The organism is Paenibacillus diazotrophicus, from assembly GCF_042610465.1.
In genome coordinates, this window is record NZ_JBGJZN010000013.1 from 1 (window position 1) to 54,988 (window position 54,988).

General features: G+C 46.4%; 74 protein-coding genes and 1 other annotated feature (1 of these 75 cut by a window edge). Of the genes, 6 read left to right on the plus strand and 68 right to left on the minus strand.

From position 1 onward, the window contains the following. Positions 1-220 (plus strand): hypothetical protein (locus ACAN54_RS28435; RefSeq protein ID WP_379163772.1); only part of this gene is annotated, 220 nt, incomplete at its 5' end. A gap of 52 nt (positions 221-272) precedes the next feature. Here ACAN54_RS28435 and ACAN54_RS28440 read toward each other — a convergent pair. Beyond that, complete coding sequence (locus tag ACAN54_RS28440) at positions 273-503, minus strand: hypothetical protein (protein WP_025706563.1); 231 nt, start codon at positions 501-503, stop codon at positions 273-275. Between the two features lie 252 nt (positions 504-755). Beyond that, positions 756-1,367: a stage II sporulation protein M gene (locus ACAN54_RS28445; protein WP_379163775.1), complete on the minus strand. Its 612-nt coding sequence runs from the start codon at positions 1,365-1,367 to the stop codon at positions 756-758. A 107-nt stretch (positions 1,368-1,474) separates the two neighbouring features. Here ACAN54_RS28445 and pdaB point away from each other — a divergent pair, with 107 nt between their 5' ends. Then, the gene (gene pdaB / locus ACAN54_RS28450; RefSeq protein WP_379163778.1) at positions 1,475-2,278 is read left to right on the plus strand and encodes a polysaccharide deacetylase family sporulation protein PdaB; all 804 of its coding nucleotides are present in this window, start codon (positions 1,475-1,477) and stop codon (positions 2,276-2,278) included. A 46-nt stretch (positions 2,279-2,324) separates the two neighbouring features. Here the strand turns inward: pdaB and ACAN54_RS28455 are convergent, their stop codons facing one another. Together ACAN54_RS28455 and ACAN54_RS28460 are read right to left on the minus strand one after the other, a co-directional pair. Beyond that, entirely contained in the window at positions 2,325-3,146 is an 822-nt protein-coding gene (locus ACAN54_RS28455) for a PPK2 family polyphosphate kinase (RefSeq protein WP_379163781.1), read from the minus strand. A 154-nt stretch (positions 3,147-3,300) separates the two neighbouring features. Then, entirely contained in the window at positions 3,301-3,891 is a 591-nt protein-coding gene (locus ACAN54_RS28460) for a KinB-signaling pathway activation protein (RefSeq protein WP_379163925.1), read from the minus strand. Positions 3,892-4,020: 129 nt separating this feature from the next. On the opposite strand from ACAN54_RS28460, the gene gerD reads away from it, so the two are divergent. After that, entirely contained in the window at positions 4,021-4,695 is a 675-nt protein-coding gene (gene gerD, locus ACAN54_RS28465; protein ID WP_379163784.1) for a spore germination lipoprotein GerD, read from the plus strand. A gap of 58 nt (positions 4,696-4,753) precedes the next feature. On the opposite strand, the gene ACAN54_RS28470 is transcribed toward gerD, so the two are convergent. The 39 genes from ACAN54_RS28470 to ACAN54_RS28660 all read right to left on the minus strand — a co-directional run bounded on the left by ACAN54_RS28470 (position 4,754) and on the right by ACAN54_RS28660 (position 27,311). Continuing rightward, a complete protein-coding gene (locus tag ACAN54_RS28470) occupies positions 4,754-5,863 on the minus strand; it encodes an Mrp/NBP35 family ATP-binding protein (RefSeq protein WP_379163787.1) in 1,110 nt (369 codons plus the stop codon). Between the two features lie 90 nt (positions 5,864-5,953). Next, entirely contained in the window at positions 5,954-6,700 is a 747-nt protein-coding gene (gene cwlD, locus ACAN54_RS28475; RefSeq protein WP_379163790.1) for an N-acetylmuramoyl-L-alanine amidase CwlD, read from the minus strand. 71 nt (positions 6,701-6,771) lie between these two features. Next, positions 6,772-7,947 carry a sulfate adenylyltransferase gene (sat, locus tag ACAN54_RS28480; protein ID WP_379163793.1) on the minus strand — a complete coding sequence of 392 codons (1,176 nt, stop codon included), beginning with the start codon at positions 7,945-7,947 and terminating at the stop codon, positions 6,772-6,774. A gap of 37 nt (positions 7,948-7,984) precedes the next feature. Then, positions 7,985-8,677 carry a phosphoadenylyl-sulfate reductase gene (locus ACAN54_RS28485; RefSeq protein ID WP_379163796.1) on the minus strand — a complete coding sequence of 231 codons (693 nt, stop codon included), beginning with the start codon at positions 8,675-8,677 and terminating at the stop codon, positions 7,985-7,987. Positions 8,678-9,049: 372 nt separating this feature from the next. After that, the gene (rpsI, locus tag ACAN54_RS28490; RefSeq protein ID WP_042140127.1) at positions 9,050-9,442 is read right to left on the minus strand and encodes a 30S ribosomal protein S9; all 393 of its coding nucleotides are present in this window, start codon (positions 9,440-9,442) and stop codon (positions 9,050-9,052) included. A 20-nt stretch (positions 9,443-9,462) separates the two neighbouring features. After that, a complete protein-coding gene (rplM, locus tag ACAN54_RS28495) occupies positions 9,463-9,900 on the minus strand; it encodes a 50S ribosomal protein L13 (protein WP_042140128.1) in 438 nt (145 codons plus the stop codon). Positions 9,901-10,127: 227 nt separating this feature from the next. Beyond that, positions 10,128-10,907: a tRNA pseudouridine(38-40) synthase TruA gene (truA, locus tag ACAN54_RS28500; protein WP_379163799.1), complete on the minus strand. Its 780-nt coding sequence runs from the start codon at positions 10,905-10,907 to the stop codon at positions 10,128-10,130. 221 nt (positions 10,908-11,128) lie between these two features. Beyond that, positions 11,129-11,494, minus strand: coding sequence for a 50S ribosomal protein L17 (gene rplQ, locus ACAN54_RS28505; RefSeq protein WP_019908254.1), 366 nt, complete (start codon positions 11,492-11,494; stop codon positions 11,129-11,131). Between the two features lie 34 nt (positions 11,495-11,528). Then, positions 11,529-12,473 (minus strand): DNA-directed RNA polymerase subunit alpha, encoded by a 945-nt coding sequence (locus ACAN54_RS28510; RefSeq protein ID WP_379163802.1) that lies wholly within the window; start codon positions 12,471-12,473, stop codon positions 11,529-11,531. Positions 12,474-12,603: 130 nt separating this feature from the next. Continuing rightward, the gene (gene rpsK, locus ACAN54_RS28515; RefSeq protein ID WP_020427052.1) at positions 12,604-12,999 is read right to left on the minus strand and encodes a 30S ribosomal protein S11; all 396 of its coding nucleotides are present in this window, start codon (positions 12,997-12,999) and stop codon (positions 12,604-12,606) included. Positions 13,000-13,018: 19 nt separating this feature from the next. Continuing rightward, entirely contained in the window at positions 13,019-13,387 is a 369-nt protein-coding gene (gene rpsM / locus ACAN54_RS28520; RefSeq protein ID WP_036721817.1) for a 30S ribosomal protein S13, read from the minus strand. Between the two features lie 19 nt (positions 13,388-13,406). Further along, complete coding sequence (gene rpmJ, locus ACAN54_RS28525; protein ID WP_003322638.1) at positions 13,407-13,520, minus strand: 50S ribosomal protein L36; 114 nt, start codon at positions 13,518-13,520, stop codon at positions 13,407-13,409. A gap of 53 nt (positions 13,521-13,573) precedes the next feature. After that, positions 13,574-13,789 (minus strand): translation initiation factor IF-1, encoded by a 216-nt coding sequence (infA, locus tag ACAN54_RS28530; RefSeq protein ID WP_018753971.1) that lies wholly within the window; start codon positions 13,787-13,789, stop codon positions 13,574-13,576. Between the two features lie 2 nt (positions 13,790-13,791). Then, the gene (locus ACAN54_RS28535) at positions 13,792-14,100 is read right to left on the minus strand and encodes a hypothetical protein (RefSeq protein WP_379163806.1); all 309 of its coding nucleotides are present in this window, start codon (positions 14,098-14,100) and stop codon (positions 13,792-13,794) included. Between the two features lie 11 nt (positions 14,101-14,111). Further along, positions 14,112-14,864, minus strand: coding sequence for a type I methionyl aminopeptidase (gene map / locus ACAN54_RS28540; RefSeq protein WP_379163809.1), 753 nt, complete (start codon positions 14,862-14,864; stop codon positions 14,112-14,114). Between the two features lie 4 nt (positions 14,865-14,868). Continuing rightward, entirely contained in the window at positions 14,869-15,513 is a 645-nt protein-coding gene (locus ACAN54_RS28545) for an adenylate kinase (protein WP_379163812.1), read from the minus strand. Between the two features lie 97 nt (positions 15,514-15,610). After that, on the minus strand, positions 15,611-16,909 hold the full coding sequence (gene secY / locus ACAN54_RS28550; RefSeq protein ID WP_379163815.1) for a preprotein translocase subunit SecY: 1,299 nt from the start codon (positions 16,907-16,909) through the stop codon (positions 15,611-15,613). After that, positions 16,909-17,349, minus strand: a complete 441-nt coding sequence (gene rplO / locus ACAN54_RS28555) for a 50S ribosomal protein L15 (protein WP_379163818.1) — start codon at positions 17,347-17,349, stop codon at positions 16,909-16,911. The genes secY and rplO overlap by 1 nt, the downstream gene beginning before the upstream one ends. A gap of 40 nt (positions 17,350-17,389) precedes the next feature. Continuing rightward, complete coding sequence (gene rpmD / locus ACAN54_RS28560; protein WP_019908243.1) at positions 17,390-17,575, minus strand: 50S ribosomal protein L30; 186 nt, start codon at positions 17,573-17,575, stop codon at positions 17,390-17,392. A gap of 14 nt (positions 17,576-17,589) precedes the next feature. Beyond that, the gene (gene rpsE, locus ACAN54_RS28565) at positions 17,590-18,087 is read right to left on the minus strand and encodes a 30S ribosomal protein S5 (protein WP_036652980.1); all 498 of its coding nucleotides are present in this window, start codon (positions 18,085-18,087) and stop codon (positions 17,590-17,592) included. A 26-nt stretch (positions 18,088-18,113) separates the two neighbouring features. Continuing rightward, positions 18,114-18,482: a 50S ribosomal protein L18 gene (gene rplR / locus ACAN54_RS28570; RefSeq protein WP_379163821.1), complete on the minus strand. Its 369-nt coding sequence runs from the start codon at positions 18,480-18,482 to the stop codon at positions 18,114-18,116. Between the two features lie 84 nt (positions 18,483-18,566). After that, positions 18,567-19,109: a 50S ribosomal protein L6 gene (gene rplF / locus ACAN54_RS28575; protein WP_379163824.1), complete on the minus strand. Its 543-nt coding sequence runs from the start codon at positions 19,107-19,109 to the stop codon at positions 18,567-18,569. Positions 19,110-19,139: 30 nt separating this feature from the next. Beyond that, positions 19,140-19,538 carry a 30S ribosomal protein S8 gene (gene rpsH, locus ACAN54_RS28580; protein WP_019908239.1) on the minus strand — a complete coding sequence of 133 codons (399 nt, stop codon included), beginning with the start codon at positions 19,536-19,538 and terminating at the stop codon, positions 19,140-19,142. 32 nt (positions 19,539-19,570) lie between these two features. Further along, on the minus strand, positions 19,571-19,756 hold the full coding sequence (locus tag ACAN54_RS28585; protein WP_036589425.1) for a type Z 30S ribosomal protein S14: 186 nt from the start codon (positions 19,754-19,756) through the stop codon (positions 19,571-19,573). Positions 19,757-19,804: 48 nt separating this feature from the next. After that, on the minus strand, positions 19,805-20,347 hold the full coding sequence (gene rplE / locus ACAN54_RS28590) for a 50S ribosomal protein L5 (RefSeq protein WP_074086530.1): 543 nt from the start codon (positions 20,345-20,347) through the stop codon (positions 19,805-19,807). A 30-nt stretch (positions 20,348-20,377) separates the two neighbouring features. After that, the gene (gene rplX, locus ACAN54_RS28595) at positions 20,378-20,731 is read right to left on the minus strand and encodes a 50S ribosomal protein L24 (protein WP_019908235.1); all 354 of its coding nucleotides are present in this window, start codon (positions 20,729-20,731) and stop codon (positions 20,378-20,380) included. 56 nt (positions 20,732-20,787) lie between these two features. Beyond that, positions 20,788-21,156 (minus strand): 50S ribosomal protein L14, encoded by a 369-nt coding sequence (rplN, locus tag ACAN54_RS28600; RefSeq protein WP_019908234.1) that lies wholly within the window; start codon positions 21,154-21,156, stop codon positions 20,788-20,790. Between the two features lie 39 nt (positions 21,157-21,195). Continuing rightward, the gene (rpsQ, locus tag ACAN54_RS28605; protein WP_379163828.1) at positions 21,196-21,462 is read right to left on the minus strand and encodes a 30S ribosomal protein S17; all 267 of its coding nucleotides are present in this window, start codon (positions 21,460-21,462) and stop codon (positions 21,196-21,198) included. 43 nt (positions 21,463-21,505) lie between these two features. Next, positions 21,506-21,703 (minus strand): 50S ribosomal protein L29, encoded by a 198-nt coding sequence (gene rpmC, locus ACAN54_RS28610; protein ID WP_019908232.1) that lies wholly within the window; start codon positions 21,701-21,703, stop codon positions 21,506-21,508. Continuing rightward, positions 21,693-22,127: a 50S ribosomal protein L16 gene (rplP, locus tag ACAN54_RS28615; RefSeq protein WP_039298647.1), complete on the minus strand. Its 435-nt coding sequence runs from the start codon at positions 22,125-22,127 to the stop codon at positions 21,693-21,695. The genes rpmC and rplP overlap by 11 nt, the downstream gene beginning before the upstream one ends. A gap of 2 nt (positions 22,128-22,129) precedes the next feature. Then, positions 22,130-22,795: a 30S ribosomal protein S3 gene (rpsC, locus tag ACAN54_RS28620; RefSeq protein ID WP_019908229.1), complete on the minus strand. Its 666-nt coding sequence runs from the start codon at positions 22,793-22,795 to the stop codon at positions 22,130-22,132. Between the two features lie 14 nt (positions 22,796-22,809). Then, complete coding sequence (gene rplV / locus ACAN54_RS28625) at positions 22,810-23,142, minus strand: 50S ribosomal protein L22 (RefSeq protein ID WP_154970576.1); 333 nt, start codon at positions 23,140-23,142, stop codon at positions 22,810-22,812. A gap of 31 nt (positions 23,143-23,173) precedes the next feature. After that, entirely contained in the window at positions 23,174-23,452 is a 279-nt protein-coding gene (gene rpsS, locus ACAN54_RS28630; protein ID WP_039298640.1) for a 30S ribosomal protein S19, read from the minus strand. A 76-nt stretch (positions 23,453-23,528) separates the two neighbouring features. Further along, on the minus strand, positions 23,529-24,359 hold the full coding sequence (gene rplB, locus ACAN54_RS28635; RefSeq protein WP_379163834.1) for a 50S ribosomal protein L2: 831 nt from the start codon (positions 24,357-24,359) through the stop codon (positions 23,529-23,531). A gap of 27 nt (positions 24,360-24,386) precedes the next feature. Continuing rightward, the gene (gene rplW / locus ACAN54_RS28640; protein ID WP_039298634.1) at positions 24,387-24,680 is read right to left on the minus strand and encodes a 50S ribosomal protein L23; all 294 of its coding nucleotides are present in this window, start codon (positions 24,678-24,680) and stop codon (positions 24,387-24,389) included. Then, entirely contained in the window at positions 24,680-25,303 is a 624-nt protein-coding gene (gene rplD / locus ACAN54_RS28645) for a 50S ribosomal protein L4 (protein WP_379163837.1), read from the minus strand. Before rplD ends, rplW begins: the two co-directional genes overlap by 1 nt. 25 nt (positions 25,304-25,328) lie before the next feature. Next, the gene (gene rplC, locus ACAN54_RS28650) at positions 25,329-25,952 is read right to left on the minus strand and encodes a 50S ribosomal protein L3 (RefSeq protein WP_036721840.1); all 624 of its coding nucleotides are present in this window, start codon (positions 25,950-25,952) and stop codon (positions 25,329-25,331) included. 42 nt (positions 25,953-25,994) lie between these two features. Further along, positions 25,995-26,303, minus strand: a complete 309-nt coding sequence (gene rpsJ, locus ACAN54_RS28655) for a 30S ribosomal protein S10 (protein WP_017692074.1) — start codon at positions 26,301-26,303, stop codon at positions 25,995-25,997. Positions 26,304-26,600: 297 nt separating this feature from the next. Further along, complete coding sequence (locus ACAN54_RS28660; protein ID WP_379163841.1) at positions 26,601-27,311, minus strand: Crp/Fnr family transcriptional regulator; 711 nt, start codon at positions 27,309-27,311, stop codon at positions 26,601-26,603. Positions 27,312-27,473: 162 nt separating this feature from the next. Here ACAN54_RS28660 and ACAN54_RS28665 point away from each other — a divergent pair, with 162 nt between their 5' ends. Continuing rightward, on the plus strand, positions 27,474-27,935 hold the full coding sequence (locus ACAN54_RS28665; RefSeq protein ID WP_379163844.1) for a V4R domain-containing protein: 462 nt from the start codon (positions 27,474-27,476) through the stop codon (positions 27,933-27,935). 36 nt (positions 27,936-27,971) lie between these two features. After that, positions 27,972-28,313 (plus strand): cupin domain-containing protein, encoded by a 342-nt coding sequence (locus ACAN54_RS28670; protein WP_379163847.1) that lies wholly within the window; start codon positions 27,972-27,974, stop codon positions 28,311-28,313. A 128-nt stretch (positions 28,314-28,441) separates the two neighbouring features. On the opposite strand, the gene tuf is transcribed toward ACAN54_RS28670, so the two are convergent. The 25 genes from tuf to ACAN54_RS28795 form a co-directional block, all read right to left on the minus strand. Next, positions 28,442-29,632, minus strand: coding sequence for an elongation factor Tu (gene tuf, locus ACAN54_RS28675; protein WP_379163850.1), 1,191 nt, complete (start codon positions 29,630-29,632; stop codon positions 28,442-28,444). A gap of 108 nt (positions 29,633-29,740) precedes the next feature. Then, the gene (gene fusA, locus ACAN54_RS28680; protein WP_379163853.1) at positions 29,741-31,819 is read right to left on the minus strand and encodes an elongation factor G; all 2,079 of its coding nucleotides are present in this window, start codon (positions 31,817-31,819) and stop codon (positions 29,741-29,743) included. 48 nt (positions 31,820-31,867) lie between these two features. Continuing rightward, a complete protein-coding gene (gene rpsG, locus ACAN54_RS28685) occupies positions 31,868-32,338 on the minus strand; it encodes a 30S ribosomal protein S7 (RefSeq protein ID WP_020427074.1) in 471 nt (156 codons plus the stop codon). Positions 32,339-32,383: 45 nt separating this feature from the next. After that, on the minus strand, positions 32,384-32,803 hold the full coding sequence (gene rpsL, locus ACAN54_RS28690; protein WP_020427075.1) for a 30S ribosomal protein S12: 420 nt from the start codon (positions 32,801-32,803) through the stop codon (positions 32,384-32,386). Positions 32,804-32,935: 132 nt separating this feature from the next. Beyond that, positions 32,936-33,187: a ribosomal L7Ae/L30e/S12e/Gadd45 family protein gene (locus tag ACAN54_RS28695; RefSeq protein ID WP_020427076.1), complete on the minus strand. Its 252-nt coding sequence runs from the start codon at positions 33,185-33,187 to the stop codon at positions 32,936-32,938. A 183-nt stretch (positions 33,188-33,370) separates the two neighbouring features. Then, positions 33,371-36,982 (minus strand): DNA-directed RNA polymerase subunit beta', encoded by a 3,612-nt coding sequence (gene rpoC / locus ACAN54_RS28700; RefSeq protein ID WP_379163858.1) that lies wholly within the window; start codon positions 36,980-36,982, stop codon positions 33,371-33,373. A gap of 109 nt (positions 36,983-37,091) precedes the next feature. Next, the gene (rpoB, locus tag ACAN54_RS28705; protein ID WP_379163861.1) at positions 37,092-40,637 is read right to left on the minus strand and encodes a DNA-directed RNA polymerase subunit beta; all 3,546 of its coding nucleotides are present in this window, start codon (positions 40,635-40,637) and stop codon (positions 37,092-37,094) included. 423 nt (positions 40,638-41,060) lie between these two features. After that, the gene (locus ACAN54_RS28710) at positions 41,061-41,657 is read right to left on the minus strand and encodes a class I SAM-dependent methyltransferase (RefSeq protein WP_379163864.1); all 597 of its coding nucleotides are present in this window, start codon (positions 41,655-41,657) and stop codon (positions 41,061-41,063) included. A gap of 136 nt (positions 41,658-41,793) precedes the next feature. Further along, on the minus strand, positions 41,794-42,153 hold the full coding sequence (gene rplL, locus ACAN54_RS28715; RefSeq protein WP_379163867.1) for a 50S ribosomal protein L7/L12: 360 nt from the start codon (positions 42,151-42,153) through the stop codon (positions 41,794-41,796). Positions 42,154-42,218: 65 nt separating this feature from the next. Further along, complete coding sequence (gene rplJ, locus ACAN54_RS28720) at positions 42,219-42,722, minus strand: 50S ribosomal protein L10 (protein ID WP_379163870.1); 504 nt, start codon at positions 42,720-42,722, stop codon at positions 42,219-42,221. Positions 42,723-42,786: 64 nt separating this feature from the next. Then, positions 42,787-42,940, minus strand: a sequence feature (ribosomal protein L10 leader region). A 68-nt stretch (positions 42,941-43,008) separates the two neighbouring features. After that, positions 43,009-43,701, minus strand: a complete 693-nt coding sequence (rplA, locus tag ACAN54_RS28725) for a 50S ribosomal protein L1 (protein ID WP_074086516.1) — start codon at positions 43,699-43,701, stop codon at positions 43,009-43,011. Positions 43,702-43,782: 81 nt separating this feature from the next. Continuing rightward, positions 43,783-44,208, minus strand: a complete 426-nt coding sequence (gene rplK / locus ACAN54_RS28730; RefSeq protein ID WP_020427083.1) for a 50S ribosomal protein L11 — start codon at positions 44,206-44,208, stop codon at positions 43,783-43,785. Between the two features lie 75 nt (positions 44,209-44,283). Next, positions 44,284-44,817 (minus strand): transcription termination/antitermination protein NusG, encoded by a 534-nt coding sequence (nusG, locus tag ACAN54_RS28735; protein WP_020427084.1) that lies wholly within the window; start codon positions 44,815-44,817, stop codon positions 44,284-44,286. Positions 44,818-44,838: 21 nt separating this feature from the next. Further along, positions 44,839-45,030 (minus strand): preprotein translocase subunit SecE, encoded by a 192-nt coding sequence (gene secE, locus ACAN54_RS28740; RefSeq protein ID WP_019908206.1) that lies wholly within the window; start codon positions 45,028-45,030, stop codon positions 44,839-44,841. Between the two features lie 20 nt (positions 45,031-45,050). Next, complete coding sequence (rpmG, locus tag ACAN54_RS28745) at positions 45,051-45,200, minus strand: 50S ribosomal protein L33 (RefSeq protein WP_074086515.1); 150 nt, start codon at positions 45,198-45,200, stop codon at positions 45,051-45,053. Between the two features lie 487 nt (positions 45,201-45,687). Beyond that, positions 45,688-46,332, minus strand: coding sequence for an RNA polymerase sporulation sigma factor SigH (gene sigH, locus ACAN54_RS28750; RefSeq protein ID WP_019908203.1), 645 nt, complete (start codon positions 46,330-46,332; stop codon positions 45,688-45,690). A 161-nt stretch (positions 46,333-46,493) separates the two neighbouring features. Then, positions 46,494-47,015 (minus strand): NYN domain-containing protein, encoded by a 522-nt coding sequence (locus ACAN54_RS28755; protein ID WP_379163874.1) that lies wholly within the window; start codon positions 47,013-47,015, stop codon positions 46,494-46,496. Positions 47,016-47,017: 2 nt separating this feature from the next. After that, on the minus strand, positions 47,018-47,779 hold the full coding sequence (gene rlmB, locus ACAN54_RS28760; RefSeq protein WP_379163877.1) for a 23S rRNA (guanosine(2251)-2'-O)-methyltransferase RlmB: 762 nt from the start codon (positions 47,777-47,779) through the stop codon (positions 47,018-47,020). Positions 47,780-47,818: 39 nt separating this feature from the next. Further along, positions 47,819-48,256: a Mini-ribonuclease 3 gene (locus ACAN54_RS28765; RefSeq protein WP_379163880.1), complete on the minus strand. Its 438-nt coding sequence runs from the start codon at positions 48,254-48,256 to the stop codon at positions 47,819-47,821. Further along, on the minus strand, positions 48,253-49,659 hold the full coding sequence (cysS, locus tag ACAN54_RS28770) for a cysteine--tRNA ligase (RefSeq protein WP_379163883.1): 1,407 nt from the start codon (positions 49,657-49,659) through the stop codon (positions 48,253-48,255). The genes ACAN54_RS28765 and cysS overlap by 4 nt, the downstream gene beginning before the upstream one ends. 54 nt (positions 49,660-49,713) lie before the next feature. Next, entirely contained in the window at positions 49,714-50,406 is a 693-nt protein-coding gene (gene cysE / locus ACAN54_RS28775) for a serine O-acetyltransferase (RefSeq protein ID WP_379163886.1), read from the minus strand. Positions 50,407-50,886: 480 nt separating this feature from the next. Next, complete coding sequence (gene gltX / locus ACAN54_RS28780; protein WP_379163889.1) at positions 50,887-52,350, minus strand: glutamate--tRNA ligase; 1,464 nt, start codon at positions 52,348-52,350, stop codon at positions 50,887-50,889. A gap of 50 nt (positions 52,351-52,400) precedes the next feature. Continuing rightward, the gene (gene ispF, locus ACAN54_RS28785) at positions 52,401-52,889 is read right to left on the minus strand and encodes a 2-C-methyl-D-erythritol 2,4-cyclodiphosphate synthase (protein ID WP_379163892.1); all 489 of its coding nucleotides are present in this window, start codon (positions 52,887-52,889) and stop codon (positions 52,401-52,403) included. Beyond that, complete coding sequence (ispD, locus tag ACAN54_RS28790; protein ID WP_379163895.1) at positions 52,886-53,584, minus strand: 2-C-methyl-D-erythritol 4-phosphate cytidylyltransferase; 699 nt, start codon at positions 53,582-53,584, stop codon at positions 52,886-52,888. The genes ispF and ispD overlap by 4 nt, the downstream gene beginning before the upstream one ends. Before the next feature lie 96 nt (positions 53,585-53,680). Then, a complete protein-coding gene (locus ACAN54_RS28795) occupies positions 53,681-54,769 on the minus strand; it encodes a PIN/TRAM domain-containing protein (protein WP_379163898.1) in 1,089 nt (362 codons plus the stop codon). Between the two features lie 214 nt (positions 54,770-54,983). Between ACAN54_RS28795 and ACAN54_RS28800 the strand changes: the two genes are divergently transcribed. After that, a protein-coding gene (locus tag ACAN54_RS28800) for a nucleoside triphosphate pyrophosphohydrolase family protein (protein WP_074086506.1) crosses the window boundary here: on the plus strand, positions 54,984-54,988 show its 5' end (the start). 391 nt of this gene lie beyond the right edge of the window; only the first 5 of its 396 coding nucleotides appear in the window; the start codon lies at positions 54,984-54,986; its stop codon lies off the right edge, out of view.

The following is a 54,988-nucleotide window of genomic DNA, read 5'->3' on the forward strand; positions in this document are numbered from 1 at the left end:
TCTCTATTTTGGATCTCACTTGCGTGAAATCCCACTCACTCGTTGTTCAGTTTTCAAAGATCAATGTCTTATTTTCCTTCATCGTCGCTTGTCAGCGGCGACCTTTATAATATATCACAGCGACCAAGCATTTGGCAAGTACTTTTTTGAAAAAAGTGTTTTTCATTTTTCCTCACCGCTGGCTACTCTTCATTACATAGAAAAGGAGCGCGAGATATAATTTATCACAGCAGCTCCCTTTTAGTCAACCTCTTTAATTGAAATCGAACTTGCTAATGTTTGGACTGTGAATAACGTCCTCCCCATGCATACTTGGACAGCTCTTTCTGCGGAGCAAAACGAGCATACATCCGGAATACAGTTTTATATCGATTGGCTATGGCATGCCTGATATTTTGGTCCAAGCGTTGATCACTTAAATCAAGGAGCATTTCATCAAGCTCTTTACGAAGAACATAATCCAGCTCCTTGCACTCTTTTTCATTGAACAACATTCCCAACATATGCTTGGCCTCCTTCATCAATTTTAATACAACCAAATCCATTTAATGTCGCTACTTGTGCTAAAGAAGAAAGTCCATTGTTTGGGGAAAGCTGCGTTAGATATCCACTTACACTAGATTAACCGGAGCATCGCATCTATAACCATAATTAAGAAAATCTTCTGTATGGCCTCCTTCAAAAACGCGAACTCATATCCTCAACGGTAATTCCACAATGAAAGGCTTTAATGTTATGCTCATTTCTCTGAATTTTTATGATAATAATGAAAATGTAATTGTACTTTCAATGACCGCTGCTACAAACAGTAGAATAACAATCCAGATGGAAGCTCTTAAGGTTTGGCGCATAAAGGCTGGCCACGCACCGCTTCTCTGTTCTCTTGTAGCTGATGAACTGAATAAATCGGAGATTACATTCCAGCCAAACTGTAAGCCAAATGCGCAGGCGATGATAATTGCCGGGATTTCAATAATCCCATGCGGCAATAGTCCTTTTACGATAAGGTCGAACAAATCCAATCCCTGCAATGCCGACAAATGAATCAGATAACCAATCACTCCGCCATTTATCAATAAAAATAATGCAGGCAATATTCCAAATAGGGCACCTAAAAAGATTATGAGCACACCTTTGATGCTGTTGTTCAAAAATATAAATTGAAAAAAGCTCCATTGTGGATGTGGCGACTCCTTGAGGCTACCACTGATTTTGCTCAAACCTTCTAATTGCTCTGATAAAAGCTTTTGCAGGCTGCCGGTGCCGATCCAACCGATAATCCCTCCCGCCACAAACAATAAGATAGCAAGTAATAATGCTTTACGAATTCTTGATACATCTCTTGCGAAAGCGGGGAAAGACAGCATAATTACCTCCTGAAAGTATAATGGACATATCTAAGGTCATAAGCGCCCTGTACGAGCATACATTTAGAACAAACAAGCATTTCGCATGGGAGAGGAGCGCTAATAATATGAATTCTTTTTATGTATTCAGCGGTAAGAAGATTAAACGGTTCATCTATATCTTTGCCGCTGCGCTTCTTGCTGCTGGTGTCGTCTATGTCGAGAGAGGCAATATTACCGTTTTTTCGGAAACAGCCCCTTCCGCCATTTACAGCGTACCGACAGAAAAGAAGCTAATCGCCTTAACGTTTGACATCAGCTGGGGGGAGAAACGGCCAGAGCCGATTCTGAAGGTGCTCGAAGACAAAAAGGTAGATAAAGCGACCTTCTTCCTCTCGTCTCCCTGGAGCAAAACACATCCGGAAATTGTTACCAGTATTAAAGACGCCGGTTATGAAATTGGCAGCCATGGCCACAAGCATGTGAACTACAGTACCCTGAGCAACGAAGAAATAAAGAACCAGATTACGACAGCCCATACCGTGCTGACCGAACTTACCGGCAAAGAGCCGAATTTGATCCGGATGCCAAATGGCGATTTTGACAAAAGAGTGCTTCAAGTTGCAAGTGATCTGGGTTACAAGGTGATACAGTGGGATACAGATTCGCTGGATTGGAAAAACATCGGTGTAGACAATATTGTGAACCGTGTGACCAGTAAGGCCCATCCCGGCGATATCGTGCTTTTGCATGCCAGTGATTCCTGCAAGCAGACCCATGAAGCCCTCCCGCAGATTATAGACAAACTCCGTAGTCAAGGTTATGAATTTGTCACAGTGTCTGAGCTGATTAGCCAAAGCAGCGCCGAGGGCAAGGAAGTTCGCGATTCCGCCATGCTAAATGAAGGTTTAGAGGATGCTGCCGGTATGTAAATACCCAGGTTCATACCAGCAGTCCTTCTTTGGTCAGTCGAACATCCTAATGTCGTGGGGAAATGAGTTCTGAAATATCCGGTGTGGGGTCATCCAGCTTCGGATAGCTCAGATCCAGGCTCTCCAGCGTCTTAACAACAATGGCTAAAGCCAGATAATTGCGATACCACCGGTGATTGGCCGGAATCCAATACCAGGGTGTTGCATCACTACTTGTCTCCCTAAAAGCATCTTCGTATGCTTCCTGATAATCATCCCAATATTCCCGCTCCTGCAGATCACTGGCATCAAACTTCCAATGCTTGGTCGGGTCCTGCAGCCGTTCCTGAATCTTTTCAAGCTGTTTATCCTTGGAGATATGCAAAAAGAGCTTGATGATCGTTGTCCCTTCTTCCGCCAGCATGGCCTCAAACTCGCGAATGTAGCGAAAGCGGCGCTTCATTTCTTCTTTTTTGAGATTTCCATGCACCCGGGGTACAAGAACATCTTCATAGTGCGAGCGGTTAAAAGCGGCAATATAACCCTTGGGAGGCGTCTTCATGTGCACTCTCCACAGGAAATCATGAGCTTCTTCCTCTAGGGAAGGTTTCTTGAAGCTGGTGACCATAAATCCTTGTGGATTAATACCGGAGAAAATATGCTTGACGGTTCCGTCTTTCCCACTGGAGTCCATGCCTTGAAGGATAACTAGCAGGGAGTGCTTTTTCTGGGCAAAAAGAATATCCTGCAGTTCAGCGAGACGTTCTTTAAGCTTTGCCATTTTGGCTTCTGCTTCTTCTTTTGATTTAAAGTCCCCGCTCTCATCGGGGTCAAGATGTTTCAGGACAGATTCCTTTGTGTCTTTTATCATATAGCGCTTGATGTTCATATATTCCCTCCTAGTGGTCTTCAAACGGTTTTTAGTTATGTACACTGTTCTTAAAGATTAACCTGCTGCTTCCGTTTTTAATCGTAGCTTGTATCTATTTCAACAAAACCCCGTCTTCTCTTAAATGAGTAGCGGGGTTATTTGCTGCATAGCTTTATGAGTGTTTGGGTTTCAGAATCCGGTGTAGCATCAAGATTTGGTATGCATTACAGGCAATGAGCGGAACCACAATAAAAACAGTGGCACTGTCTACTCCGATTCGGAGTACACCAATGATCTCCACGATGGTGATAGCTGTCAAAAAGAAAAATGTCGGAATCCAGGCTGATCTATTCGTACTCCGTACTTTGAAATAAGCGACAATAACTGCAGTAAGCAGAATGCCGATACCCAAAAGCAAATCAGAGAGTACATTTCGGCCTCCACCCACGAAGGTACGCAAAAAAATCAGTTCAAGCAGGGCAAGCAAAGATAGAATGATCTGGATATATTGCCAGGCCTTTCGCGGGAAGACCCCGATTCCCATATAGTTCAGAATAAGATACGCAAAGAATCCAAGTTGAGCGTAAACGCTCACAAGCATGCCATAACCAAGAAGTATAAGCGGATAGATCAATGAATCGGCAGTACTTTTGAAATCGATCCTACCGTTAACTACTTGCAGAAGTAGCCCGGCAACAACGGCCCCTCCCGCCCCGATCAGAAGCGTGGTCCAGAACAAATAAAACCATTTCCTTATATTCAGCCTTTTCACCTCCCACATGTCAGATTTATTTTACCAAGCTTACCGTCAAAAAACCATTGCAAGCACAACATAAAAGCCCACCTCTGCGGCATACTACATGCAGGAATCCTATAAAGGAGGGCAGCACCAATGAAGTGGAGAACCTTGTGGACCGGAAGCTTGTTGCTAAGCATGGTTATGACCTTGACGGCTTGTGGCAGTGAACAGAGCGGTTCCTCTTCTGGACAAGTCAGTTATAAGGAAATGAAGACTATGGTTGTAGATATATTGAAAAGCGAAGAGGGAAAGAAGGCAGTCGAGGAGGCACTATCCTCTTCAGGCTCTGAGGGAAGCAGCTCCAGCGGTCTTAGCATGAAAATGATGCCTCTGCAAACCACCGAGCAAATCCGGGTTGCTGTAAAGGACACGATCACTGCACCCGAGTATCAGAAAGAAATTGAAAAAATCATGACAGATCCACAGTTCGCCGGAGACTTCGCAAAAGCAATTAATTCCCAAAGCAAAGAGCTCCACCTTCAGTTGATCAAAGATCCGACATATCAGAAATCCGTTGCTGAAATTATGAAATCACCCGAAATGATGAAGATGTTCCTTGATCTTACCAAAACGTCCGATTACCGCAAGCAATCCATGACCATCATGCAGGAAGCAATGCAGAACCCGCTCTTCCGTATGGAGGTACTTGATCTCCTTAAAACAGTGGTTCAAGACGAATTGCAGCCTAAGGTTGAAAAAAAGGATTCGGGTAAAGATCAGGGAAGCGGTGGAGACAGCAAGGATGGTAGCGGTGATTCAGGATCATAACTCTAAAAAAGAGGCCTTCCGGATCAGTTCGGAATCAGCCTCTTTTTTGGGTTATCACTCACTGTTCATATTTGGCAATCAGCTTGTCAGCCATCCCAGCAAATAATTGTGCAGTAGCTGTCTCAGCCTTGTATACAGACGGCGAGAAATCCGGTTCAGAAATATGATTGTCCGGTGCACCCAGAGGGATCTGGGCCAGCAGCTCTGTATGAAGGGTTTCCGCCAATCTCGCTCCACCTCCACGGCCAAAGATGTAATCCTTCTTCCCGCAGGAGGAACATTCATAATAAGCCATGTTCTCAATGACCCCAAGAATCTCGTGGTCGGTCTGTAGCGCCATAGAACCCGCTCTTGCTGCTACAAAGGCAGCTGTCGCATGTGGGGTAGTAACAATGATCTCCTTACTGTGCGGCAGCATCTGATGGACATCAAGTGCTACGTCACCTGTACCCGGTGGCAGATCGAGCAGCATGTAATCAAGTTCACCCCAGCTGACATCGCTGAAGAACTGGCGAAGCATTTTGCCGAGCATCGGTCCCCTCCAGATAACAGGGCTATTCTCACGGATGAAAAATCCCATAGACATGACTTTTACTCCAAAACGTTCCACAGGAATAATAGTTCCTTCTTCCACAATCGGGCCTTCTTCAATTCCCATCATATCGGGAATGCTGAATCCATAGATGTCAGCATCAATCAGTCCGACTTTCTTGCCTTTTCTAGCCAGCGCCACTGCCAAATTAACCGTGACAGTCGACTTACCAACGCCGCCTTTGCCGCTGGCAACTGCGATGAAGTTCACACCTGAGTTCTCATTGATCAGGTCATGCCCCTCCAGGCCCGCTGCATGCCCTTTTAAAGAGTCTCCCTGTTGTGATTGGGGTTCATCCTCCGTGCTCTCTCCGCGAAGAATAGCGCGCTCATAGTCAGTGGCATCACGCAGCCGGATATGAATATTGCCCGCTCCTCCCTCAGTTAGCAAGTCACGCACACTTTGCTCAAGCTCCATACGGCTTTTCTCTTCGGTATCCAGACACACGATCGACAGTGAGATCCGGTCTTCTTTGACCATGATATCGCGAATCAGCTGTAATTCGATAAGGCTTTTTCCGGATTCCGGGTCAGTAAGCGGCTGCAATAATTCCTGAATTTGTTCCCTGGTCAGCATGGAAAGCACCTCTATTTCCTACCGGATGGGTAAGATACCGGTATTTTTGATCCATTATACATTACCTTTCCGCAAAAGCGTAGTAACCACTCAAGGCCGTTCAGAAGCGTATCGCAGAATCCCGCGATAAATGCCGGTGGCAACCTTCCGTTGGTATACCTCATCCCCTAACAAAGCTGATTCTTGAGGATGGGATAGGAAACCGACTTCCACAAGCGCAGCAGGCATTTTTAGAGCTTTTAACAAATAAACAGTATTCACGGTTTTCGCCACCCTGTCCGTGTTCTCTAGTGTGGTTCTGAGCTCATCCTGCACAAAGTCTGCCAATGCTTTGTTCCCTTCATTGTTCGGATAATAGAAGGTCTGTGCTCCGCTCCAGCGTCCTGAAGGCACACTATTCATATGCACACTTATAAACAGGTCAGCCCTCTTCTCCTCAATACTTCTTACACGTTGCTTCAGATCTTCTGTCTTGCGTTTGGAGTAGCCTTTGGTATCTTGCAGGGCCAAGTCATAATCCCCTTCCCGGGTCATCATCACTATCGCTCCTGACTGCTGCAGATAATCCCGCAGGTATAGAGCAACCGAAAGGTTGATATCCTTTTCAATTAACCCCTCCCGGCTAACTGCCCCACCATCAGGGCCCCCATGGCCTGCATCAATAGCAATTGTTTTACCGGACAATGGCAGGCTCCAGTAATTCAACGTTTTGGCAGTTGGCATATCATAAGCAATAATACAGATCATGACTACTAGCAAAACAGCACCTACCATACTTTTTTTGATGCTGCTCCATGAGATCCAGACCGAGACTTTCCCTTGCTTTCGGCCAGACATAACAAAGACCCCCTCGTCCCGATAGATTCTACTCATCTATATGGGACAAGAGGGCCAATTAGTACTGGCTCTTAGGATTCAGTAATGACTTCTGCGGACATTCCTTCGATAAGAATTTCAGCTACCTCTGGACGCGTGAATTCCGGAGGCGGACATTTTCCATCTCTCAGTAGTGCGCGTACCTTCGTGCCGGACAGGGTCAAATGCTGATCGCTTGGGTGCGGACAGGTCTTACTGGAAGCCATATTGCCACATTTTACACAAAAGAAACTGTGTTCAAAGAACAATGGAGTGATTCCCAGCTCATCTGCCGTAAAATTCGAGAAGATCTCTTGCGCTTCATAAGTGCCGTAATAATCACCTACACCCGCATGATCCCGACCGACTATAAAATGAGTACACCCATAATTCTTACGAACCATGGCATGAAAAATCGCTTCCCTCGGTCCGGCATAACGCATAGCAGCTGGGAATACACCAAGAAAAGTACGGTTTTCCGGATAATAGTTCTCCAATAGTGCAAGATAACTCTTCATGCGTACATTGGCTGGAACATCATCAGATTTGGTCTCCCCTACCAGAGGATTAAGGAACAGTGCATCCACAACCTCCATAGCGCATTTCTGGATATACTCATGTGCCCGGTGCACAGGATTGCGCGTCTGAAACCCTACAACGGTTCTCCAACCCTTATCCGCAAAAATTTGGCGTGTCTCGGCAGGATCAAAATAAAATTCTCCAAATTTCTCCGGCTGAGGACGATTCAAAACTGTAATGGGTCCCCCCACATAAGTGGCCGGTCTAGCCAGCAACTTGCTCACACCAGGGTGTGCGGGATCCGTTGTTTTGAACACATTCTTCGCTTCAAACTCCTGATCTACTTTATATATACTTTCAATATCAAGCAGTCCATAAACAACTCCGTCCTCCTCACCAATCAGCGCAACTCTATCGCCCACGGCAAGACTAGAAACCACTTCATCTTCTACGGCCAATGTAACAGGGATACTCCATACCGCGCCATCGGAAAGACGCATGCTTTTGACTACAGAGTGGTAATCTTCTTCATTCAAAAAGCCCGTAAGCGGAGAAAACGCACCTACTCCTATGAGATCTAAATCTGACAAGGTCCATCTATTCACAGTAACTGGTTTGTAACCTGAAGCCTCCTGAAGCAGTTCTTCTCTCTGTGCCCCTTCAGCTACACGCTGAATAAGTGTTCCTCCATGAGGAAGTATTGAAGTCATCTATGCTCTCTCCTTCTGTGCAATTCGAATTCTATCCTTATTTATGCAATCCGCATTCCGTCTTGTCCGAACCCGCCCATCTTCCTGCACGTGGATCTTCACCTGGCATTACCGCCCGTGTACATTGCTCACAGCCGATGCTCGGGAAATTGCGGTCATGTAGAGGGTTATACACAACATCATTCTCGCGTATATAGTTCCATACATCCTCTGTAGTCCAGTTGGCAATCGGATTAAATTTGACAAGACCGAACTTATTATCGTATTCGACTTTTTTGGCATTGGCACGCGTTGGAGCCTGATCACGACGAATTCCTGTAATCCAGGCATCATATTGCGAAAGAATCCGGGTTAACGGCTCTACCTTGCGGATTGCACAGCACTGGTTAGGATCAGTATTCCATAAAGCCTCTCCATACTGCACAGCTTGTTCCTCAGGGGTAATCTGCGGTGATACCCGGACGAATTCCATACCGTATTTATTGGCCATTACATCTCTTGTCTCATAAGTTTCTTTAAAGTGATAATCTGTATCCAAATAGAAAACATCTGTTGAAGGACTAACTTTCTGGATCATATCTACAAGTACTACATCTTCTGCTCCAAAGCTGCAGGCAAAGGTTATATTAGGAAAAGTTTCAACGGCCCAACGTATGATATCCTCAGGTGTTGCGTTCTCCAATTCCTCAGCCTTCACTCTGATTAATTCTTCTTTCTCCAGTAAGTTCATTATTATACTCCTCCATCCTGATATCTCACAAAACACTGATACATTCATTTCCGTTAATCCCAACTAATCTTATATGGAATAGTATAATGCATTCAGAACTGAAGTCAATGCTTTTATCCATTTTGGGTGAAAGTTTTGAAAGAAGATAAACTCATGCAGCTACTCAAGCATATTCGGACAAAAAAAGGGGCCCTACCGGAAACCGGTAGAGCCAAGATAGGCATGAAATATACATACTAACTCGGGATATCTATAGAATAACGCGGAAATATTAATAGAATATTTGAACTGATGGGGAATTGAATTAAATGTAAAAGAAAAGCCTCCGACCGCGAGGGCCAGAGGCTTGAATTCCTTGATATACAAGAGATATTAACGTTTCGAGAACTGTGGAGCGCGACGAGCGGCTTTGAGGCCGTATTTCTTACGTTCCTTCATACGTGGGTCACGAGTCAGGAATCCAGCTTTCTTCAAAGCTCCGCGATATTCAGGATCAACCTTCAGCAATGCACGGGAAATCCCGTGACGAATTGCTCCAGCTTGACCGGAAATGCCGCCACCATGTGCAAGAACGATTACATCGTAGTTGCCCAGAGTTTCAGTCAGGTTCAAAGGTTGTCTTACGATCATTTTCAGTGTTTCCACACCGAAATATTCGTCCATCTCACGTTTGTTAATGACAATGCGTCCTTCACCCGGTACAAGGCGAACACGTGCTACCGAATGTTTACGACGACCTGTCCCATAGTATTGTACTTGTGCCATGAAACTGTCCTCCTCTATTCTTATCCGCGAAGTTCGTAAACTTCAGGTTTTTGTGCTGCATGTGGATGCTCAGCGCCTGCATATACTTTGAGTCTCAGCTTCATGTGATCCCCTTGACGAGTCTTAGGAATCATACCGTGAACTGCGAATTCAATCATACGCTCAGGTTTGGTCTTGATCAGGTCTTCTGCAACAGTGACTTTCAAACCACCTGGGTGCATCGAGTGACGGTAGTATTTCTTGTTTTGCATTTTCTTACCGGTCAGGTGAATCTTCTCAGCGTTGATAACAATTACGAAATCTCCAGTATCAACATGTGGAGTGAATTGCGGTTTGTGTTTGCCACGGATCAAAGCAGCGGCTTCGCTTGCCAGACGACCAAGTGTTTTGCCTTCGGCATCAATGATGTGCCAATTGCGTTCAACTTCGTTCGGCTTCGCCATATAGGTGGTACGCATGAATGTTTCCTCCTTGTTCTCGTACGAAAATCATCTGTTTCGTATATCTTGTTTCTCATTGGATTACAATTATGTGAGTTAAGAAAAGCTTGTTTGTTGGCATTTCCTTGATCGGGGCTGTGGGATAGCCATCAAGAAAACACAACTTTTATATTACAGCATAAACATAACTAGTGCAAGTGATTTATTACATTCCTTGATTTTTTATTTAAACAAAAACAGAATGTCTAGATCCCCGCTTCATCATATTCTACGCTCCATAGGGCCAATCCATTAGCCACAGCAGTAGGTCCCGCCGCCGCACGGTCACAGGCTGCCAGAATACCAGCAACCGCCTCCGCCCGAATCTTACCTTCACCCACATGAACCAGAGTTCCCATAATTATACGTACCATGTGCTGCAGAAAGCCGCTACCTGTTATATAAGTGTGAATAACTCCCTGATCTAGAGATCCGCTGCGGCACATACTATAGTCTACCTCCATATGAGCTTCAAAAATCGTCCGGACATGGGAAGTCTTTGTAGACTTCCTGGATGCAAACGATGTGAAGTCATGGGTACCAACAATAGCGTACAGGCCTTGCTGCATAGCCGGAATGTCCAGCTTCACTGGATGATGATACTGCCAGCGACGCTGGAACGGGTCAGGGAACCGGTTGCCGTTAATCGTATAACGATAGGTTTTACGCTTGGCACCTCTACGAGAATGGAAATCAAGCGGAACCTCCTGTGCTTCGGTGACCACAATATCCTGCGGAAGCCGAGCATTCAGAGCCAGACACCACCGCTCAAGTGGAATCTTAGAAGAAGTCAGGAAGTTAAACGGTTGACCATAAGCATGTACACCTGCATCAGTCCGTCCAGAACCCGTTATTTTGAGCTTCTCACCGGTCAGATGCAGTATTGCATGTTCAATATGGTCCTGTATCGTATTGCCCTCAGGCTGGGTCTGAAAGCCATCATAGAGGGTACCGTCATAATTGACCTTCATCAATAGATTACGCATTCCGTTCTTCCTTTCAGCGGCTCCATACTCCATAAGCATTGTCTTCAAAAAAAAAGAGCCCCGGCGGGAGCTCCTTCTACTCTATACAAGGTGATTCCCGCGGATATTGTACAGCAGGGCCTAAATGCCCCTGCAGCACAATAACTTTAAATACTTCTCTGCCCATACTACATAAGTGCATGTGCGTTAAGGGGTACATCCGGAAATCATAACTTGTAATCCTACGCGCGGTCTACCAATTCAAGATAAACCATAGGCGCAGCATCGCCACGACGAGGTCCCAGCTTCAGGATACGAGTGTATCCACCTGGACGCTCTGTGTAACGAGGAGCAATGTCAGAGAACAATTTTTGGATTGCATCCTGTTCACCGTCTACAGTCTCACGGCGGACAAATGCTGCTACTTGACGACGAGCATGAAGATCGCCTTTTTTCGCTTTAGTGATCAGCTTTTCAGCGATAGAACGAACTTCTTTCGCTTTAGCTTCTGTTGTTTGGATGCGCTCATAAAGAAACAGATCCGTTACCATGTCCCGGAACAACGCTTTACGCGCACTGGAATCACGGCCCAACTTTTGGTATGCCATTTGTTTTCCCTCCTTTACTCAAGCAATCTGCCAGCTATTCTTCTGTACGGAGTCCCAGACCAAGTTCCTCGAGCTTCTCTTGAACTTCTTCCAAAGATTTGCGGCCCAGGTTGCGGACCTTCATCATATCTTCTTCAGTTTTCGTAGTCAGCTCTTGCACGGTATTAATACCGGCACGTTTGAGGCAGTTGTAAGAACGCACAGAAAGATCAAGCTCTTCGATTGTCATCTCAAGCACTTTTTCTTTTTTGTCTTCTTCTTTTTCAACCATAATTTCGGCGTCTTTCGCTTCATCCGTAAGACCTACGAATAAAACGAGGTGTTCGTTCAAAATTTTGGCTCCAAGGCTAACAGCCTCTTCCGGTCTGATACTGCCATCCGTCCAAATTTCCATCGTCAGCTTATCGTAGTTGGTCACTTGACCTACACGAGTGTTGTCGATGCCATAATTCACACGGGAGATAGGCGTATAGATGGAATCCACCGGGATAACTCCGATGGGCTGATCGTCACGCTTGTTACGGTCCGCTTGGACGTAACCACGTCCACGGCCTGCAAAAATTCGCATGTGAAGTCTCGCACCAGGTCCCAGCGTTGCAATATGAAGATCCGGGTTCAGGATCTCAACATCGCTGTCCGCACGGATATCACCTGCGGTAACGATGCCTTCACCTTCAGCATCAATCTCGAACACTTTCTCTTCGTCTGAATGGATTTTCAGGGAAAGAGCTTTAAGGTTCAGAATGATTTCCGTCACATCTTCCATTACGCCAGGAACGGTCGAGAACTCATGCAGAACGCCGTCAATTTGGACCGAAGTCACTGCGGCTCCCGGAAGGGAGGAAAGCAAGATCCGGCGAAGCGAGTTCCCCAGAGTCGTGCCATATCCACGTTCCAGCGGTTCAACTACAAATTTCCCATAGGTTCCATCATCGTTGGCTTCTACGGTCTCAATCTTCGGCTTTTCGATTTCTATCACGAGTGTACCCCTCCTTCAAACGTCGCTCCTATATGAAACTGTCACCCATCAGGTGCATCATGTAGTATGCCTAAACACCTATTATTAGCAGATGCGTCAGAATTATACCACAATCACAATTCTGATTTCACTATACGCGACGACGTTTAGGCGGACGGCATCCATTGTGAGGAACCGGTGTTACGTCTTTAATGAGGTTTACTTCAAGGCCAGCGGCCTGAAGGGAACGGATGGCTGCTTCGCGGCCCGCGCCCGGTCCTTTAACCATAACTTCAACGGACTTCATGCCGTGTTCCATAGCTGCTTTTGCTGCAGTTTCGGCTGCCATTTGCGCTGCGAATGGAGTCGATTTACGGGAACCTTTAAATCCTTGACCGCCGGAGCTTGCCCAGGAAATTGCATTTCCGTGGGGATCCGTGATCGTAACGATAGTGTTGTTGAACGTGGAACGGATATGTGCCACGCCAGACTCGATATTTTTCCGGTCGCGACGTTTAGTACGTACGACTTTTTTCGGTTTAGCCATTGTCTCTTATCACCTCTTCTTATTTCTTTTTGTTTGCTACCGTACGACGCGGGCCTTTACGGGTACGGGCATTCGTTTTAGTACGCTGACCGCGAACAGGCAATCCACGACGGTGACGAACACCGCGGTAACAGCCGATCTCAGTAAGACGTTTAATATTCAAGGAAATTTCACGACGAAGGTCACCTTCAACCTTAACTTCTTTGTCGATCGTTTCACGCAGTTTGCTGACTTCATCTTCCGTCAAATCACGGACACGTGTGTTAACGTCAATGCCTGTTTCATTAAGAATTTTCTGGGAAGTCGTTTTACCGATTCCGAAAATATAAGTCAAGGCGATCTCAACGCGTTTATCACGTGGCAAATCCACTCCAGCTATACGAGCCATTTTACGCTACACCCCCTTCTTAACCTTGTTTTTGTTTGTGTTTCGGATTTTCGCAAATTACCATAACAGTCCCTTTGCGGCGGATGACTTTGCATTTCTCGCAAATGGGCTTCACAGAAGGTCTTACCTTCATGTTAATTACCTCCTCAAAGTTTTGCGAAGCAAAACTTTTGTTGTAGTTCCCATCTATTTACGGTAAGTTATACGACCTTTTGATAAATCATAAGGCGATAACTGCACGACCACTTTGTCTCCGGTAAGGATACGGATAAAGTGCATCCGCAATTTCCCGGACACATGGGCAAGTATTTGATGACCGTTCTCAAGCTCTACCTTAAATGTTGCATTCGGCAACGGTTCAATGACCGTACCTTCCACCTCAATGACATCTTCCTTAGCCACAGTTAGTCTCCTTTCTCATAAGCACTTTTTCCAGCTGGTGCACCATACTTCATAACTGCAAAACGCAGCTTTCCGTTCGTGACCCGGCCGGTTTCTTCCAAACTGTTCACAATCTCACTGCTGATGAAGGGTATGAGCTCCAAATGCTGAATATTCTTCTTCTTCGGCGCATCAAACTTGCGTTTGTCTCCATCGGCAATATATACAAATCTGCTATCAACAACTGCGATAACAACGGCAGCCTCTCCGGTATCTTTACCTTTGAGAATTCTCACGATTTGACCAATCTGCGGGCTGCTCCCAGTATTCACGTGAAGATCACCTACGCATTCAGTTTAGTGAAAATTTCCATGCCGTCCGGTGTAACTGCTACTGTGTGTTCAAAGTGAGCACACAATGAACCATCTACCGTAACGACCGTCCAGTTATCTTCCAGTGTTTTGACATATCTATCCCCTGCGTTTACCATCGGCTCAATCGCGAGCACCATACCCGGTTTCAGACGTGGTCCGCGGTCCGTTATGCCATAATTCGGAATTTGCGGTTCTTCATGCAGTTCTGCCCCAATGCCATGACCAACATACTCGCGAACAACGGAGAACCCGGCGTCTTCGATGTATTGTTGAATAGCATGGGAGATTGTAAACAAGCGCACATCCGGTTTGACTAACGCCAGTCCCGCGTACAAGGAGCCTTCCGTAACGTCCAGCAGACGCTGAGCGTGTTCGGAAATGCTGCCAACCCCGTAAGTCCAGGCGGAATCACCGTGATAACCGCGGTACTCTGCACCAATGTCCAGCGTAACGATATCGCCTTCGACCAGTTTTCGCTTACCCGGAAATCCATGCACCAATTGTTCGTTGACTGAAGCGCAAATGCTGGCAGGAAAACCGTTGTAACCTTTGAAAGACGGCACAGCATCTTGACTGCGAATGTATTGATCGGCGATTCTGTCGAGTTCTCCTGTTGTAATGCCAGGCTGGATAGCCTCAGCGATCAAACGGTGACTCTCGGCAACAATTCGACCAGCTTCCCTCATAAAGGCAAGTTCCTGCTCGGATTTACAAATGATCATTACATTAACCTCTCAGCAAAGATACGATTTCGGAAGAAACGACATTGATTTCGTTTTCCCCGTTCACCTGACGCAAAAGACCTTTATTGTCATAAAACGCAAGCAGTGGCGCTGTCTTGTTGTCATACTCATCCAGACGCTTGCCTACACTTTCTTCATTGTCATCCGGACGTTGATACAATGCACCGCCATCAATGTCGCAAATGCCTTCTTGCTTCGGCGGGTTGAAAATCAAATGGTAGGATGTTCCGCAAACGGTACAGATCCGGCGTCCGGTAAGACGCGCCATCAGTAGTCCACGGTCCACATTCAAGTTGATTACATGATCCAATGATCGATTCAAGCGGCTCAAGATTTCTTCCAGCGCTTCCGCTTGCGAAAGGGTTCTTGGAAATCCATCCAATAAGAAACCTTTTTCGCAATCGGACTGCTGCAGCCGTTCTTCAACAATGCCAATGGTCACATCATCAGGTACAAGCAAACCTTGATCGATATAAGATTTGGCCTTAAGTCCTACAGGAGTACCTTGCTTGATTGCCAAGCGGAAAGCATCACCTGTTGAGATATGAGGTATACCCAATTCTTTTACAACTACAGCAGCCTGTGTCCCCTTGCCTGCCCCAGGAGGGCCCATGAATAAAATGTTCACGATTTCTCTTCTCCCCCCAAAAGTTCGCCACCAAGCAAGAAACAGCACAATAGGTGCCGGGAAGTCTGTGAGGCTATGCTTCACCGGAACCTATCGACTATTTATTGATGAAGCCTTTGTAATGGCGTTTGATCAATTGGCTCTCGATCTGCTTCATCGTATCCAGTGCTACACCAATTACGATCAGTAGTGAGGTACCACCAATCTTAACCGAACGGGGTAGACCGGACAAGTTACCAAAGAATACCGGAAGAACAGAGATCAGAGCCAGGAAAATCGCACCTGACATAGTCAGACGAGACATTACCCGAGTCAAGTATTTCTCAGTCGCTTTACCTGGACGAATGCCTGGGATATAGCCACCGTTCTTCTTCATATTATCAGCCATTTGCTGCGGATTCATCTGAACAAACGTATAGAAGAACGTAAATCCGATGATCATGATCACGTAAAGGACCATGCCGAGCGGCTTATCATAATAAAGATTTGCAGTTACCCATTTAGCCCATTCATGACTTGCCCAGAAGCTCGATATAACAATTGGAAATTGAAGCAGTGATACGGCGAAGATAACCGGAATTACACCTGCCGCATTGATTTTAAGCGGAATGTGCGTATTCTGTCCACCGTACATTTTGTTACCGACCACTCGTTTAGCATATTGTACAGGGATTTTCCGAATACCTTGTTGTACAAAGATAACCCCAGTAATAATCGCTATAACCACGATCAGAACAATAACGACTTTAAGAATATTCAGGAACACCTGATCCGGCTGAATAAAACTTGATTGCGCCGTAGTGGTAATATATCCCGGGATGGCGGCGACGATGCCCGCAAAAATCAGGATCGAAATCCCGTTTCCTATTCCCTTTTCTGTAATCTGCTCACCTAGCCACATCAGGAATGATGTACCGGCCGTCAATATGATCGCGATAAGCAGGTAATCCGCAAAGGTTGCATTTGGAATCATCTCGGTGCCATATATCCGGTTAAACCCGATTGATGTAGCAAAAGCTTGAATCAAACCGAGCACAACGGTGCCGTAACGGGTAATTTGCGCCAGTTGTTTTTTTCCGTGCTCCCCTTGTTTAGCCCATTCGGCAAACTTAGGAATTACATCCATCGAGAGTAATTGTACAATGATGGATGCAGTAATGTACGGGTAAATACTGATCGCAAAGATTGAGAAGTTTTTGAGCGCTCCGCCCGAGAAGGTGTTTAAAAGACCCATCAAAGCGTCTCCGCTCTGATTTGTTGATTCCAGAACTTCTTTGTTCACACCGGGAACCGGTACAAACGAACCGATGCGGTAAATGATCAGAACGAACAGGGTAAACAGGATCTTTTTGCGCAAATCTTCAACATGCCATATATTCTTAAGCGTCTTGAACATTAGATCACCTCGGTTTTACCGCCGGCAGCTTCGATTTTCTCTACCGCAGATTGAGAGAACTTATTTGCTTGTACAGTCAATTTAACGGCTAGCTCGCCATTACCGAGAATCTTAATGCCGCTTTTGGAATTCTTGACAACACCAGTTTCCATAAGCAACTGTGGAGTCACTTCAGTTCCTTCAGCAAAGCTGTTCAGATCTTCCAGGTTCACAATCGCATACTCTTTACGGGTAGGATTGATGAAACCACGTTTAGGCAGACGACGATAGAGTGGGTTCTGTCCACCCTCGAAGCCTGGACGAACACCACCGCCGGAACGGGAGTTCTGTCCTTTATGACCGCGGCCGGAAGTTTTACCGTTCCCGCTACTAGGACCACGACCAACGCGGTTGCGTTCTTTGCGTGAACCTGGAGCTGGAGCAAGTTCATGTAACTTCATCGTTTGCACCTCCTTATATTTGTTAATTTATGAGAGGCGATTAGCCTTCAATTTCAGTTACGGATAACAAGTGGCTCACTTTGTTGATCATTCCGCGAATTGCAGGAGTGTCATTGTGGACCACAGACGAGTTAGTTTTACGCAGACCGAGCGTCTTAACAGTAACACGTTGTGTTTCTGGACGTCCGATTACGCTGCGTACGAGGGTAATTTGCAATTTTGCCATTGACGTTCCCCTCCTTAACCGCGCAATTCTTCGACAGATTTGCCGCGAAGTTTCGCGACCTCTTCAATGCGTTTCAGACGGGAAAGTCCCTCCAAAGTTGCATTGACCATGTTCATGGAATTCGAAGAACCCAAAGATTTTGTCAAGATGTCGCCAACGCCTGCCAATTCCAATACCGCACGAACAGGACCACCAGCAATAACGCCAGTACCTTCCGATGCTGGTTTCAGCAGCACGCGTCCTGCGCCGAAATGTCCAGTAACCAGATGGGGAATCGAAGTTCCTACGATTGGAATGTGAATCAGGTTTTTCTTGGCGTCTTCAATGCCTTTACGGATGGCATCCGGAACTTCGCCGGCTTTACCGATACCAGCACCGACGTAGCCGTTGCCGTCGCCCACAACAACAAGTGCGCTAAAGCTGAAACGGCGTCCGCCTTTTACAACTTTTGCAACACGGTTAATGTGTACAACTCTTTCTGTCAGCTCTAAACTGTTCGGATCTACACGCAAGTCGTTAACCTCCTTTTAGAAATATTCTAGAATTCAAGACCGGCTTCGCGAGCTGCGTTAGCCAAAGCCTGAATCCGTCCATGGTACAAGTATCCTCCGCGGTCAAATACAACCACAGCATATCCTTTTTCTTTGGCACGCTCAGCGATCAATTGACCTACCTTGCTTGCAGCTTCAACGCTGCCGCCATTTCCGATAGTAGCGCTCAGATCTTTATCAAGTGTCGAGGCGGATACGATAGTAACGCCGGTCACATCATCGATCAGTTGAGCATAGATGTGTTTCGATGAACGGAACACATTCAAACGTGGACGCTCAGTAGTTCCCTGAATTTTCTTACGAACACGCAGGTGTCTTTTGAGACGAGCCTTGTTTTTATCTTCTTTTGTAATCATGACTTCCCTTTCACTCCCTTCAGTTTGCCGTAAACAGCTTCACTTTAAGATGCACGGGGTATCTTACAATTAAGATAGGGCCGATTATTTCTTCTTACCGGCTTTACCTTCCTTGCGGATGATACGCTCGCCTTCATATTTGATACCTTTACCTTTGTACGGTTCAGGTTCGCGTACGGAACGGATTTTGGCTGCATAAGCGCCAACGCGTTCTTTATCGATACCTTTAACGATGATCTTCGTGTTCGCAGGAACTTCGAACTCGATACCCGCTTCTGGTGAAATTTCAACAGGGTGGGAATAACCAACGTTCAGTACGATTTTATCTCCGGATTTGCTTGCACGATATCCGACCCCAACCAGTTCCAGAGATTTCGAGAAACCTTCAGTCACACCACTTACCATGTTGTTGACAACGGAGCGGGTTGTGCCGTGAAGTGAACGATGCAATTTGTTGTCCGATGGGCGAACAACGGTGATTTCGTTATTTTCAACTGTAATCTTCATGTCTTTATGAAGTTCACGAGTCAAAGTGCCTTTAGGACCTTTTACTGTAATAACGGTGTTGTCCAAAGTGACATCTACACCGCTAGGTACTGCGATTGGTTTGCGACCAATACGAGACATGTGTTGCACCTCCTTATCTTGTGACGTTTATTACCAAATGTAACAGACAACTTCTCCGCCCGATTTAGATTGACGAGCTTCTTTGTCGGTCATAACTCCCTTAGATGTGGAGATAATCGCGATTCCAAGGCCGCCGAGTACACGAGGCACTTCATTGCTCTTCGTGTAAACGCGAAGGCCTGGTTTACTGATTCTTTTAAGACCGGAGATAACGCGCTCCTGGTTCGGGCCGTATTTCAAGAAGATACGGATAATCCCTTGTTTGCTGTCTTCAACGAATTCAGCGTCACGGATGAAACCTTCACGTTTCAGAATGTCCGCGATTTGTTTTTTCATTGTCGAAGCAGGCATTTCTACTGTCTCGTGACGCACAGTGTTGGCGTTACGAATACGAGTAAGCATATCTGCGATAGGATCAGACATAGTCATGTGTGTAAACCTCCTTCCCGTTTATAAACTTCTTACCAACTTGCTTTTTTCACGCCAGGAATCTGGCCTTTATAAGCTAACTCACGGAAACAAATTCTGCAAATTTTGAACTTTTGCAGTACCGAATGTGGACGACCGCAACGCTCGCAACGTGTATATGCACGTACTTTGAACTTGGGCTCGCGTTGTTGTTTAACTTTCATTGAAGTTTTTGCCACTTAGCCTGACACCTCCTAAACATTTTCGGAGAAATGGATGAACCGTCCTTATTTTGTGAAAGGCATTCCCAGCTGAGTCAGAAGCTCACGGGATTCCTCATCCGTCTTAGCAGTCGTTACAATAACGATGTCCATACCGCGTGCTTTATCTACTTTATCATATTCGATTTCGGGAAAAATCAATTGATCTTTAAGACCAAGTGTATAGTTACCGCGACCGTCAAATGATTTAGTCGAAACCCCACGGAAGTCACGTACGCGTGGAAGAGTTACATTAAGCAATTTATCAAGGAAGTAATACATGCGATCTCCGCGCAGTGTTACTTTAACCCCGATTGGCATGTTTTCGCGCAGTTTGAAACCGGCGATGGATTTCTTTGCTTTGGTGATTACTGGCTTTTGACCAGCGATCAGTTGCATATCGTTAACTGCAGCATCGAGTACTTTGGAGTTTTGAACAGCATCACCCACACCCATGTTGATGACGATCTTCTCGATCTTAGGCACTTGCATAACAGTTGTATAGTTAAACTTCTGCATCAAAGCAGGTGTAATTTCATTAAGAAAACGTTCTTTCATTCTTGCCGCCATGAAGATTAACCTCCTTTCTTTAGGACTGTATTAGTCGATAATCTCTCCGGATCTCTTAGCTACCCGAACCTTCTTACCGTTATCGAGCACTTTGTAACCAATACGGGTAACTTTACCGCTCTTCGGATCAATGTGCATTACGTTGGACACATGAATCGAAGCTTCTTGCTCGATGATTCCACCTTGTGGATTCAACTGGTTCGGCTTCTGGTGTTTTTTCACCATGTTCACGCCTTCTACCAGTACGCGGTTTTCACGAGGATAAGCAGCGATGACACGGCCTTTTTTACCTTTGTCTTTCCCGCTGATCACAAGTACCACATCATCTTTTTTCACGTGCAGTTTATTGTTATGGGATTCCAGAACTTTTTTCACTCTAGGCATTTATTACACCTCCTATGACACTTTTTGGGGCACGATCAAATCTTTTTGGGTAGTAATTAGATTACTTCCGGTGCCAAGGAAACGATCTTCATGTAGTCTTTATCGCGAAGTTCACGAGCAACTGGTCCGAAGATACGTGTTCCGCGTGGGCTTCTGTCGTCTTTTACAACAACAGCTGCATTTTCGTCGAATGCGATGTACGATCCATCTTTACGGCGAACGGAACGTTTAGTACGCACAACCACCGCTTTAACAACATCACCCTTTTTGACAACGCCGCCTGGTGTTGCTTGTTTAACGGAACAAACGATCAAATCACCGATTGCTGCTGTACGGCGTCCAGTACCACCTAGTACGCGGATACACATCAGTTCCTTCGCACCAGAGTTGTCAGCCACATGCAAACGTGTAAATGGTTGAATCATTATTAATTTCCTCCTTCCGATCAAGCTTCATAGGTCATGTTAGATGATAACCGCTGCTTCTACCACTTCAACAAGTCTCCAACGTTTGTCCTTAGACAACGGACGAGTTTCCATGACTTTCACAACATCACCGATTTTTGCAACATTTTCTTCATCATGTGCCTTGAATTTCTTAGTGGACTTGATGCGTTTGTGGTACAAGTTGTGCTTTTTATAGGTTTCAACAGCAATTACGATGGTTTTATCCATTTTGTCGCTGACTACTTTACCGATCAGCACTTTACGTGCATTACGTTCTTCGCTCATAGTTAGCCTCCTTCCTGATTACGGATTAAGAATCCGCCGTCACTTAACTGATCCCAAGTACTCTTTGATGGATAACGGTTTTAGCACGAGCTATTTCCTTGCGCACGTCACGAATCCGAGTCGGGTTATCCAGTTGGCCAGTTGCCAATTGAAAACGGAGATTGAAAAGTTCCTCTTTGAAACCAGCGATCTTCTGTTCAATCTCGGCAGTGGTTAAGTTGCGAAGTTCATTAGCTTTCATTTGCTTCACCACCCAATTCTTCACGTTTCACAAACTTAGTCTTCACAGGCAGCTTGTGAGCGGCAAGACGCATCGCTTCACGAGCGATTTCTTCCGACACGCCTCCGAGTTCGAACATAATCTTGCCCGGTTTAACTACGGCTACCCATTTTTCAACGTTACCTTTACCACTACCCATACGAACCTCGAGAGGCTTCTGAGTAATAGGCTTATCTGGGAAAATCTTGATCCAAACCTGTCCACCACGTTTGATGTAACGAGTCATCGCAATACGGGCAGCTTCGATCTGACGGTTAGTGATCCATGATGGTTCCAATGCTTGCAGGCCATATTCGCCGAAGTTCAGCTCAGTACCGCCTTTTGCCATACCCTTCATGTGACCGCGTTGTTGCTTACGGTGTTTTACGCGTTTTGGTACCAACATGATTAGTTGCCTCCTTCCTGAGCAGCTTGTTTCTTAGCTGGGGGAAGAACTTCTCCACGGTAGATCCATACTTTCACGCCGATGCGGCCGTAAGTTGTATGTGCTTCAGCCGTTCCGTAGTCGATATCGGCACGAAGCGTATGAAGTGGAACTGTTCCTTCGCTATAACCTTCTGAACGGGCAATCTCAGCGCCGCCAAGACGTCCGCCTACTTGAGTTTTAATTCCCTTTGCGCCGGAACGCATAGTTCTTTGAATCGCTTGTTTCAGTGCACGACGGAAGGATACGCGACGTTCCAATTGTTGTGCAATGCTTTCAGCAACCAGAATAGCATCCAGTTCAGGGTGTTTAATTTCATTGATGTTGATGTGAACTTTTTTGCCGCCAGCGATAGTTGTAACTGCGCTGCGAAGTACTTCTACTTCAGCTCCGCCTTTACCAATTACCATACCTGGTTTAGCAGTGTGAATTGTAACGTTCACTCGGCTAGCCGCTCTTTCAATCTCGATACGGGATACAGAGGAATCCTTCAACTTACCTTTAAGGTATTCCCGGATTTTGACGTCTTCCATTAAAAGAGTACCGAAATCTTTACCTGCATACCATTTAGATTCCCAATCACGAATAATTCCGATTCGGAGTCCGACTGGATTTACCTTTTGACCCACGTGTTATCCCTCCCTTATTTCTCAGATACCACCAAAGTAATGTGGCTGGTACGTTTATTGATCCGGCTTGCGCGGCCCATGGCGCGCGGACGGAAACGTTTCATAGTAGGACCTTGGTTAACGAAAACTTCGCTAACGAACAAACTGTTCACGTCCATTGAGTAGTTGTGCTCAGCATTGGCGATCGCCGAGTTAAGCAATTTCTCAACTACCGGAGAAGCGGATTTTGGAGTGTGGCGAAGAATTGCAATTGCTTCCCCCACTTGCTTGCCGCGAATCAAGTCAATAACCAATTTCGCTTTGCGAGCGGAAATCCGCACCGATCTAGCATGTGCTTTTGCTTCCATTGTTTTCCCTCCTCTCAAACGAAGACGTTAATTATCTTCTAGTTTTCTTATCGTCACCCGCGTGGCCTTTGTAAGTACGTGTTGGCGCGAACTCGCCCAACTTGTGACCTACCATATCTTCCGTTACGTATACAGGCACGTGTTTGCGGCCGTCATATACACCAAACGTATGTCCGATAAACTGAGGGAAAATGGTTGAGCGACGGGACCAAGTTTTAACTACAACTTTTTTATCAGCCTCGTTCAAATCCTCAACTTTTTTCAGCAGGTAGCCATCAATAAATGGCCCCTTCTTTAAACTGCGACCCATGTGTGAATCCTCCCTTCATCCGGTTCTTCAAACCGCGAATCGACGCTTCGCGTTAAGCTAACTCACCAGAAGCGTCTTATTTTGTGCGGCGGCGAACGATATATTTATCAGATGCCTTGTTTTTCTTGCGCGTTTTGTAGCCGAGGGTTGGTTTGCCCCAAGGAGACATAGGCGATTTCCGTCCGATAGGAGCGCGACCTTCACCACCACCGTGTGGGTGGTCATTCGGGTTCATTACTACACCGCGTACTTCTGGACGTTGGCCAAGCCAGCGACTGCGTCCGGCCTTACCAATTTTGATCAGCTCGTGATCTTCGTTACCTACGGAACCAATCGTTGCACGGCATACGCTGAGGATTCTGCGCACTTCACCGGAGTTCAAACGAACAGATACGTATTTTTCTTCCTTACCCAGCAACTGAGCTTCTGTACCAGCAGCACGAACCAATTGTCCGCCTTTACCTGGTTTCAACTCGATGTTGTGGATAACTGTACCTACCGGAATGTTCTCCAGGGGAAGGCTGTTACCAACTTTGATGTCAGCCGCAGGGCCGGACTCAACTTTATCCCCAACTTTCAGACCTTTAGGAGCGATAATGTAACGTTTCTCTCCATCTGCATAGTGGATCAAAGCAATGTTGGAAGTACGGTTCGGGTCATACTCGATCGTAGCAACGCTACCTGGTATGCCGTCTTTAGTCCGTTTGAAATCGATGATACGATATTTACGTTTGTGTCCGCCGCCATGGTGACGAACCGTAATTTTACCTTGGTTGTTACGTCCCGCTTTTTTGCTCAGCGGCGCAAGCAACGATTTCTCTGGCTGGTTTGTTGTGATTTCTTCAAACGTAGACACAGACATGTTGCGTCTTGCCGGAGAGGTCGGTTTGTACTTTTTGATTGGCACTATAGTTTCCTCCTTACTTTAAGAGTATTATTCTACCGCTTCAAAGAATTCGAGCGGCTTGCTGTCCGGGCTAAGCTTAACGATGGCTTTCTTCCACTCCGGAGTATAACCGGAATATTTGCCGTAACGTTTCAGTTTGCCAGGTACGCGCATTGTGTTCACACTAACAACTTTAACTTTAAAAATAGCTTCAACAGCTTTTTTGATTTCGGTCTTGTTAGAACGGATATCCACTTCAAAAGCGTATTTCAATTCGCTCATGTATTCGGATGTGCGTTCCGTAATCACCGGACGCTTGATAATATCACGCGGATCTTTCATTACGCGAACACCTCCTCTACCTTCAGAACTGCTTCTTTAGTGATAATCAGTTTGTCGTACGTCAGTACGTCAAGAACATTGATGCCGTCAGCCGCTACGAATTTCACCCCAGGGATGTTACGAGCGGAAAGTGCTACATTGTCATCATAGCTAGGAGCTACGATAAGGGCTTTGCTGCCCACTTTCAGGTTATTCAGAATAGCTGCGAATTCTTTCGTCTTCGGAGCACTCATAGTCAAGCTATCCAATACGATGATGTCATTCTCAAGTACTTTCGAGGACAACGCGGATTTGATGGCCAACCGACGAACCTTCTTAGGCAATTTCCAGGAGTAGCTGCGTGGTGTTGGTCCGAAGACTACGCCGCCGCCTTTCCATTGTGGAGAACGAATGGAGCCTTGACGAGCACGACCTGTACCTTTTTGTTTCCAAGGCTTACGTCCGCCGCCACGCACTTCAGAACGTCCTTTTACTTTGTGTGTACCACGACGAAGGGAAGCTCTTTGCATAAGCGCTGCTTCATGCAGCACATGTACGTTCGGTTCGATACCGAAAACCGATTCACTCAGCTCAACTTCACCAACTTCGTTACCACTAGTATTAAAAAGTGTTACTTTTGGCATTTCATGTTCCTCCTTTCTTCAGAAATTATTTCTTAACGGTTTGTTTAACTTTCACGAAGCTGTTTTTAGGTCCAGGAATCGCACCTTTAACCAGCAATACATTACGTTCTACGTCAACTCGGATGATTTCAAGCTTTTGAACCGTTACAGTCGTGTGACCCATATGTCCTGGCAGGCGTTTGCCCTTAGGAACACGGTTAGCTTGAATGGAACCCATGGAGCCCGGTCTTCTGTGATAACGCGATCCGTGTGCCATTGGTCCGCGGCTTTGTCCCCAACGTTTGATGTTACCCTGGAAACCTTTACCCTTCGAAGTACCTGTTACGTCAACAAACTCGCCTTCTGCGAAGATGTCAGCCTTAAGCTCTTGTCCAACCTCGAGTGACCCGAGGTCAACACCGCGAATTTCGCGAACGTAGCGCTTAGGTGTTGCATTTGCCTTTTTGGCGTGACCCTGTTCAGGCTTGTTAGAGCGACTTTCCTTCTTATCGGAAAAGCCCAACTGCACTGCTTCATATCCGTCGATATTCAGGTCTTTCTTTTGCAGTACCACACAAGGTCCAGCTTCGATTACCGAAACGGCAATTACATTACCTTCTGGAGTAAACACTTGAGTCATACCGAGTTTTTTTCCTAAGATACCTTTCAATGTTGACACCTCTTTTCTTTTCTCAATTACTTAATGATAGTATTACAATTTGATTTCGATATCTACACCGGACGGTAGATCCAAGCGCATCAAGGCATCCACAGTTTGTGGTGTTGGATTCACAATATCGATCAAACGTTTGTGAGTCCGTTGTTCAAACTGTTCACGGGAATCCTTGTACTTGTGTACCGCACGGAGAATAGTAATGATTTGCTTCTCAGTTGGCAACGGAATCGGCCCGGATACACCAGCACCCGAACGTTTTGCTGTTTCAACGATTTTCTCTGCGGATTGATCAAGAATTCTGTGGTCGTATGCTTTCAAGCGGATACGAATTTTTTGCTTTGCCATTTTAGTCCCTCCTTCTATCGCCCAATTTATTATCGGACATACTCCGTGAAAATTTTCTGACGTCGACCTCATGGCAAAGGGGCCGGGTGTGTCAGTAACCTCTCACATCATCGCAACGTCTCAGAACAACATTTATTATTATATATAATAGACAGCAACATTGCAAGTGAAAACACAAAAACAGTACAATTTTTTTTCATTAATTGCTTCTTTCTATTATATAGGCTAAACATAGATATATATTGCTCACTGACGGTCTAATCTGCCCTGAAACACACTATAAAATACTAAGATCTTCTATACTAATCCCCCTATACGTAAAAGAGAGTCCATATCAAGTATCTCCACTTTTCTATTGTTTAAAGTAATAATATTCACCTTTATTAATTTGTGCAGTTTACGGCTTAAGGTTTCTGCAGTTGTTCCAATCATGGCTGCGATTTCTTTTTTTGCTGAAGGCAATTCTAGGACATATCTATGGACTTTGTCTGGATCCCTGGAAGTGTTACCTTGTGCAAATTGTACCAGAAGTCTCGCAAGCCGTTTTTCTACCTCATACATATGCATGACTCCTGCCGTCTCTTCTGCCAGCTGTAGCTGTTCACTCATTGACATTAGAAAACTGAAAGCCAAAGAAGAGTTTTGTTCTAGAAGGGGCAGAAAATCTTCACGCCGCATGTGGCATATACTCCCACTTTCAACAATCTCCGCCGTGAAATTATTCTTTTTATGATGCAGCAATGCAAACTGTCCGAAATAGTCTCCTGGAAAAAGATATCTTACTACATGCTGTTTTCCTTCAGCATTACATTGAGTTAGTTTGATCAAACCGCTCTTCACCACAAACAATGCATCTGATTCTTCTCCCTCCCGAAATACCTGATGCCCTTTATTGTAGTGGTAAGTTTCGATAATAGATTGTATTACGGATAATTCAGCATCTGGAATAGTCTTAAATACTGGAACTCCTTTGACACAGGATAGCGAATCACAAGTATCACATTTCATTGTCTACACATCCCATTCCTTTACTCTTCTCACAAGATATCAAAAATACAAAGGGAGTCGAGTGACTACTCGCACAAAAACCAAAAAACTTGATCCACATCAAGGAAAGTTTCCTTTAAATCCTGCAAAATATAAATATAAAGAGTTATTAGCAAGAAGGAGATGAAATCAGTGAAGCTGCAATATACCTTTGAAGATATGAAGAAGATGGACCGCTCACAACTAGGAGATATGGTACCCTTGGAGTTATTCCGAACCATTCGCCTTATTGGTTTAAATCAAGGTTTACCGCTCGGCGGCAAGGGAACCACTCTTACAATAGGAAGGAAAATTGGTGAGAGTCTGCCAGCTACCTCCGTCGAGGATCTACTATTACTATTTGAAGCCCTTAAGATTGGTATTCCTCGGATAGTCCACTCTGATAAGCACAAAATAAACATAGCTGTCGAAGATTGCTTCTGCAAAGGTCTTCCCAACCTTGCCGAGGAGAAAATGATCTGTGACCTGGAAGGGGCCATTCTAGAAGGAGCTCTCACCAAAATATTGGGAAGAAAAGTTGCTGTAAAAGAAGTCAAATGTAACGCAACCGGTCATGAGCACTGTGAATATGAGGTTAAACTGTAATTAGAACAAATCAAATAATCGAAAGCAGGGAATAACATGGAGAAAAAAAACACAACAGAAGCAATACAGTATCAAGATGAGCGTTTTACCAAGAAAATACTTTTTCAAAAAGGAGAAAGCTTGGTCTTTATACTTAATTTTATGCCTGGTCAGCAGTTACCCGTGCATAAACATCCTGGATCCGATGTATATATTTTAGCTTTAAAAGGTGATGGGACCATTCAAGTGAATGATCTTGACTATCCCTTTACAGAAGGCGAGACTTTGCATATAGCCGGTGATGAATCTTTCGCTTATAAAAACACCAGCGTCCAGCCCGCAAGCCTGCATGTAGTATTAAGCAAAATCCCTAATTCACAGTACTCCAAAGAGATATAGTATATTGCTCCAGCTCTACTTCCATATTTTCTTGGAAGTAGAGTTTTTTTGCGCAAAAAAGCAGGGACTCTTCGTTAGAAGAATCCCTGCTTTTGTAGTTCAGATCTATCCTAACGGATAGAGCCAAATTATTTTTGGATGGAAGCTACGGAACCGGCACCAACTGTACGTCCGCCTTCGCGAATGGAGAATTTAGTACCTTCTTCAATAGCGATTGGGGAAATCAGGGAAACAGTTACAGTGATGTTGTCACCAGGCATAACCATTTCAGTACCTTCTGGCAGGTTGATGATGCCAGTTACGTCAGTTGTACGGAAGTAGAACTGTGGACGGTAACCAGTGAAGAATGGTTTGTGACGTCCGCCTTCTTCTTTAGTCAGAACGTAGATCTGAGCAGTGAACTCAGTGTGTGGGTTAACGGAGTTCGGCTTAGCCAATACTTGGCCGCGCTCGATCATGTTACGGTCTACACCACGCAAGAGTGCACCGATATTGTCGCCCGCTTGAGCGGAATCGAGCAATTTACGGAACATTTCAACGCCTGTAACAACGGATTTTTTCTTTTCTTCGTGGATACCAACGATTTCGATTTCTTCTCCGACTTTAACTGTTCCGCGTTCTACGCGACCAGTTGCCACAGTACCGCGGCCAGTGATGGAGAATACATCTTCGACAGGCATCAAGAAAGGCTTGTCAGTCTGACGTTCTGGAAGCGGGATGTACGTGTCGATCGTTTCGAACATTTCAACGATCTTCTGTGCATAATCGCCGTCAGGGTTCTGCAGAGCTTCACGAGCAGATCCACGGATGATTGGAGTATCATCGCCTGGGAAGTCGTATTCGCTCAGCAAGTCGCGAACTTCCATTTCAACGAGTTCAAGCAACTCTTCGTCTTCAACCATGTCGCATTTGTTCAGGAATACGACGATGTAAGGAACACCTACTTGGCGGGACAGCAGGATGTGTTCACGAGTCTGTGGCATAGGGCCGTCAGCTGCGGATACAACCAGGATTGCTCCGTCCATTTGCGCTGCGCCAGTGATCATGTTTTTAACATAGTCGGCGTGTCCAGGGCAGTCTACGTGTGCGTAGTGACGGTTAGGAGTTTCATATTCAACGTGAGCTGTGGAAATAGTGATACCACGTTCGCGTTCTTCAGGAGCTTTGTCGATTTGGTCGAATGCTACAGCAGCGCCACCGTATTTTTTGGACAATACAGTAGTGATTGCAGCAGTCAGAGTCGTTTTACCATGGTCGACGTGACCAATGGTACCGATGTTAACGTGTGGTTTGTTACGTTCAAACTTTGCCTTTGCCATTTGAACAGTTCCTCCTTAATGTGGGGTTCCTTATATTTGAGCCGCCCGCTAACATGTAATTCTAGATGACTGAGTGTTGCTATCCGGACGGCAAGTTAAAAATGGATATTATTCTCCGCCTTTGTTCTTGGATACGATTTCTTCTGCAATGGATTTAGGTACTTCTTCATAGTGAGAAAGCTCCATTGAGAATACGCCGCGTCCTTGAGTACCGGAACGGAGGGTTGTGGAGTATCCGAACATTTCGGAAAGAGGCACCTTTGCACGAATAATTTGCGCTCCACCACGGGAATCCATACCTTCGATTCTACCGCGTCGGGAGTTCAGCATACCCATAACATCACCCATATATTCCTCAGGGACAGTTACTTCCACTTTCATGATTGGCTCGAGCAGTACAGGTTTGCACTTCTCTTTAGCCGCTTTGAGTGCCATCGAACCGGCAATTTTGAACGCCATTTCGTTGGAGTCAACATCATGATAAGAACCATCTACGATGGTAGCCTTAACGTCTACAAGCGGGAAGCCTGCAAGAACGCCGTTTTTCATTTGCTCTTCAATACCGGCAAGTGCAGGAGCGATGTATTCTCTTGGAACAGAACCACCGACAACTTTACTTTCGAATTTGCTGCCAGTACCTGGCTCGAGAGGTTCAAATTCAACCCATACGTGACCATACTGACCGCGACCGCCGGACTGGCGAACGAATTTACCTTCGACACGTGCTGGCGCTTTGAACGTTTCGCGGTAAGCAACCTGTGGTTTACCCACATTGGTTTCTACTTTGAATTCGCGGCGCATACGGTCGATGATAATATCAAGGTGAAGCTCACCCATACCTGCCAGAATGGTTTGGCCTGTTTCTTCATCAGTATGTGCACGAAGAGTTGGATCCTCTTCAGTCAACTTACCGAGAGCAACGCCCAATTTATCCTGGTCAGCTTTGGTTTTTGGTTCAACTGCGATTTCGATAACCGGATCAGGGAAGTTCATCGACTCCAGGATTACCGGATGTTTTTCATCACAGAGGGTATCGCCTGTACTTGTGTCTTTCAGACCAACAGCTGCCGCGATATCACCGGAATAAACGATGGAAATTTCTTGGCGGCTGTTCGCATGCATCTGCAGGATACGGCCGATACGCTCACGTTTGTTCTTAGTAGCGTTCACTACATAAGAACCAGATTCCAGTACACCGGAGTATACACGGAAGAACGTAAGTTTACCAACATAAGGGTCTGTCATGATTTTAAATGCAAGTGCTGAGAATGGTTCTTCATCCGAAGAGTGGCGAACCGCTTCAGTACCGTCATCCAGATGACCTTGAATAGCAGGTACATCCAGAGGAGATGGCAAGTAATCAACAACAGCGTCCATCATCAGCTGAACACCTTTGTTACGGTAAGAGGATCCGACAATTACAGGGAAGATTTTAACGTCACAAACGCCTTTGCGCAATGCAGCCTTAATCTCATCAACCGTAATTTCTTCGCCTTCCAGGTACTTCATAGTCAGATCTTCGTCAAGTTCAGCAACCTTCTCGATCAGCTCGAGACGGAGTGTTTCAACTTGCTCCAGATAGTCAGAAGGAATCTCCGTAATTTCGATATTTTGACCAAGATCATCTTTGAAGATATGAGCTTTTTGCTCAACCAGGTCAATGATACCAGTGAAGTCGTTTTCGGCACCAATTGGCAGCTGAATTGCTACTGCATTGGCTTGCAAACGATCACGCATGCTTTCTACAACGTTAAGGAAGTCCGCACCGATGATATCCATTTTGTTGACATATGCGATACGGGGAACACCATAACGGTCAGCCTGTCTCCATACAGTTTCAGACTGAGGCTCAACGCCCTCTTTCGCACTGAAAACGCCTACTGCCCCATCCAATACACGAAGGGAACGTTCAACTTCAACCGTGAAGTCAACGTGTCCCGGAGTATCAATGATATTGATGCGGTGACCTTTCCATGCAGCAGTTGTAGCAGCGGAAGTAATTGTGATCCCGCGCTCCTGTTCCTGTTCCATCCAGTCCATTGTTGCAGCACCTTCGTGAACTTCACCGATTTTGTGCGTACGGCCTGTATAGAATAGAATCCGCTCAGTGGTAGTGGTCTTACCAGCATCAATATGTGCCATGATCCCGATATTACGTGTATTTTTCAAGGAGAACTCTCTTGCCATGAAATGGGTCTCCCTTCAAAATATAAGTTATTTGAACGGCTTTAGATCCTACCAGCGGTAGTGAGCAAACGCTTTGTTCGCTTCAGCCATTTTGTGCGTATCTTCGCGTTTCTTAACGGAAGCGCCTGTGTTGTTGGAAGCGTCGATGATCTCAGCCGCCAAACGCTCTTCCATAGTCTTCTCGCCGCGGTTACGTGAATAGTTCACGAGCCAACGTAATCCCAGAGCAGTACGTCTCTCAGGTTTAACCTCGATAGGTACTTGGTAGTTAGCACCGCCGACACGACGAGCTTTCACTTCCAATACCGGCATGATATTCTTGATGGCTGCTTCGAAAACTTCCATCGGTTCTTTGCCAGTACGTTCTTGGATCAATTTAAACGAATTGTACAGAATGCTTTGAGCGACACCTCTTTTACCACCCAGCATAATACGGTTGATCAAACGAGTAACCAACTTGCTATTATACAATGGATCTGGCAATACATCTCTCTTAGTAACTGGACCTTTGCGTGGCATGGATATCCCCCTTTCTTAAATGTTTATTATTCAGGTGTTGCAATCTTATTTCTTAGCCTTAGGACGTTTCGCACCATACTTGGAGCGAGCCTGCATCCGGTTAGCTACGCCTGCAGTATCCAGAGCGCCACGTACGATGTGGTAACGAACTCCTGCAAGGTCCTTAACTTTACCTCCGCGCAGCAATACTACACTGTGCTCTTGAAGGTTATGTCCGATCCCCGGAATGTAAGCAGTCACCTCAAGACGGTTCGTCAAACGAACACGGGCATACTTACGAAGTGCGGAGTTTGGTTTACGTGGTGTCATTGTGCCTACACGAGTGCATACACCGCGTTTTTGCGGAGCGCTCAAGTTTGTAGCCTCACGCTTCAGGGCATTGAACCCTTTTTGAAGAGCGGGAGATTTGGACTTTTCGATTTTGGCTTGACGGCCTTTACGAACCAGTTGATTAATAGTTGGCATGTTGTGCCACCCCCTTCCTGAAATGATAATCCATTCACGAACTTTAAGTCCACAGACCCAGGCGGTTCATAAAAGGACAAATGAAAAGTCTTTGCTCCCGGAGTTCACCCCGGTACAAAAACAATTCCCTTGCTATTGTTTTAAGACGGCTGCCATAGCAGCACCAACTTCTATACCGCAGGCCTTGCCCAAATTCAGCATGGTGTCCACATAAGTGATCTTCACACCTTGTTTGTTGCAAAGCATTACAATTCTTGAAGTAAGCCGTTGATCTCCGTCCTCCGCCACATAGACTTCTGCAGCTTGGCCCAACTCAACCGCCTTAACGGTTTGTTTGGTACCGATCTTGACCTGAGCATCCTGCAGTCCCATATCATCAGTCATAATAAAAGATTACCTCCAATGATCAAGAATAACAAGGCTACTCACGCACCTTAGACATATTAGCATTATCATCTTCTGATGTCAAGAAATTCGGTAATAATTTTATTAATATTCACCGCAGACAGCCGCGTCACGATTTAAAAGAATCGTGACGCGAGTATACTGCCAGCGGTGATTATTTTGTTATTCAGCAGGAACCGTCTCTAAAGCTTCCAGCTTGCTTTCTTCATTCGGATCGCTAAGCGTGACATTGCGATAACGGTTCATACCCGTACCGGCAGGAATCAGCTTACCAATCAGAACGTTTTCTTTCAGGCCGAGAAGTTTATCCACTTTACCTTTGATTGCAGCATCTGTCAGGACACGAGTGGTTTCCTGGAAAGAAGCCGCAGACAAGAAGGAGTCTGTTTCAAGCGAAGCTTTGGTGATACCCAGCAGCACCGGTTTGGCAACTGCAGGCTCTTTACCAGATAGAATGGCTTCCTTGTTGGCAGCCTCATACTCATGAATATCCGAGAAAGCACCTGGCAACAGATTCGTATCACCAGCTTCAATGATGCGGATCTTGCGCAGCATTTGCTTAATCATAACTTCAATGTGCTTATCATTAATTTCTACGCCCTGGTTACGATATACACGCTGTACTTCTTGCAGAATGTAGTTTTGTACCCCGCGAATCCCTTTGATGCGCAGCATTTCTTTCGGGTCGATCGAACCGTCTGTCAGTTCATCCCCAGCTTCGATCTCCTGGCCTTCACTAACACGCAGACGCGAGCCGTAGGTAATAGAATAGGTTTTGGATTCAGCTTCGCCTTGTACCTCGATTTCACGACGGTCCTTGGTTTCGCGGATTTCCTTAATTACCCCGTCAATTTCACTGATTGTCGCTTGACCTTTAGGGTTACGGGCTTCAAACAGCTCTTGAATACGAGGCAAACCTTGCGTGATGTCATCACCGGCTACACCACCGGTATGGAACGTACGCATGGTAAGCTGGGTTCCTGGCTCACCGATGGATTGAGCGGCGATGATACCTACAGCCTCACCAATATCCACGTGTTTGCCAGTTGCCAGATTGCGTCCGTAACATTTCTTGCAGACACCGTGACGAGCACGGCAGCTCAGTACGGAACGAATCTGCAGTTTGGTTACACCTGCGTTCACAATTTCCTCAGCCTTGTCGGAGTCAATCAGATCGTTACGGTTAACGATAATTTCCTTCGTCTCAGGATGACGGACTGTTTCGAAAGAGTAACGACCTTCAATACGGTCGTACAGATCCTCAATAACCTCTTTACCATCCTGAATCCGGCTGACAGTGAAGCCTTTGTCGGTTCCACAGTCTTCCTCACGAACAATAACATCCTGTGCCACGTCAACGAGACGACGGGTCAGGTAACCTGAGTCCGCTGTACGAAGCGCTGTATCGGCCAGACCTTTACGAGCTCCGTGGGTAGAGATAAAGTACTCGAGGACTGTAAGGCCTTCACGGAAGTTCGCCTTGATTGGCAATTCGAAAATCCGTCCTGAAGGTGTGGCCATCAGACCACGCATACCACCCAGCTGAGTGATCTGTGATTTGTTACCACGCGCCTTGGAGTCAACCATGAGCATGATGGAATTGAACCGGTCCATAGACTTAAGCAGGATATTCGTAAGATCATCCTTCGTCTTCGACCAGATTTCAATAACGCGGTCATACCGCTCATCATTGGTAATCAGACCACGACGGTATTGATTGGCAACCACATCAACCTTGGCTTCAGATTCCTTAAGAATGGTTACTTTTTCCTCAGGTACAATTACATCCGATACGGCTACTGTAACACCGGAACGAGTAGAGTACGTGAAGCCGAGTTGTTTGATTTTATCCAAAATCATGGAAGTCTTAGTTGTATGATAAATTTCAAAACAACGCGCAATAATCAGACCTAAATATTCCTTACCTACTGCACTGGCGTCCGGCAGATCCATGAGCAATTCGCGGATATCCGCACCTTTTTCATAAATGAAATATTTCTCCGGTGTACCTTGCAGCAGATTTGCTTTGGTTGCTTCGTTGATATACGGGAAACTGCTCGGATAGATTTCATTAAAGATAATCTTACCGACAGTTGTGATAAGCATTGCATTCTGCTGTGCTTCCGTAAAGCATGTTTTGCCGAGAGCTTTAGCAGGAATAGCTACGCGTGCATGCAGACCTGCAGTTCCACGCTGGTAAGCTGAAACAGCCTCATTCACAGTACGCAGAATCATACCGCTTCCCTTTTCTTCCTTGTTATCCATGGTTAAATAGAAAGTACCAAGGACCATATCCTGGGAAGGTGTAACTACCGGTTTGCCATCCTTAGGGTTCAGAATGTTGCCGGATGCAAGCATCAAGATACGTGCTTCAGCCTGAGCCTCTGCTGACAGAGGAACGTGCACCGCCATTTGGTCACCGTCAAAGTCGGCATTGTAAGCCGTACATACGAGTGGGTGAAGACGGATAGCATGACCTTCTACCAGGATCGGTTCAAAGGCCTGAATACCAAGTCTGTGAAGCGTAGGTGCGCGGTTCAAGAGAACCGGATGCTCCTTGATTACATCTTCAAGCACATCCCAAACCTCTGGGCTGACACGTTCTACCTTACGTTTTGCACTCTTGATGTTATGGGCTAGACCCTTGTTAACGAGTTCTTTCATTACAAACGGTTTGAACAATTCGAGTGCCATCTTTTTAGGCAGACCGCATTGGTACATTTTGAGATAAGGGCCTACAACGATAACGGAACGGCCGGAATAGTCAACACGTTTACCGAGCAAGTTCTGACGGAAACGTCCCTGTTTACCCTTCAGCATATGACTGAGCGATTTGAGCGGACGGTTACCAGGACCTGTTACAGGACGGCCACGACGCCCATTATCGATCAAGGCATCCACTGCCTCTTGAAGCATGCGCTTTTCATTTTGCACGATAATATCAGGTGCACCGAGGTCCAACAATCTTTTCAGACGGTTGTTACGGTTAATTACTCGACGATACAGATCATTAAGGTCAGACGTAGCAAAACGGCCACCATCAAGTTGAACCATCGGACGAAGCTCAGGAGGAATAACCGGGAGCACATCCATGATCATCCAGTCAGGTTTGTTACCGGAGTTACGGAAAGCTTCGATGACTTCAAGGCGTTTGATCGCACGGTTGCGACGTTGGCCTTGAGCAGTGCGCAGCTCTTCTTTGAGGAATTCCAGTTCTTTATCGATATCGATATCTTGAAGAAGCTTCTTAACCGCTTCAGCACCCATGCCGGCTTGGAATCCGTAACCGTATTTTTCACGATAGCTGCGGTATTCTTTCTCGGACAACAGTTGTTTCTTCTCCAGCGGTGTTTCACCTGGATCAGTTACAACATAAGATGCAAAGTAGATGATCTCTTCAAGCGATCTTGGAGACATATCAAGGGCCAGCCCCATGCGGCTAGGAATCCCTTTGAAATACCAGATATGAGAAACCGGAGCAGCCAATTCGATGTGACCCATACGTTCACGACGAACCTTGGCACGTGTAACTTCAACGCCGCAACGGTCGCAGACAACACCTTTATAACGCACGCGTTTGTACTTACCGCAATGACATTCCCAGTCCTTTTGCGGTCCGAAAATGCGCTCGCAGAACAAGCCCTCTTTTTCCGGTTTCAAAGTACGATAGTTAATGGTTTCCGGTTTTTTTACTTCTCCGCGGGACCAAGAGCGAATTTTTTCCGGAGAAGCAAGCCCGATTTTCATAAATTCAAAACTGTTAATGTCCAACAAGGAGCAACCCTCCTTAATCTATATCTTGATTTATTACCGCATAGGCCCTCTCTTGACGGTTAGGTCAACAGAGGGCACGGTTCATTTCATGAAATTATCTTCCATCGAACTATTCTATACCGACTTCTGCGCCTTCCAAGTTAAGGCTCAGCTTATCGCCTGACGTCTCGTCCTCATCGTCCAGTTCTTTCATCTCAATCTCCTGCTCATCGCCACTGAGGATCTTAACATCCATACCAAGCGACTGCAGTTCCTTGATCAATACTTTGAACGCTTCTGGAACACCAGGTTCAGGTAAGTTTTCACCTTTGACAATGGATTCGTACGTTTTCACACGTCCAACCACGTCATCGGATTTAACTGTCAGAATTTCTTGCAGTGTGTAAGCAGCGCCATAGGCTTCAAGCGCCCAAACTTCCATTTCCCCGAAACGTTGTCCACCAAACTGGGCTTTACCACCGAGTGGTTGCTGGGTAACGAGTGAGTAAGGACCTGTGGAGCGGGCATGAATCTTATCATCAACCATGTGCGCCAGCTTAATCATGTGCATAACACCGACAGTTACTTCACGTTCGAAGCGTTCACCTGTACGTCCATCGTATAGCACAGTTTTACCATTGCGCTGCATGCCAGCTTCTTCCATCGTATCAAAAACGTCATACTCGCGCGCCCCGTCAAATACCGGAGTGGCTACGTGAATACCCAAACGAAGTGCAGCCATACCAATATGAACTTCCAGCACCTGTCCGATGTTCATACGGGAAGGAACGCCCAGAGGGTTCAATACTACCTGTACAGGTGTACCATCCGGCAGGAAAGGCATATCTTCTTCAGGAAGAATACGGGCAACGACACCCTTGTTACCGTGACGTCCGGCCATTTTGTCACCCTCAGAGATTTTACGTTTCTGAGCAATGTAGACACGAACCAATTGATTCACACCCGGAGGCAGTTCATCACCATTCTCACGAGTAAAGACTTTGACGTCAACGATAATGCCATCACTACCATGAGGAACTCGCAGTGAAGTATCGCGTACTTCCCGTGCCTTCTCACCAAAGATTGCATGGAGCAAGCGCTCTTCAGCAGTCAGTTCAGTTACACCCTTAGGAGTTACTTTGCCGACCAGGATGTCACCAGCATTGATCTCTGCACCAATACGGATAATACCGCGTTCGTCGAGGTTACGCAGTGCTTCTTCACCGACATTCGGAATATCACGCGTAATCTCTTCAGGTCCCAGCTTCGTGTCGCGCGCTTCGGATTCGTATTCTTCAATATGAATTGAAGTGTATACATCTTCCTTAACAAGCTTTTCGCTTAGCAGGATCGCATCCTCGTAGTTGTAACCTTCCCAAGTCATGAACGCAACCACTACGTTGCGGCCCAGGGCCAATTCACCCATTTCTGTGGAAGGACCATCTGCAAGAATATCACCCTTCTTCACAACGTCGCCTCTTTTAGCCAGCGGACGCTGATTTATGCAGGTACCTTGGTTCGAACGCATAAATTTGTGTAATTTATACTTAACGATATCACCTTTGACTTCTTTGCCTTCAATCATCTCAACCCGGCGCAGCCAGATTTCGTTGGCAGAAGAACGTTCAATAATACCGTCATATTTGGAGACAATACATACGCCAGAGTCCTTAGCGGATTTGTGCTCCATTCCAGTACCGACAAGCGGAGCCTTCGGAATCAGAAGTGGAACGGCTTGGCGCTGCATGTTGGATCCCATCAGTGCGCGGTTGGAGTCATCGTTCTCAAGGAACGGAATGAGTGCCGTAGCGACTGATACAACCTGTTTTGGCGATACATCCATGTAGTCAACGCGGTTACTAGGCATAGTGGTGATGTTGTCCGAATCCTTGTTGTAACGAACGATAACCATATCTTCCTTAAAGGTTCCATCTTCATCAATCTGCACGTTCGCCTGAGCAACTACATAGTTATCTTCTTCATCGGCGGTCAAATAATCGATATGCTCGGTCACCTTGCCGGTTTTTGGATCCACCCAACGATATGGAGCTTCAATAAATCCGTATTCGTTGATGCGGGCAAAGGTAGACAAGGAGTTAATCAGACCAATGTTCGGACCTTCCGGTGTTTCAATTGGACACATACGACCGTAGTGACTGTGATGGACGTCGCGAACCTCAAAGCCCGCGCGTTCACGAGTCAGACCACCTGGTCCCAGTGCAGACAGACGACGTTTATGCGTAAGTTCTGCAAGCGGGTTCGTCTGGTCCATAAACTGTGACAATTGTGAGCTACCGAAGAACTCTTTAATGGACGCGATAACCGGACGAATATTGATCAGAGCCTGCGGAGTTATGGCATTCGCATCCTGAATCGACATTCTCTCACGAACTACACGTTCCATACGGGATAAACCGATACGGAATTGGTTCTGCAGAAGTTCACCTACGGAACGCAAACGACGGTTACCCAAATGGTCAATATCATCTGTATTGCCGATGCCGTGCAGCAAATTTATAAAGTAGCTGATCGAGGAGATAATATCAGCCTGTGTAATGTGTTTAACGGATTTATCGATATTGCCGTTAGCAATCAGTTTGATAACCCGGCCTTCTTCAATCGGCGAGAATACATCGATCGTTTGCAGCGGGATATCTTCGCTGTCCACGACTCCACCAGTCACACGATAAGTTTTGGCAGCGACTTCCTTCTCAAAATAAGGAATCAACTCATCCAAAAGTCTGCGGTCAACCATTTGTCCGGATTCCGCCAGAATTTCTCCAGTGGATTCATCAACCAATGGCTGTGCCAACCGCTGGTTAAACAAACGATTCTTAATGTGCAGCTTTTTATTGATCTTGTAACGACCGACATTAGCCAAATCATAGCGCTTTGGATCGAAGAAACGCGCGACCAAAAGACTTTTTGCGTTATCCAATGTCGGAGGCTCGCCCGGACGCAGACGCTCGTAGATTTCAATAAGCGCCTTCTCAGTCGAGTCGGTATTGTCTTTATCCAGCGTATTTCGAATATATTCATCATTTCCAAGCAGTTCCAGAATCTCGGCATCACTGCCGAAACCGAGAGCACGCAGAAGGACGGTAACAGGAATTTTACGTGTGCGATCGATACGAACATACATGATGTCCTTAGCGTCCGTCTCCAATTCCAGCCAGGCTCCACGGTTTGGAATTACTGTGGCGGTGTAGGTTTTTTTGCCGTTTTTATCCACTTTTGTGCTGAAATAGACGCTTGGAGAGCGAACCAACTGGCTGACAATAACCCGTTCCGCACCATTGATAATAAAAGTGCCGGTCTCCGTCATCAGCGGGAAATCTCCCATGAACACTTCCTGCTCTTTGACCTCACCGGTCTCCTTATTGATGAGCCGCACCTTCACACGCAGAGGAGCCGCATATGTTACGTCCCGCTCTTTAGCGTCGTCAACCGTATACTTCGGTTCGCCTAGGCTGTAATCAATGAACTCAAGCACCAAATTACCTGTGAAATCCTGGATTGGCGAGATGTCCTGGAACATTTCACGCAAACCTTCCTCCAAAAACCAATCATACGATTTTTGTTGGATCTCGATCAGGTTAGGGACCTCGAGTACCTCTTTAATTCTCGCATAGCTCCGCCGAGTGCGTCGACCATACTGAACAAGATGTCCTGCCAACTTTACTCACCCCTCATGTCTACTCACTTAAAAATTTGATTGCGAACCCTTGTTTGGACCCGTATAATGGAACAATAACACAAGGACTCAGCCATAAATAAAGAAAAGCCCTTATCGAAATCTTCGAAAAAAGAGCGCATCTTTCCACGGCCAAAATACTCCTTATCCGTAGATTTGCCTAAAACGTAGGTATTATACGTCACCAAGCAACAGTTTATGCGCTATTATCTATTGACCCGGCGACCTTCGCCGTGAAAGGAACATAGAGAACTGAATTCGCAAAAACTTGCCGTACGGCATGCGCTTACCGGCGACAATATATTACTTGACATTTCAGCAAACTAAAGACATGGAGCCTATCTTAATACTGACATTTTATAATAATAACACTATCGACAATACATGTCAACAGGATATATATTTTTATTTCCGCGCTTTAATAATTCGATAACCTTTATCTTTCCCAACTTCTTCTACATCCTCAAACATACTCTCAAGCTTGGCCGATGCTGATGGTGCACCCTGTTTTTTCTGGATCACAACCCACAGCGTACCACCCTCATTCAAATGCTCATAGGCTTGTTCAAAAATTTGATGTACGACCGCTTTACCGGCTCGAATCGGAGGATTTGTCAAAATCACATCGAATTTCTGACCCTTCACTGCAGAGAGTACATCGCTCTCCAATACAGTTACATTGTTAAAGCCATTGTTCCTGGCATTCTCACGTGCTAGCTCTACCGCCCGGCTGTTAATGTCAATCATCGTGATGTGTCCCTTGGGAGCCAGATAAGCGGCGCTAATCCCAATCGGGCCGTAACCACAACCCACATCAAGCACGGACGTTCCATCCGGAATATCCATTGTTTCGATTAATACACGGCTGCCGTAATCAATGTCTCCTTTAGAAAAGACACCGGCGTCGCTGGTAAAGCGGAGGCTTTTTCCTCTTAGAACCGTATCGATGGTGCGTCTGTCATGACGTGCATCCGGCTGCTGCGAGTAATAATGCTGCGACATATAATCCTCCCTTTCATTCTGCTCATTTCTAGCAGGTATAACTTATACAGCAACCCCCTTGAACAAGTTCAAGGGGGTTGCCAGAACCGGGAGCAGGCAGAATACCTATTCCCGGTACAAAACCATAAAGCTTATATTACTTCACTTCTACAGCTGCGCCTGCTTCTTCCAATTTTGCTTTGGTAGTGTCGGCTTCTTCTTTGCTTACTTTTTCTTTGATTGCTTTTGGTGCGTTGTCTACGAGGTCTTTAGCTTCTTTCAAGCCAAGGCCTGTGATTTCGCGAACGATCTTGATAACGTTGATTTTGGAAGCGCCAGCGCTTGTCAAAATTACGTCGAATTCGGATTGTTCTTCTACTACTGCTGCTACTGCGCCACCAACAGCTACTGGAGCTGCTGCAGTTACGCCGAATTCTTCTTCGATTGCTTTAACCAGGTCGTTCAGTTCCAATACGCTCATGCCTTTAATTTCTTCCAAGATTGTTTCTTTGCTCATGATTGAACCTCCATTTTATATTAAAATTATTTTGTGGTAATGATTATGATGCAAGAAGCAAAGGCTTACGCGCTTTGTTCTTCCTTGTCAGCAACGGCTTTAACTGCAAGCGCGAAGTTGCGCATTGGAGCTTGAAGCACGCTAAGCAGCATGGACAGCAAACCTTCGCGGGAAGGAAGCTCAGCCAGTGCTTTTAGTTGGTCCGCATCAATGACACGGCCTTCCACAACGCCACCCTTAAGCTTCAGAGCGTCGTTCTTTTTAGCGAAATCATTCAGAATCTTAGCCGCTGCTACTGCGTCTGTTTCGCTGAAAGCGACCGCTGTAGGGCCAGTCAGAACAGCATCGAGATCAGTCAGTTCAGCCGCAGCTGTTGCACGACGAACCAATGTGTTCTTCAGGACTTGAAAATCCACCCCAGCTTCACGAAGCTGCTTGCGCAGTTCAGTCACTTGGGCAACGTTCAATCCGCGGTAGTCGACAACAACAGTAGATACACTGTTTTGCAGCTTGCCAGTAACGACATCAACCGCATCCTGTTTAGCTTGGATTACTTTTACATTTGCCAATTGTATACACCTCCTGAAAAATTATGTCACGGTGGTTACTTCCGAGGAATCCGCACCGTCCTACGCAGGCATTAGAAAAGCCTCCGCAGATTCACGAAGGCTTGATAAAACGATAGTGGTCAGGCACGCGCCTTACACTTCTTGTTTCTATCACAACACCTCGGTAGGGAATTAAGCCTCTCGGCACCTACTGTCTACGGTAAGCATATTCAAGTTGAAGAATGATCACCTTAAAGTTCACAACTGTTACAGATTATCAAAGATGACTCAGAGAGTCAACCTTTATTTATCTGAATGCAGCTGCATTCACACGAGCGCTTGGTCCCATAGTAGACGAAATTGCGATGCCTTTAAGGTATACACCTTTGGCAGCAGCTGGTTTCGCACGGTTCAGGGCGTCGATCAGGGATTTAAGGTTTTCGTTCAATTGCTCAGCATTAAAAGACACTTTGCCGATAGGCGCGTGAATTTGGCCTGCTTTATCGAGACGGTATTCGATTTTACCAGCTTTAATTTCTTGAACAGCTTTAGTAACATCGAAAGTAACTGTGCCGGCTTTAGGGTTAGGCATAAGACCTTTACCACCAAGAAGACGACCAAGTTTACCGACTTCACTCATCATATCAGGTGTAGCTACGCAGACGTCGAATTCAAACCAGCCCTGTTGGATCTTGTTGATCATATCCTGATCGCCTACAAAATCCGCGCCAGCAGCTTCCGCTTCTTTCGCTTTTTCACCTTTTGCAAATACAAGCACGCGTTGTGTTTTACCTGTGCCGTGTGGCAGGACAACTACACCACGAACTGCTTGGTCTTGTTTACGCGGGTCTACACCCAGACGAACTGCTGCTTCAACGGTTTCGTCGAATTTGGCAGTTGCCGCCTTTTTCACAAGCTCTACAGCTTCTGAAGGCTCGTAAGTTGCTTCGCTGTTAATCAGCTTAGCAGATTCCTGGTATTTCTTACCGTGTTTAGCCATGAAAATGTTCCTCCTTTGTGGTGTTAGCGGAAATTCCTCCCACATATTGCGGTCATGTAAGACCGGTTCATCGAAAACATATTAGTCTTCGATTGTGATTCCCATACTGCGGGCAGTACCTTCAACCATACGCATTGCAGCTTCGATAGATGCAGCGTTAAGGTCAGGCATTTTTGTTTCGGCGATTTCACGAACCGCTGCGCGGCCCAGTTTCGCTACTTTTTTCTTGTTTGGTTCACCGGATCCTTTTTCTACTTTCGCAGCGATGCGAAGCAGAACAGCAGCCGGAGGAGTTTTGGTGATGAAGGTAAAGGAACGGTCTTCAAATACTGTGATTTCAACCGGGATGATCAGACCAGCCTGATCAGCAGTACGAGCGTTGAATTCCTTACAGAATGCCATGATGTTGACACCTGCTTGACCTAACGCTGGACCTACTGGAGGCGCTGGATTCGCTTTCCCTGCAGGAATCTGCAGTTTCACCATTTTAATTACTTTTTTAGCCATGAGTGACACCTCCTTGCAAAAATAGTGGTATTCGAACACTATAGAGTGTTCTCCCACAAGAAACCCTTGCGGCTGTTATATTTTCTCCACTTGAGTGAAATCCAACTCCAGCGGGGTTTCCCGTCCAAACATGTTGACATGCACTTTGATCTTGCTCTTATCAGCCAAAATTTCTTCCACAGAGCCCACAAAATTCGCAAAGGGACCAACCATAATACGTACGGATTCCTTAATTTCGAAATCAATCTTCGCTTTAGGTTCAACCATGCCCATATGCTTCAGAATCTGTTCAACTTCTTCAGGAAGCAGAGCGGTAGGTTTGGACCCGGAACCTGTCGAACCAACAAATCCGGTAACGCCCGGCGTATTGCGGACTACATACCAAGAATCATCAGTTTGAACCATTTCGACCAAAACATAACCAGGGTAAACTTTACGCATGACGGTTTTTTTCTTGCCGTCCTTGTTTACCAGTTCTTCTTCCATAGGAACAAGAACACGGAATATTTTGTCTTCCATGCCCATGGACTCAACGCGTTTTTCCAAATTGGCCTTGACCTTATTCTCATACCCGGAATAGGTATGAACAACATACCATCTTTTTTCCATACCAAGCCACCTGGGACCTCTCTAAATAATCCTTTCGATCACAGCGGAAATACCGATGTCCAGAACCCAGAAGTAAAGAGCGATCACTACAATTGTACCGAGAACGATCAATGTATAGTTTTTCAATTCTTTACGGCTAGGCCAGCGAACTTTTTTGAGTTCACTCCAGCTCTCAGTGAAAAAGGAAAACAAAGACTTGAAACTACGTTTCACGCCGACTACACCTCCAAAGACTATCTGGTTTCGCGATGAGGAGTTTGCTCGTTACAGAACTTGCAAAATTTCTTCATCTCCAAGCGGTCGGGGTGATTTCGCTTGTTTTTGGTTGTCGCATAGTTTCTTTGTTTGCAACTTGTACAAGCCAAAGTGATAATTACCCGCATGATGTGCACCTCCCGAAGACGTCCTTCTAATCATGAAATTAGAAGACGCAAATATTGATCCTAAAAAAAAGCCGCGAATTTAGGCCTACCTAAAACACTTTAGCATAATGTCAACCACTGTGTCAACGAAAGATTTCCCCCATCGCATTGGGTAATTTCGGGTGCTGAAGCCTGATAACGCACGTAGTCTCTGTCCTTAACTTTTCGCGCCAATCGCTGTCCATCCTGTAAGATCAGATTCCATAATTGCATGAACCCTCTTCAGATCCTCCAGGAGAATCTGCCGGTAAACCATCGCTAAAACGAAAGCATTCCTTTTTTTTGGGGAATAACTTATTCATTTCTACTTATCATTATGGGGCATTTGCATTGCGTATAAACCTACTGTCAACGGCAAAGGGCTACAATCTGTCTGTCCATTCATTAGAACACTCTCAAAACACTAAAAAAAGACTCGATGTCCGAGCCTTTCCTGTACAGTATATCATTAATTGTCACGCACTTCCAGATATCTTTCCAATTTCCGCTTCACTCTCTGCAAGGCGTTGTCTATCGATTTCACATGGCGCTTCAGATCCTCTGCAATCTCCTGATAGGACCGTCCGTCTAGATAGAGCATTAGAACCTTACGTTCCAGATCACTCAGAATCTCGGCCATCTTATCTTCCAGACCAATGAACTCTTCCTGGTTAATAATCAATTCTTCCGGATCAAGCACCTGTGTTCCGCAAATGACATCCATAAGCGTCCGATCGGAATCCTCATCGTAAATTGGCTTGTCCAATGAGACATAGGAATTGAGCGGTATATGCTTCTGGCGGGTAGCCGTCTTAATAGCGGTAATAATCTGACGAGTAATGCAGAGCTCGGCAAATGCCTTGAATGAAGAAAGTTTGTCACCTTTGAAGTCACGAATCGCCTTGTACAGGCCTATCATACCTTCCTGCACGATATCTTCACGGTCTGCCCCAATCAGAAAATACGAACGGGCTTTGGCACGGACAAAATTACGGTACTTATTGATTAAATGTTCCAATGCGCCACTGTCGCCACCACGGAAGATCTCGACAATTTCTTCATCGCTTATGAAATCATACTCGGACAGCATTATTTCCTTGAGGTCGACACTCACCAAGAATCCCCCCGGCTGCAACGCAAGACACATCGTTACTTCGCAAATATAGGATCAGTATATATTATGTTACCTTACACCGTCAACCGCAGATTGTCCAAAATCAATCTTCAATAACATTTTATGGTATTTTTCACGAAAACGCTTTAATCCCAGTTATATTACTGACGGCGCCAGTCCTCCAGCCGTTTGCGGACTTCAGGCGGCAGCTTATCTTCCAGTGAGTGCCTAGTGGAACTGATGCTCCCCGGCTCGATTGCCTTCTTAACCTGTTTCTGGTTTTCTTCAATCTCCAGACGCAGCTCACGGGCTGATATCCGCAGTGCTCCTTGTGCAAAGATAACGTGCTGCTCCACAAAGTCGCTGGTCGCCACGTAAATCTGCCGTCTGCGGTGATTAAACTCCCCGACCAGCCGCTCTATGCATTCATCTGCTGTTTCTTTTTCCTTGGTGAAGAACACCTGTACTTTCCCCTGCACAAAAGATCTGCCCAATCCCGGCACACGGTAGGCATCGAATACGGCAATGACACGCAGTCCCGAGAATGCCTGATAATCAGCAAGCATATCCAGCAGCCGGTCGCGCGCTTCCTGCATTCCTGTAAGTGATAATTCGGCAAGATCAGGCCAGCCGCCAATCATATTGTAGCCATCCACAAGCAGAATATCGCGCCAGTCGGCCATAACTATCCCTGCTGTTGCCGGCGGCGCAGCACCTCATACATAATAACGCCTGCGGCAACTGAAGCGTTTAGCGAGTTAATTTTCCCGGCCATCGGAAGTTTTAGCAGCACGTCACATTTCTCCCGGATCAGGCGGCCCATTCCTTTATTCTCATTCCCTATCACCACTGCTACCGGACCTGTAAATATATCAGAAGCATAGAGATTCTGATCTGTATCCACATCGGTTCCGACTACCCATACCCCAAGCTCTTTGAGGCGGTCAATCGTCTGTCCTAGGTTGGTCACGCGTGCGACTGGAACATATTCTACTGCTCCTGCAGAGGTTTTGGATACAGTTGCCGTGATTTGCGCAGACCGACGTTTCGGAACAATAACTCCGTGCACACCGGTACAGTCGGCTGTTCGAAGGATGGATCCCAGATTGTGCGGATCTTCGATTTCATCAAGCAGAATCAGAAACGGCGGTTCTCCTTTGGCTTCTGCGGCAGCCAGAATATCTGCAACCTCTGCATAGGCAAAAGGTGCAGCTTGTGCTACTACTCCTTGGTGCTGTACGCCAGGCGCAAGCTGGTCCAGCTTTCTTTTATCCACATGCTGAATCACAATTCCCGCTTTACGCGCTTCGGCAATAATGGGTGCTGTTAAGTGTTTTTGCGCCGTTTCAGCGATCCATATCTTATTAAGTGTACGGCCGGCACGAAGCGCCTCAAGCACTGAATGCTTGCCCGCCAATACTTCTTCTTCTGTCCTCAATTCTTCCATGTTCATGCCTCCTATTCTAAATATCTCTACCTTACGGCCTTACTTGGGCCGGTTCATCATATATTGGATGCTGCTGTCAACGAGTTCTTGGATGCGGGCTTGCTGGCCTGTGTAATACAAATGACCAATTAGGCACTCAAAGGCTGTAGCATGCCTATATTCCAGCACATCCGCATTCTTGGGAATGGTCCCGGATTTGGCATTCCGCCCCTGCCGGGCAACATCCTTCTCTTCATCCGTAAGCATCGGCTCCAGAAAGGCAAGGATTGTGCTCTGTGCTTTGGCTGAGACCAGTCCGGTCGCTGTACGGTGTAAATGATTCGGACGCAGATTCGGCAGCGAGATCAAATACTGGCGAACTGCCACTTCATAAATAGCATCTCCGGCATACGCCAGTACCAATGGAGAAAGGAGACGTGCCGGTTTGGAGGGCTCGTAGGGGAACCAGGCACTCTCCGGATTAAATGGCCCGCTCATTTACGCCGCCACCGCATTCCTTGCGGAGTATCCTCAAGCAGTATGCCCATTGCACTTAGCTCATCGCGGATCTCATCGGAACGTCCCCAATTCTTGTTCTTGCGTGCTTCGGCACGTTCAGCAATCAGTCTCTCCACTTCTTCTCCAGCAACCTCCTCCTTAATCTCCGGGGTCAGTCGCAGCACAGTGTTCATTTCGGCAAAAGCTTGCAGTAACGCCGCGAAGTCCGCAGACGGCACTTCTGAGTTCGCAAGTGTATTATTCGCAAGGCTTACCCAGTCAAAAATTGCTGTAATGGCATCTGGAGTGTTAAAGTCATCCTGCATCTTGGCATGGAAATTGCCTGTAATCGCAGCCAAACGTTCTGTGATCTGTTCGCTTGCCTGACCTTTGGCACCTTCCGGATCAAGCTCAAGGCGGTGCTTCACGTTGCTCTCCGCAAGTGCAATACGTTCAGCGCTTTTTTCAGCGGACAGCATGGATTCTTCAGTGAAATTCAGCGGATTGCGGTAATGGGTCGAGAGCATGAAATAACGGATCGTTGCCGGTTTGAAGCGCTGGCGGATATCCTTTACCAGCAGACCGTTGCCGAGCGATTTCGACATTTTTTCATCACCGATATTAATAAACCCGTTATGCATCCAGTAGTTAGAAAGCGGCTTACCGCTTAAAGCTTCCGTCTGAGCACATTCGCACTCATGGTGCGGAAACTGGAGATCCTGTCCACCGCCATGAATATCAATAGTATCGCCAAGAAACTCACGGGCCATGGCTGAGCACTCGATATGCCAACCAGGACGTCCGTCTCCCCATGGACTGTGCCAATGGATTTCTCCAGGCTTCGCTGCTTTCCAGAGGACAAAATCCTCGGGCTTTTCTTTGCGTGAATCAACTTCCACCCGGATGCCGAAATGCAGCTCCTCCAGATTCTGGCGGGAAAGCTTGCCGTAATCAGTAAATTTGGCTGTACGGTAATAGACGTCACCGCCATTTTCGTAGGCGTAGCCTTTTTCCTCAAGCTCCTTAATGAACTCGATAATCAGCTCCATGCTCTGCGTAACCCGGGGGTTCATCGTCGCTGGTTTTACACTAAGTCCTGCAAGATCCTCCCAGTAGGCTTTGATAAACGTTTCCGCAACCTCTGCTACAGTAGTATTCATCTCTTCTGCCTTGCGGATCAGTTTGTCGTCTACATCCGTAAAGTTGGTAACATAATTGACTTCATACCCTATCTGTTCCAGATAGTTCCGGACGATGTCAAAAACAATCACCGGTCTGGCATTGCCTATATGCATGTAGCCGTAGACGGTTGGACCGCACACGTACATTTTAACCTTGCCTGATTCCTGTGGGACAAATTGTTCCTTACTGCGCGTCATTGTGTTATAGATTTGCAATGCCATGTTTGTTCCCAATCCTTTCTATTTGACCGCGGATTCTGTTGAATACCAGTATGCTTAGATTTCGTAATCACCTATATACTGCTGGCTCTCCAGGCGTCTCTGCTCCTGCTTCTGATGGTCCTCTGTACCCAGCTTTTCTCTGATTTCTTCGATCTCTTTCTGTAAAAAACGCAGGGAATCGACCAGGGGATCCGGCATTTTGGTGTGGTCGAGCCTGTCAGATACCCGTTCACCATTCCGTTTGACCACCCTCCCAGGGTTGCCCACCACTGTACTGTTGCTTGGCACTTCACGGAGAACAACCGAATTGGAACCGATATTGCAATTATCGCCGATCCGGAACGATCCCAATACTTTTGCACCGGAGCCGATCACAACATTATTGCCTACGGTCGGATGACGTTTCCCTTTTTCTTTACCCGTTCCCCCGAGTGTGACTCCTTGATAAATAATCACATCATCCCCGATTTCGCAGGTTTCTCCAATCACAATGCCCATTCCATGGTCAATGAATAAGCGGTTGCCAATCGTTGCCCCTGGATGAATTTCAACACCGGTCATAAATCTGCTAACTTGGGAAACGATACGTGCAAGCGTAAACCAGCGCCGTTTATAAAAAGAATGAGCTATCCGGTGTGCCCAAATAGCGTGAAGCCCGGCGTAGGTGAAGACAACCTCAAACCAGCTGCGGGCTGCGGGATCGTTGTCGAATACTGCCCGTATGTCCGACTTGACATGCTTAAACATCACGGTTCCCCTCTTCTTTGACTTCCTCGCCTCCTGTTAACAGGTACGCATAAGGAAGGTATTATCTACAGCCCACGTTCTCTTTATATACATGCATTTCAACAAAAAACGCCCCTGCAGCATAATGCTGCAGAGACGTTTAACCGCGGTCCCACTCTGCTTGGACGTTGCATGATTCACCGGATTCACCATTCTCAGCCAGTAAGTGCTTCTGTCCCTCTTGGCGTCTGTAACGGTAACGTCCCCGGCACTGTCTAATGTCCCATGAAGGAACACTCAACCGTGCAGCTCACAGGCGCATGTTCAGCGGCAGACAAATGAATAACTCCCAGCCTGCAAAGGAACAGTCCCTTGGCGGTTATTCTCTCTGGCAATTGTCTTTGTGCGCTTACTTTTCCTGATCCCAGCTATTATTGTATGCTTCTATCTTAGCTAAAAGACAACAGGCTGACAAGGGGATGCCCCTCCTGTTACTTCTTCTTAGGCCCCTTTGATCTGCGATTTCAGACGATCGATGACCCGGTTACGGCCCAAAAGAACTATTGTCGCATTCAGATCACGGCCATGTGTCTGTCCGGTTAAAGCAACACGGATTGGCATAAACAGCGCCTTACCCTTATGTCCGGTTTCTTTCTGGACTTCTTTAATCAGGACGGCCATGTTGCTGGCGGTAAATTCATCTGTGGCTTCTACCTTGCTCAGGAAAGCGGACAAGACTTCAGGCACCTGGTCTTCGGCCAGAATCTGGGCAGCTTCTGTCTCGAGCTCTACATGACTGCGGAAAAACAGCTCGGACAGCTCTACGATGTTCGATGCAGAAGTCATCTGCTCCTGGTATAGAGCAACCAGACTTTCCGCCCATGCCTGCTGCTCTTCATTCAGTGCATCCGGCAATCTTCCTGCTTTTTGCAGATGGGGAATAGCTAACGCCGCGATCCGCTTAGGATCTGCATGCTTGATATAGTGGTTATTCAAATGCGACAGCTTGTTGGTATCGAATACGGCAGGACTCTTGGATAGCCGGTTTGCATTGAAGATAGAGATCAGCTCTTCTTTGCTGAAAATCTCCTCTTCTCCCTCCGGCGACCAGCCCAGCAATGCAATAAAGTTGAACAATGCCTCTGGCAGATAGCCCAGCTGATCGTACTGCTCAATGAATTGAATAATGGATTCATTACGTTTGCTCAGCTTCTTGTGGTCATCCCCAACAATCAGGGTCATGTGTCCAAATAGCGGCGCTTCCCAGCCCAGTGCTTCATAAATCATCAATTGGCGAGGTGTATTCGAGATATGGTCTTCCCCGCGCAACACATGGGTAATCTCCATCAGATGATCATCCACTGCAACAGCGAAGTTATAGGTTGGTATTCCATCCTTCTTCACAATGACAAAGTCGCCCATCTCCTTGGAATTAAAAGAAATACTGCCCTTAACGATATCATCAAAGGTATAAGTGCGATCCTCTGGCACACGGAAGCGGATACTTGCTATACGTCCTTCTGCTTCATAAGCCTGGCGCTGATCTTCAGTCAGGTTCCGGTGTTTGCCGGAATAACGCGGAGTCTCGCCTCTAGCGGTCTGCTCTTCACGTTCAGCTTCAAGCTCTTCTTCTGTGCAGTAGCATCGGTACGCTAGTCCCCGGTCAAGCAGGTCCTGCCAGTATATGCGGTAAAGATCCAGACGTTCCGTCTGGCGGTAAGGTCCGTATTCACCGCCGACATCGACACTCTCATCCCAATCCATTCCCAGCCATTTCAAATATTTGAGCTGGCTTTCTTCCCCTTCAGCAATATTACGTTTTACGTCCGTATCTTCGATACGGATAATAAATTTGCCTCCCAGATTACGGGCAAATAAATAATTGAATAACGCCGTTCTGGCATTTCCGATATGTAAATGTCCCGTAGGGCTTGGTGCGTAACGCACCCGGACTTGATTAGCCATGTCATTCCCTCCGCTTCATAATGGTTAAAATTAGGCTGTTAACAGCCATCTCAAGATGATATCACATCTTGCAACAGACAGACAATAGATTGTGCCGCAATACCTTCTCCGCGTCCGGTAAAGCCCAACTGTTCGGTAGTGGTTGCTTTTACATTCACCTTCGATGTCTCCGCTCCCAGTGCCTTAGCGATTACCTCGGTCATTTGGGGGATATAAGGGGCCATCTTAGGCTTTTGGGCAATAATAGTAGAATCAATGTTACCAAGTTTATAGCCGCGTTCACGGGCAAGCGCCCATACATGCTCCAACAGCTTCAGACTATCCGCATCCTTAAAGGCCGGGTCCGTATCGGGAAAATGTCTGCCGATATCGCCAAGTCCCAGGGCGCCCAGAATAGCGTCGCTCACTGCATGCAGCAATACATCCGCGTCGGAATGCCCAAGAAGTCCCTTTTCATAAGGAATCGTGACCCCGCCAATAATGCACGGCCTGCCTTCCACCAGCTGGTGTACGTCAAAACCTTGTCCTACAGCAATCATGTTTGTACCTCTCCCCTGTTTCTTTGTGTAAATTCAGCGAAATCCAGATCCTCCGGTGTGGTGATCTTAATGTTTGCGTAGCTTCCCTCCACGACAGCAACCGGAATACCGCTGCGCTCCGCGAGACTCGAGTCATCGGTGCCAAGAAACCCATCACGCTCTGCCGACTCATACGCCATAATCAGCTCGGACAGACGAAAAGTCTGCGGGGTCTGAATCGCCCACAGACTTCGCCGATCCGGTGTGGACAACACTTTGCCATCCTTGTCCACCTGCTTGATCGTATCTTTTACCGGTACAGCAAGCACTGAGGCACCATTCTCCTTGGCATGCTCGTAACAGGCAGTGATTTCTTGCTCCTGCACAAAGGGTCGGACACCATCATGAACCATTACCCAAGTGGTCCCCAGTTTTCTCAGTCCCAGGTGAACAGAATGCTGGCGTTCGGATCCTCCGGTTACTACAGATGACACTTTGTCGAGCTTGTAGTCCTTTATCCACTCCAGGCAGCGTTCCACATCCTCTTGGCCCGTAACCAGTACAATCTCAGAGATAAGAGGATGCTGCTGAAATATCTCCAGGGTATGAACGATAATCGGTTTCCCCTGCAGCAGCAAATATTGCTTGCTCTCCGCAGTCCCCATTCTTGTTCCTTTGCCCGCTGCTACGATCACGACACCTACACTGTTTGACATTCTGCCCTACTCCTGTCCTTCACGTATACTCCCATCATAACGTGTTTAGCAGGCATTTCCAACCCATTAGCCAAGCTTTCAGCGTTCCAAAACCGTTTATTGCGCTTTCTCCATCAGTTTCGGCTTGGCAAAGATCATGCGTCCCGCCGAAGTCTGCAGCACGCTGGTTACCAGAACTTCCATCGTTGTACCGATGTATTCACGTCCGCCCTCGACCACAATCATCGTTCCGTCATCGAGATAGGCAACGCCTTGTCCATGCTCTTTGCCATCTTTAATAACCTGGACGATGATTTCTTCACCCGGCAGCACCACCGGCTTTACCGCATTGGCCAAATCATTAATGTTGAGAACTGACACTCCCTGCAGTTCACACACCTTATTAAGATTAAAGTCATTGGTTACCACCTTACCCCGCAGCACTTTAGCCAGTTTAACCAGCTTGCTGTCCACTTCAGAGATTTCTTCGAAATCACCTTCGTAGATCAGCACTTTTACATCCAGCTCTTTTTGGATTTTGTTGAGGATATCGAGTCCGCGCCGGCCGCGGTTGCGTTTCAGCAGATCTGATGAATCGGCGATATGCTGCAGCTCCTCCAGAACGAATTCTGGAATTACAATGGTACCCTCAATGAACCCCGTTTTGCAGATATCGGCGATCCGTCCGTCAATAATGACACTTGTATCCAGAATCTTATGCTCTTCCAAACCGCGTCCTTCCGGCTCCGGAGCCTGCCCCCAGCGTCCGGTTGTCCATAGAGAAGCCAGCTCTTCTTTCTTTTCCAATCCAATCCGTAGACCCAGGTATCCAAACGTAAGCGTTGCAGCGACCTGCAGCAGCTCTCCTGCCTTTCCAAGCCAATCCATGGTTGGATATAGCAACAGGGACAAGAGAAGGCCTCCCGTAAGCCCAGCAGCGCCTGAAGCCAATTCGTTCATAGGGATGCGCGAACAATACAGTACCGCCTCCCGCAGTTTTGAACCTCCCCATTCCGCGCACAAAGTCCCCGCAAACAAAAAAATAATGGCTCCCAGCACCGCAAACAAAAGGCTCCCCTGCACAGGCAAGCTATCACCCAGTTTTCCCATTCCCTCCGGGAATCCTCTTTCTGCCGCATGGTATAGCGTATAACCTGACCAAGCTCCGCATAGGGCGGCAAGCATCAAAATCATTTTTTTCCACATTACCTCAGGCACCTCCTTTTATTCATCCTAAAATGATCTATACCTCTCCAGTATGTTCCAATTTTCAGGACGGTAATCCGGGGGAGCTTTATTTTTTCTGACACTAAATATATTCGTTGCTGTAAAGACAAACGGAAACTTCTATTACTGGTTGAAAACGGGGGAAGGACTGACATATAATGAACTCAATTACGAACCCAGGGGTGAATGGAAAATGAG

What these genes read in the sequence shown, in the direction of transcription:
- ACAN54_RS28440 (WP_025706563.1), bottom strand. Translation starts at nt 503, where the DNA reads ATGTTGGGAATGTTGTTCAATGAAAAAGAGTGCAAGGAGCTGGATTAT.
- ACAN54_RS28445 (WP_379163775.1), bottom strand. Translation starts at nt 1,367, where the DNA reads ATGCTGTCTTTCCCCGCTTTCGCAAGAGATGTATCAAGAATTCGTAAA.
- pdaB (WP_379163778.1), top strand. Translation starts at nt 1,475, where the DNA reads ATGAATTCTTTTTATGTATTCAGCGGTAAGAAGATTAAACGGTTCATC.
- ACAN54_RS28455 (WP_379163781.1), bottom strand. Translation starts at nt 3,146, where the DNA reads ATGAACATCAAGCGCTATATGATAAAAGACACAAAGGAATCTGTCCTG.
- gerD (WP_379163784.1), top strand. Translation starts at nt 4,021, where the DNA reads ATGAAGTGGAGAACCTTGTGGACCGGAAGCTTGTTGCTAAGCATGGTT.
- ACAN54_RS28470 (WP_379163787.1), bottom strand. Translation starts at nt 5,863, where the DNA reads ATGCTGACCAGGGAACAAATTCAGGAATTATTGCAGCCGCTTACTGAC.
- cwlD (WP_379163790.1), bottom strand. Translation starts at nt 6,700, where the DNA reads ATGTCTGGCCGAAAGCAAGGGAAAGTCTCGGTCTGGATCTCATGGAGC.
- sat (WP_379163793.1), bottom strand. Translation starts at nt 7,947, where the DNA reads ATGACTTCAATACTTCCTCATGGAGGAACACTTATTCAGCGTGTAGCT.
- ACAN54_RS28485 (WP_379163796.1), bottom strand. Translation starts at nt 8,677, where the DNA reads ATGAACTTACTGGAGAAAGAAGAATTAATCAGAGTGAAGGCTGAGGAA.
- rpsI (WP_042140127.1), bottom strand. Translation starts at nt 9,442, where the DNA reads ATGGCACAAGTACAATACTATGGGACAGGTCGTCGTAAACATTCGGTA.
- rplM (WP_042140128.1), bottom strand. Translation starts at nt 9,900, where the DNA reads ATGCGTACCACCTATATGGCGAAGCCGAACGAAGTTGAACGCAATTGG.
- truA (WP_379163799.1), bottom strand. Translation starts at nt 10,907, where the DNA reads ATGCGTAATCTATTGATGAAGGTCAATTATGACGGTACCCTCTATGAT.
- rplQ (WP_019908254.1), bottom strand. Translation starts at nt 11,494, where the DNA reads ATGGCATACCAAAAGTTGGGCCGTGATTCCAGTGCGCGTAAAGCGTTG.
- rpsK (WP_020427052.1), bottom strand. Translation starts at nt 12,999, where the DNA reads ATGGCTAAACCGAAAAAAGTCGTACGTACTAAACGTCGCGACCGGAAA.
- rpsM (WP_036721817.1), bottom strand. Translation starts at nt 13,387, where the DNA reads ATGGCTCGTATAGCTGGAGTGGATTTGCCACGTGATAAACGCGTTGAG.
- rpmJ (WP_003322638.1), bottom strand. Translation starts at nt 13,520, where the DNA reads ATGAAGGTAAGACCTTCTGTGAAGCCCATTTGCGAGAAATGCAAAGTC.
- map (WP_379163809.1), bottom strand. Translation starts at nt 14,864, where the DNA reads ATGATCATTTGTAAATCCGAGCAGGAACTTGCCTTTATGAGGGAAGCT.
- secY (WP_379163815.1), bottom strand. Translation starts at nt 16,909, where the DNA reads ATGTTCAAGACGCTTAAGAATATATGGCATGTTGAAGATTTGCGCAAA.
- rplO (WP_379163818.1), bottom strand. Translation starts at nt 17,349, where the DNA reads ATGAAGTTACATGAACTTGCTCCAGCTCCAGGTTCACGCAAAGAACGC.
- rpmD (WP_019908243.1), bottom strand. Translation starts at nt 17,575, where the DNA reads ATGGCAAAATTGCAAATTACCCTCGTACGCAGCGTAATCGGACGTCCA.
- rplR (WP_379163821.1), bottom strand. Translation starts at nt 18,482, where the DNA reads ATGATTACAAAAGAAGATAAAAACAAGGCTCGTCTCAAAAGACACCTG.
- rplF (WP_379163824.1), bottom strand. Translation starts at nt 19,109, where the DNA reads ATGTCTCGTATTGGTCGCAAACCAATCGCAGTACCTAGCGGTGTAGAT.
- rpsH (WP_019908239.1), bottom strand. Translation starts at nt 19,538, where the DNA reads ATGACTATGTCTGATCCTATCGCAGATATGCTTACTCGTATTCGTAAC.
- rplE (WP_074086530.1), bottom strand. Translation starts at nt 20,347, where the DNA reads ATGGCGGCAAGAATGAAAGAACGTTTTCTTAATGAAATTACACCTGCT.
- rplX (WP_019908235.1), bottom strand. Translation starts at nt 20,731, where the DNA reads ATGCCTAGAGTGAAAAAAGTTCTGGAATCCCATAACAATAAACTGCAC.
- rplN (WP_019908234.1), bottom strand. Translation starts at nt 21,156, where the DNA reads ATGATTCAACCATTTACACGTTTGCATGTGGCTGACAACTCTGGTGCG.
- rpsQ (WP_379163828.1), bottom strand. Translation starts at nt 21,462, where the DNA reads ATGAGCGAAGAACGTAATGCACGTAAAGTGCTGATCGGTAAAGTAGTC.
- rpmC (WP_019908232.1), bottom strand. Translation starts at nt 21,703, where the DNA reads ATGAAAGCTAATGAACTTCGCAACTTAACCACTGCCGAGATTGAACAG.
- rplP (WP_039298647.1), bottom strand. Translation starts at nt 22,127, where the DNA reads ATGTTGGTACCAAAACGCGTAAAACACCGTAAGCAACAACGCGGTCAC.
- rplV (WP_154970576.1), bottom strand. Translation starts at nt 23,142, where the DNA reads ATGGAAGCAAAAGCACATGCTAGATCGGTGCGGATTTCCGCTCGCAAA.
- rpsS (WP_039298640.1), bottom strand. Translation starts at nt 23,452, where the DNA reads ATGGGTCGCAGTTTAAAGAAGGGGCCATTTATTGATGGCTACCTGCTG.
- rplW (WP_039298634.1), bottom strand. Translation starts at nt 24,680, where the DNA reads ATGAAAGATCCGCGTGATATTATCAAGCGTCCGGTGATTACGGAACGC.
- rplD (WP_379163837.1), bottom strand. Translation starts at nt 25,303, where the DNA reads ATGCCAAAAGTAACACTTTTTAATACTAGTGGTAACGAAGTTGGTGAA.
- rpsJ (WP_017692074.1), bottom strand. Translation starts at nt 26,303, where the DNA reads ATGGCAAAGCAAAAAATTCGTATCCGCTTGAAAGCATACGACCACAGA.
- ACAN54_RS28660 (WP_379163841.1), bottom strand. Translation starts at nt 27,311, where the DNA reads ATGAAATGTGATACTTGTGATTCGCTATCCTGTGTCAAAGGAGTTCCA.
- ACAN54_RS28665 (WP_379163844.1), top strand. Translation starts at nt 27,474, where the DNA reads ATGAAATCAGTGAAGCTGCAATATACCTTTGAAGATATGAAGAAGATG.
- ACAN54_RS28670 (WP_379163847.1), top strand. Translation starts at nt 27,972, where the DNA reads ATGGAGAAAAAAAACACAACAGAAGCAATACAGTATCAAGATGAGCGT.
- tuf (WP_379163850.1), bottom strand. Translation starts at nt 29,632, where the DNA reads ATGGCAAAGGCAAAGTTTGAACGTAACAAACCACACGTTAACATCGGT.
- fusA (WP_379163853.1), bottom strand. Translation starts at nt 31,819, where the DNA reads ATGGCAAGAGAGTTCTCCTTGAAAAATACACGTAATATCGGGATCATG.
- rpsG (WP_020427074.1), bottom strand. Translation starts at nt 32,338, where the DNA reads ATGCCACGCAAAGGTCCAGTTACTAAGAGAGATGTATTGCCAGATCCA.
- rpsL (WP_020427075.1), bottom strand. Translation starts at nt 32,803, where the DNA reads ATGCCAACTATTAATCAACTGGTTCGTAAAGGCCGTCAAGCCAAAATC.
- ACAN54_RS28695 (WP_020427076.1), bottom strand. Translation starts at nt 33,187, where the DNA reads ATGACTGATGATATGGGACTGCAGGATGCTCAGGTCAAGATCGGTACC.
- ACAN54_RS28710 (WP_379163864.1), bottom strand. Translation starts at nt 41,657, where the DNA reads ATGTCGCAGCATTATTACTCGCAGCAGCCGGATGCACGTCATGACAGA.
- rplL (WP_379163867.1), bottom strand. Translation starts at nt 42,153, where the DNA reads ATGAGCAAAGAAACAATCTTGGAAGAAATTAAAGGCATGAGCGTATTG.
- rplA (WP_074086516.1), bottom strand. Translation starts at nt 43,701, where the DNA reads ATGGCTAAACACGGTAAGAAATACCAGGAATCTGCTAAGCTGATTAAC.
- rplK (WP_020427083.1), bottom strand. Translation starts at nt 44,208, where the DNA reads ATGGCTAAAAAAGTAATTAAAATGGTGAAACTGCAGATTCCTGCAGGG.
- nusG (WP_020427084.1), bottom strand. Translation starts at nt 44,817, where the DNA reads ATGGAAAAAAGATGGTATGTTGTTCATACCTATTCCGGGTATGAGAAT.
- rpmG (WP_074086515.1), bottom strand. Translation starts at nt 45,200, where the DNA reads ATGCGGGTAATTATCACTTTGGCTTGTACAAGTTGCAAACAAAGAAAC.
- ACAN54_RS28755 (WP_379163874.1), bottom strand. Translation starts at nt 47,015, where the DNA reads ATGGCCGACTGGCGCGATATTCTGCTTGTGGATGGCTACAATATGATT.
- rlmB (WP_379163877.1), bottom strand. Translation starts at nt 47,779, where the DNA reads ATGGAAGAATTGAGGACAGAAGAAGAAGTATTGGCGGGCAAGCATTCA.
- ACAN54_RS28765 (WP_379163880.1), bottom strand. Translation starts at nt 48,256, where the DNA reads ATGAGCGGGCCATTTAATCCGGAGAGTGCCTGGTTCCCCTACGAGCCC.
- cysS (WP_379163883.1), bottom strand. Translation starts at nt 49,659, where the DNA reads ATGGCATTGCAAATCTATAACACAATGACGCGCAGTAAGGAACAATTT.
- cysE (WP_379163886.1), bottom strand. Translation starts at nt 50,406, where the DNA reads ATGTTTAAGCATGTCAAGTCGGACATACGGGCAGTATTCGACAACGAT.
- gltX (WP_379163889.1), bottom strand. Translation starts at nt 52,350, where the DNA reads ATGGCTAATCAAGTCCGGGTGCGTTACGCACCAAGCCCTACGGGACAT.
- ispF (WP_379163892.1), bottom strand. Translation starts at nt 52,889, where the DNA reads ATGATTGCTGTAGGACAAGGTTTTGACGTACACCAGCTGGTGGAAGGC.
- ispD (WP_379163895.1), bottom strand. Translation starts at nt 53,584, where the DNA reads ATGTCAAACAGTGTAGGTGTCGTGATCGTAGCAGCGGGCAAAGGAACA.
- ACAN54_RS28795 (WP_379163898.1), bottom strand. Translation starts at nt 54,769, where the DNA reads ATGTGGAAAAAAATGATTTTGATGCTTGCCGCCCTATGCGGAGCTTGG.